Below are 55,615 nucleotides of genomic sequence, written 5' to 3'. Positions count from 1 at the left end.
TGACGGTAAAGCGGGCCAGCAGGCTGGCATCGGCCGGCAGGGCTGCCTGGGCCGTCTTGCCGCCGGGGGCGGTGGCAACTTGCGTCTCGGCAGACTCCTTGACCCACTCGTCGAACTGCTGGCGCAGCAGCTCGCGATTGACCTTGGCAAGCAAACGAGTCACCGAACCCGGCAGGTAGCGCTGGGGGGTCATCAGCAGCACCAGCAGCATGACGCCGCTGCGCAGCTGGGCATGTTGCAGCTCGGCGGAGGCGAGCAGCCAGCTGTCTTGCAGCCACTCCACCAGCATGGGCGAGAAGGAGGGGTAACCCTGGCCATAGCCGTTATCGGCAGCGGACGGTTGCAGCAGGGTCTTGAGCTCTTCCACCTCCACCTCGGCCACCTTCAGGATCTGGCGCACATCGCTCAGCGGGGTCTCCAGCATCTTCAGGAGCAGATGCTCGATGCGGATCTCAGCCCCCTGGTGATTGACGCAGAGGGCCGCAGCCTCTTCCAGCATGTGACGGCAGATGGGGTTGAGTCTTTCCACCAGTACCGGTAGCTCTATACGAATCAAGGCGTGCTCTCCTTAAGTATTTATTTTAATAATTCGCCCAGTTGACGCAGCACGTCCTGGGTCTGGTTATTGAGTTGGTGGTGATAGAGGCCAAAGATCAGCGCCAGGATCAGCGCGCCGCCCATGAACAGGCTGCGCAGGGATACCTGCTTGCGCAGCTGATAGCGGGAGGCCTGCTGGCCCAGATCGAGGTGAAACACGCTGGGCGCCTCGCCGCCGGCCTCGGGGGCCAACTGCTTGTGCAGCTGGCGCACGATGCGCTCGAACTCCCCTTGCCCCTTGCTCATCACCTTGTAACGCCCCTCGAAACCGAGGCACAGACAGAGGTAGATGAACTCCAGAATGTCGCGATAACGCACCGGGTCTTCCTGCAGGCGGGCCAGCAGCACGAACACCTTCTCGCCGCCCCAGGTCTCGTTGTGAAAGCGGGTCAGCAGGGAGTGCTCGGACCATTCGCTCTGGCTGCCCCAGTCGCGGCCCATCACGGCCTCGTCGATGAAGGTGCAGAGGATGTAGCGAAACGACAGCACCACCCCGTTCTCGTAGCCCTGGGCCATCAGCTCCTGTTCGATGGCCTGGATCTCGGTCACCACCCGCTGGTAGAGCTCGGGCACCCGGTCGTAGCGCGACAGCAGGCGTACCCGCTGCACCAGCCCCAGCAAAGGGGTCACCGCATCGATCATCGGGTTGATGCTCTGGCCACGCAGGCGGAACCAGTAGTCCGAATCCATGTCCAGCTGCTCGGCATGATCGAACAGCAGGTCGCTGAGTTGCTCGTTCTTGATAATGTCCGTGGTCATCTCTGCTTATTCCTTGGTGCGATCACTGGCTGCGAATGGCCCAGAGCTGCATGTCGAGCTCGGGGAAGTCGCCGGCGATATGGAAGGCAAGGGTGTTGCCCACCGCCAGCATCTGCCAGGCCGGGCTCTGCCGGTCGAGCTGGAAGTAGCTGTAACCGGCGTGATAGGGCAGCTGGCGTGGCGCCACCGGCAGCGGCAGCAGCGGAATGCCGGGCAGCTGCAGGCTGATGAGCTCGCGGATCTTGTCGCTGGAAGCCACCTTGGTCTGCTGCAGCAACTGCTTGCGCAGCTGCTCCTGCGGCATGCGGGCTCGCACCGCCAGCACGAAGTCGGCGCTGGTCATCAGCTCGCTCTCGTTCACCATGGCCACCATGATGCCGTACTGGTGCTTGCGCAGCTGGATGGAGACGGCACGCGGCGACAGCACGGTGCTGAGCGCCTGGCGCAGGGCCAGCATCACCGGCTCGAAGCTCACCTGCTGATCGTCGTGGCGATAGGCGGGGAACTCGGGTGGCAGGCGAGACTCGTCGGTAAAGGTCATCAGCTCGCCGCAGAGCTGCACCAGCGCCTCGTGCAGCCGCTCGGGGTGCAGGGTGCCAAGGCGCGCCAGATGGGAGAGCTGGGGCTGGGCCCGGTTGAGCAGTTGCAGCATCATGAACTCGGCCACGTCGGCCACCCCCTGCTGACCCGGCGCGGCGATACGCTGGGAGAGGCTGCGGGCCCGCTCGGCGACCAACCCGGCCGACTCACCGAGGAAGCGCTTGAGGGTCGGGATGGCGGAGACGCTGATGCTGCAGGGCATGAAGTTGGGATCCAGCACCAGGCCGCCGTCCGGACGCTTGTCCAGAATGCGGGCGATGGCCAAAGAGGCGTAGGCACTGCGATCCTCGCGCTCCAGCATCAGCCGCAGGCTGACCCGCCCCACTTCGAGGGAGACCACGTCCCCCCCTTCGCTGTGCAGATCGCGCACGTCGTGGCGATGGGCCTGCAACCGGGTGGCCACCTGGCCGCCCTGATTGACCTCGTTGACACCGCTCACCGAGAGCGGCAGCGCCAGATAGACCTTCTGGTTCGCCACCGAGGCGTCGGTGACTTCCAGCGGGGTCGGCAGCACGTCGTCATTGGGGATGTTGAACACGGTCCCGTCCGGCAGGATACCGGTGGCCCCCACCAGGGCGATGCGGCCAAAGCCCAGGTAATCCTCGTTGATGGCGAGCGACTGCAAGCCATAGAAATAGTCGGACAGCGCGCTCAGGCGAGCGTGCAGCGCGTAATCCGAATGTCTTTGTTGTTGCTGGAAGTGCTGGGGCTTGATGAACAGCCCCTCACGCCAGATAACCCGATTTCGACTCGACATGGTTATTCTTCTTCTTTTTGCAGTTCCACTTCATCCAGGCGCAGGTGCACCAGGATTTGATAAGCCGTTCCCTTGCTCTTGATCTTGATGACCTTGCGCCACTCGGCGCTGTCGGGGTCGGCGTAGCGTGCGATCACCCCGATGTAACGGGTCTTCTCGTCGAGCTTGATGGGGGGCAGGTATTTGAACTGGCCCGGCAGCAGGGTGTAGTCCTGATGGTCCAGGTAGTTCTTGCCAAGGGCCTTCTCCACGTTCGCGGTCACCTGGTCATAGTCGGTAGCGAGCAGCTTGGAATCCTCCGCCAGCAGCACCACCTGAAACTCGATGGGCGCCGCCTCCCCGCTCTCGTTGGGGTTGACGTCAGGCTCCGCCAGCAGGCTCAACCCCAGGGTTGTCGGTTGACTGTCATTGCTGCCCACCTGGATATCCGGGTTCATGGCCACATCGGCCATCTTGCCCATGGTGGTACAACCTGCCAGGGCCAGCAGCGCGGCGCCCAGCATCAGCGCACGTATCATCAAATCAGTCCCTGTTGCTGACGCACGGCCTGGTCATAGGCCTGGGCATACACCTGGTGAAACAGCTTGTCGAACCCCTGTTGGCGGGCGGAGGTGAGCTCGCGGTAGTAGTGCTGGTACATGTCCCAGGCCCAGCCTTCGTCGGCCGTGCCCGGTGCACCGCTGCGACGGTATTGCTCGAAGCGCCCCAGCAGCGCCTGCGGCGAAAACGCCTGCAGGATGCTGTCCAGCGCCGCGCCGATGGCCTGCTGGTTCGCCACGTGGTGGATGCGCACGTTGTGCAGGCTCTCGGCCACCGCCGCCGGTGCACTCAGGTGGACCGGGCTCTTCTGCTCGGCAAACAGCACCGCCAGGGTCTCGTCATAATCAAGGCCCAGACGCAGCGGGTTGTCCTCGATGGGGCGCAGATGCTTGTCCGCCAGCGCGGCCTGTTCGTTTTGCAGCTGCAGCAGCCCCTCCACCATGGCCCGCACCGTCTTGCCCATCTCTTCGAGCATGTCGTGGGCCTGCTGGGTGTCCTGCAGTTGCAAGGGTTGACCCAGGCCGCGCATCAGCGGGGTCAGGGCCACGTGGTCGACGCCGTCCAGCGACAGCTGATAATCGGGATGGTTCTCGATGGCGGGCATATCCAGAAATTCTTGGTTCATGGTGTTCTCGACAGCAGAAAAAGGGGCAAGAGGGGGGACGTCCACATCCGGTTGTGAACGCAGTGAAGCCTGCAGGCGAGCGTCCGCCAGCGGGCCATCCATCAACGGATTGGGCGCCCTGCGCTCCTGCTGCAATGCCAGCAAGGGATCGGCCGCCAGGGTACGCGGATCGTCAGCCGGCACGACCGGCTCATCGCTGGTCAGCCACTCGTCGAGCTGCTCGGTGGGGCGGTTGCCCAGCACCTGTTGCAGGCTCTGCTCGGGGGTGATGGCCCCCAGATAGGCGCGCAGCCGGAACGGGCCGACCACGAGCTCGTCCCCCTGCTCCAGATGCACCTTGCGGGCCCGCCCGATGGGCGAGGTGGCACCGTTGATATAGGTCTGGCCGCTCAGATCGCACAGGCAGAAGCGACCGTCGTTGAGCTCGATGCGGGCGTGGGCGGGCATGACGGCCCCCAGCCGGTCTCGCAGTTGCCAGTCATCCTGTTCGGAGGCCCCCAGGGTCCCCCCCATCTCGTCGAAGCGGTACTGCACCTGCTGGCTGCCGTCGAGCTGTTCGCTGTTGAGCACCACCAGGGAAAGTTGCTGGTTAAAATCGTCCACAGTTACTCCTGCACTGATTCCTGTAGTTAAATTTTCTGCGCTGCTGATTTCTGCACTTATTTCTGCACTTATTCCTGCACGCAGATGGTCACGAACGGATCACTCGGCGGCTGGCCGAGAAAGGTACTCCACCCCAGGCGGGCACTCTGCTCTTCACCCAACCTCAGCCCCCTCGCCTGCTCCTGGCCGAAACCCAGGCGCAGATCCCAGGCCAGCTGATCGCGCAGGATGAAGGAGACAAAGGTCACCAGGGCATGGAAGTGCTCCCCGTTCGGCAGAAACCCGAGGAACTGGCCAAAGCTCAGGTTGTTGATCTTCAACAAGAACTTGCCGGCACAGTCATTCACCTTGTCACCGATGACAAAATCGCTCCCCAGAGTGGCGCAGGCGCCGCCGAGGCGATTTTGCTGATCCTGATGAATAGGCACCTTGCGCCACTGCCAGGCGCTCACCTGCACATCGGCCAGATCGAAACAGTGGGCCACCAGACCGGCCACCACCTCGGGGGAGCGGCTGGGGCTGGCCAGCATGCCCGCATAGGAGAGCATCTTGGCCCGGTTGACCGGCAGGCTCTGACAGACCGCCTCGTTGCCAAGCCCCACCAGGGCGAACATCAGGCGGGAGAAGCCATCCTCGCCGTTGTCCTGAAACCGCACGTGGTAGCGATACTTGCGCCAGATCCGGTGCAGCAGGGTCAGCAGACGGTGGTGGAAGAAGTCCAGAAACAGGCCGAGCTTCTGCTCCCCCTGGGCGTACTCCCACGCCAGCGAATCGAGGTAATAACCGGGCATCGGCGACTGACTGCCGTGCAGGCCGAGGAAGGCCACCTCCAGCTCGTGGCGACCCTGTCCATCCCGGCCAATCTGCAGCACGTCGCTGGTGGGAAACCCCAGAGAGGCGGTCGCCTTGAAGCGGATGTTCTCGTCACCGGGCAGGTAGTCGAGCCCCCGCTCCTGATCGGCGCCATCGAGCCGGTTGAGCAGCTCAACCAGCTGGAAGAAGTTGAAGCGGGGCGCCTCCCGGGCGGCGCTCACATCAGGGAGTGCTGACCGATCTGGACTGGCCATTGGTAGCGCTCCTTGTTGTCGAGATTGACCACCTCAAGCAGGTGGAAGGCGTTGACGCTGGCATAGAGCGAGAAGAAGTGGGCCAGCACGGTACTGAACAGATAGAGCTCCCCTTCGCTGCCAAAGGCGGACTGGCGGATGGAGAGCACCGACTTGAGCCCCCGCACCGGCATGCCGCGCACCAGCCGATCCACCGGCTTGGTCTCGATCTCTTCAATCCCTGCCAGCCGCTTGCGCGAAGCCTGCTCGGCCTGCTTGTCGTGCAGCGCCGGAAAATCGTAGGTACGCAGCACCTGCACCAGGGCATCGCGGCGCAGCAGGGAGACATAGTTGAGCGACAGGTTGGAAATCAGCGTCCAGTGCAGACTGCCGTCCAGCGCCGGGCGCAGCGGCCGGGTCGGCCGGATAAGGTTGCGGAAGGTGGCAAAGGAGGGCGAGCTGCCGGTCGGCACGCAGACGCTGCCCACCTTGAGACGGGCGGCGCGAGAGCGGTTGGTGCAGGTGAGCGTCACCGAGATGGATTCATCCAGTTCGACCGTGGTGGTTTCATCCCCGCGCACGAACGAGAGGCTGTGCTCGAACCCATCTCCGCTCACCGCCTCCTTGACCCGCACCCGGTAGTAGAGCGCCAGCCGCTGCTTGGCCCGCTCGATCTGGTGCTGGAAGCTCTCGAATGGCTGATAGATACGCGGCGTACCGCGGGAGCGGCCGAGGTTTCCCTCGACCCAGCCCTCCACCTGATCCACCGAGAAGATCTCGAAGCTGTCGGCATGGCGATAGCTCGCCTTGAGGGGATACTCCGCCTGACGGCCATTGAGGTTGACCGGCTCGCTATCGTGCTGGAACAGGTTGATGGCCGGCACACAGTTGAGCATGAAGGAGTCGGGCCGGATCTTGAGCTCCGCCGGCAGCGGCCGGTCGAAGCAGAAGTGCACCTTGAATTCACTCACCGGCAACGGCTGTTTGGGCCACTCGCCACCGGAGAGCTCGAAGAAGAGGAAGCTTTCCGGGAAGCAGAAGTACTCCTGCAGGATCCGGTAGCCGGAATAGACGTTGTTCGGATAGGGCAAGAGCGCGTCATCGCGCTCGAAGCCGACCGACTTGAGGGCCTTGGCCTCCTGGCGAAAGCGCTTGCCGTCTATCTCAAGCTCGATATGGGAGAGCTGGTTGGAGAGCCAGAAGTAGAGCTCATAGGCGGTGTAGCTGTCGCCACCGAGGAAAAAGCGCAGCTTGTCCAGCTGCAGCTCGCTGAGCGGCAGAGGGGCATGCAGGGCGATATCCAGCGAAATGGTGGAGAGATCGTTGCCGCTCTGGGCAGCAATATGACGGATATCGGCCGGATAGACCCAGGTATCGTGACAGGTCTGGAAATGACAGGTCACCTCGTCCAGGGGCAGACTGTCGAGCTGACAGCCTTGCCTGACCAGCGCCGGCTGGGCGATGGCGCCCGGAATGACCGAAAACTGCATGATGGTCATGCTGGGCACGGGACGCAGGTAGTTGGGCCAGAGCATGTTGAGCAGACCGTGGGTCAGCTCGGGAAACTCATCCTCAATCTTGGCGCGCAGGTTGCTCGTGAGGAAGGCGAAGCCTTCCAGCAGGCGCTCCACGTCCGGATCGGTGTTCTGCTCCGACAGAAAGCGGGTGAGCTCGGGATAGGCGTCGGCAAATTCGCGCCCTTGCAGGCGCAAAAAAGCCAGTTCATCCCTGAAGTAATGTTCCAGCGACATTGATCAGACCATGCGGTAGTGACGGTGACTGTCCATATGGACGTTGAACGAGGTAACTTGCTCGATATGCTCCAGCCGCACATGGGCCGTCACCTGAAACGACATCTCAAGCGGACTCGCCTGATAGTCGGGTGAACGAACATCCACATGGATGATCCGTGGTTCATAACGACGGATGCATTGCCGGATCGCCTCCCGGATCCGCCCCTTGATATCCGCACTGCCCTGAGTGGCATCATTGAGATCAATGACCCCCAGATCGGGTGCACTGCGGCAATTGCCGGGACGGGTGTTGAGGATCTGGTCGAGCTGCCGTTTGACAGAGTCGACCAGTTCATCAACTTCCGAACGAGGGGAGGAGCCAAGCCCCTCCCCCCGGATGCGATCAAACAGGCTGGCCGCATTTCCTCTATCCCAGGAAGAGAGATGCGGCATCGGGCCTTATTCCTTGTCCAGTCGACCTACCAGAGAGAGCTCGAAGCTCGCCCCCATGTACTTGAAGTGCGGGCGCACGGCCATGGCAACCTGGTACCAGCCCGGCTCCCCTTCCACATCCAGCACCTTGATCTGGGCGGCGCGCAGCGGACGACGGCTACGTACGTCTGCCGGCGGGTTTTCCTGATCGGCAACGTACTGCTTGATCCAGCCATTCAGCTCGCGTTCCAGATCCTGACGCTCCTTCCAGGAGCCGATCTGCTCGCGCTGCAGCACTTTGATGTAGTGCGCCAGGCGGTTGATGATGAACATGTAGGGCAGCTGGGTACCCAGCTTGTAGTTGGTTTCCGCTTCTTTGCCTTCCTTGGTGTTCGGGAACACCTTGGGTTTTTGCACCGAGTTGGCGGAGAAGAAGGCGGCGTTGTCGCTGTCCTTGCGCATGGTCAGGGTGATGAAACCCTCTTCCGACAGCTCGTATTCGCGACGGTCGGTGATGAGCACCTCGGTCGGGATCTTCGCCTGCAGCTGACCCATGGCCTCGTAGACGTGCACCGGCAGGTCGTGGATGGCACCACCGCTCTGCGGGCCTATGATGTTCGGGCACCAGCGATACTTGGCGAAACTGTCGGTCAGGGAAGTACCCATCAGGTAGGCGGTGTTGCCCCACAGATAGTGGTCGTGATCCGAGCTGATGTCTTCCTGATAGTTGAAGCCCTTGATGGGGTTTTCGGTCGGGTCGTAGGGCAGACGCGCCAGGAAGCGCGGTGCGGTCAGCCCCAGATAACGGGCATCTTCCGACTCACGCAGGGAGCGCCACTTGGTGTAGGCAGGCCCTTCGAAAACCGATTTCAGATCCTTGATGGAAGGCAGATCGGTAAAGCTGTCGACGCCGAAGAAGGCTGGTGCGACGGAAGAGATAAACGGCGCATGGGCCATGGCACCCACCGCACTGACGTATTGCATCAGCTTGATGTCGGGTGAGCTGTGGGTAAAGGCGTAATCACCGATCACGGCGCCGACGGGCTGGCCACCGAACTGACCGTAGCCAGTCGAGTAGACATGCTTGTAGAGGCCGGACTGGGTGATTTCGGGCGAGAACTCAAAATCTTCCAGCAGCTCTTCCTTGGTGGCATGCAGCACCTGGATCTTGATGTTCTCGCGAAAATCGGTGCGATCCACCAAGAGCTTCAGGGAGCGCCAGGAGGACTCCATCTCCTGCAGCTCTTTGGCATGCAGGATGACGTCCATCTGCTTGCTGAGCTTCTTGTCGAGCTCGACAATCATGCTGTCCACCAGCGCCTTGTTGACTGGCTCGCTGGTGGTACCGCTGTCCAGAATGTTGGCGATCAGGGCTGCAACCCCCTGCTTGGCAACGCTGTAACCTTCATCCACCGGGGTGATACGAGCCTGCGCCATGATTTCGTCCAGCAAGGACGAGGAGGCGGCACCCGCCCCCGCTTGAACCTGTTCTTCGACCAAAGACATGTTTGTTCCTTTCTCGTTCAGTCAATCCAACCCGGCGATCACTCGGCAGGCTTAATCAAATCCAGCTCCTTGAGCAGCTGCTCACGAGCGTCATCACTGGACAGCAGATCCTGCAAACGATTGCGGAAGGCGGGGATATTGCCCAGCGGCCCCTTCAGGGCAACCAAGGCCTCGCGCAGTTCCAGCAGCTTGCGCAGCTCGGGCACTTGCTGTGCCACGCTGTCAGGGGTGAAGTCTTCCAGAGACTGGATCTTGATCGAAACCGGCAGCTCATCCTGGCTGTTTTCTTCCAGACGATTGGGAACGGAAAACTTCAGTTCCAGCGCGGATTCTTTCATGACAGACGAGAAGTTATTCTTGTCGATGGAGACGGTCTGACGCTCCTCGATCGGAGTGTCTTCAGTACGGCCCTTCATATTGCCGACCACCATCATGGTCAACGGAAGCTCTATTTCCGCCTGCTGACCACCGGTTGCCGGTACATATTTGATGTTGATACGTTCTTTGGGCGCAACAGTGCCGCCGTCAATTCCTTTTCCCATGCTCTAAATACCAAGTTAAGGGTCAACCAAGACCCTAAAGCTTATAGCCAACGCCCTTGCCAACAACTGTCAAAAATGACAGTTGACTGAACCACCGATGGATTCAGTGAGAAGTTCATCAGCTGACGATGCGTCTCCGATATACCAAAGCAGAAGCTCTAATAACCAAAAACGCAGTATGCATCTTGTTATCTATACAATCCGATTTTGCCTCTACTCTTTGTTAGAGGTCATATTGGCCTAAGAGCCATTTGCGCCGCATGGTATATGCGTGTGGCACAGATAGTCAATTGATTATTTATCAACGAAGAGGAAATGAAATATAAAAGTAAAGTAAAAACAGACGGTTACAATCAAATCAAGACAGTCGCATGTGACTCTTGAAACTAGACCTCACTCTCGGAAAAATAGATTCCAGAGTCAATAAATTTGAATGTTAGTGATCCATACATCTCACCATGAGCCAGTGCGACAAAGATGGTCGCGACCAGAAAAAACATGTAACAAAAAATGACAATTCAAGAACAAAAAATCCCTTCATCATGCAAAACAATGAAGGGACTGAAGAACATAATATGCACGATGATGTCACCAGGATAAGGTGGCTTATATCAAGCGCTCTGGGTCATCGACCGTTCAGGTAGATTGTAAACTCATCATTGTTGACAAAAAAAATAGACTAACTGTTCAATTTCTTCCCTTGGAAAAGCGCTACAAACCAATGCTGAGCAAGTTTTTGCCCTGCGCTCTTCTCTTTTTCAGTCATACCTTTTTCAAGCTCGTCACGTGCTTCAGAAGCCTCACTATTTCCATCCGTGGCAGCAAGCAGATACCACGCATAAGCATGCAGTCTATTGCGTGGAGCTCCCAACCCCTGCTCTCGCATCATGCCCATGCGGTATTGGGCTGATCGGTGCAGGGCATTGGCGGCCAGCCGATACTGTTTAAGCGCCTGCGGGTAGTCTTCCTTGCCGCCCAATCCCAGCCGTAGCATCTCGCCATAGGCATAGTGAGCATCGACGTTGCCCTGTGCTGCTGCCAAAGCAAAATACTGGCGCGCTGTGACGAGATCCCCTTGCTCTTGCTGCCATTGCGCCAATGCTAGCTGGGCTTCGCTGAATCCCCCTTCTGCGGCACGTGTCAACCAATGTTCTCGCGCGGCGCTATCGCTCTGTTGCAGGCTCAATTGATATTCGGCCTCGTGGGAACCACTGCCTGCTGCCAGCTCCAGCCAATAACGGCCAAGCGCAAGATCCTGGGCAACCAGATCACCGACCAGGTAGGCTTGTCCCAACCACAGCTGAGCCGATACAGCCCCCGCATTGGCAGCTCGCTGATAGAGGCCGAATGCCTCTTCAGATGGCGCCTTGCGCGCCAGAACCAACAAAGCATCCGGCTGTTGCTGAGCGGCGGCTTTCTCATACCAGCGCAGGGCAAGATCAGGGCGTTTGCTCACCCCTTTCCCCTGTTCATAGCGAGCGCCAAGCTGGAATTGGGCATCACGATTACCTTGTTCGGCGGCTTTCTCCAGCCACTTGACGGCATCTTCATCAGCCCCCGCCTGACCTGCATACCACTGCCCCAGAGCCAACTGGGCATTCGCATGATCGCGCTTGGCAGCTTGTTCGAACCAGTCAAGGCACTCACTGGCCAGCTTGCCCTTGTGCCGTTGCCGGCAGTCCTGACCCAGTTGATAGCTGGCCTCCGAATTGCCCAACTTGGCGGAGCGCTGCCACCACTGCTTGGCCAGTACAGGATTTTTAGGTTCTCCCAACCCCGCCTGATACCAACTTCCCACCTGTAGCGCAGCCTTGCTCCTAATATCGGCATCCGCCGCCAGCGGACCGACTTTATCGGCAGCCTGCTTCATCCAGCGCATCGCCTCGGGATAATCCGGCTTGGCCGCCAGACGGTTGGCTAGCTCATATTGCGCCTTACCCTGGCCCTGCTGGGCAGCTTGAGTCAATTCTGACTCAGAGACATTTACTGGCGATACTGAACAACCAAACATTAACAATGAAACCGCACACAGTAAGTTATTTTTTTTCATAAATAATGCTATGTAATCCATCAATATCCAAAAATAATTTCACACACCACTATTAATAGCTAGCAACTAAAAACCTGTCGGTGTAAAAACCCGCCATTGTGCATACAAACGGAAATAACAGTTAATTAATACTGAGACTAGTCTATAATAATTCACGTTGAGACTATACACTCACTATTAATACATAACTCCCCACGCAGAGATATTCTTTCCCCCACTGACAAACCAGTTGACTTCTCAAATGAAACAGAAACTACGCCTAATAAATCATTACTAATTAAAAATAAGTCATCTTCAACTCTCTCAATACAAACCCCACTCAGTATAGTACTTGGCGAACGAACAATCGGCTGCTCAAACATCACATCCAAATTTCGCAACAACACCGCATACTCAATATTAAATGAATTATCTTTTATAGTTGCATTTAATATCTCAGTATCAACACATGGTACATCAGCATATTTATTGAAGACTGTTGTCGTACAATATATAACTAAACCACCAAGGATAATTTCTAGTTCTCTTTCATACCCTAGAGCGTTGGCTGCTATAATTTTCATTGCATTTTCCCAAAAGACTTTGGATCACTAGGCATCATCGATTGTATTTTTCCATGTCGTAACACAACAACAACACCTTTCGCCTCTTTCTGTGCACCAGGCCTAAAATATATTTTTTTATCATCAGGCAATACTTTTTCAACACCAGATGAAACAACACTTTTGGCCGACTTAGTGAAAGCTTCAAAACCTTCTACAGATGGACTAAACGTCCCCTCTGGCAAACCAAGTCGCTGCTCAAGAGACGGTATTCTTTCCGGATATTTATCCCAATAATCTACAAAGTGCTTGACGCCTTGGTTGGTTCCATCAGGCAGTGTTCCCCACTCTTTTGCTGAGTCACTCTTAGCTATTGCATCCTTCACTCCAGGACAAACCATCTGGATATTTTGAAGTCCTAACGGGTCAACCCAACCTATAGGATTAGGGGCATACTGATAGTTATTCAGCCCACCGGCCAAGCCTATCGGGTCGGGGGTGATAAATCTACCCGTACCGGGCTGATAGTAGCGGTGGCGGTTATAGTGAAGTCCCGTCTCGGCGTCAAAATACTGCCCCTGGAAACGCAAGGGCGTGGCCACCTCGGCGATCTCTTCGCGCCAGACATTGCCATAGGCTCGATAGCGCACCTGCCAGGCGGTAGTCCCGCTTGTGCGGGTCAGTGCCAATGGTGTACCAAGGTGGTCAAGCTGGTAATGGAATACCTCGGCCTTCTGCCCTTCCCCTTCCAGTTGTGCCAAGGGTTTGAAACTGCCTGGTTCATAGATAAAGCTGCGGTACTGCTCGTCAGTACGGCGCTGATCATCACCGAGCTGATAACTGCTCTCGGCAATCAGGTTGTTGGCCTGCCACAAGAATTCGGTGACCTGCCCGCCTTTTGCTCCACTCACCGTCTTGCGAATGCGACGACCAAAGGCATCGTAGTCATAACATGCGTTGCTGCCATCGGGCAGCTCGGCCCTCACCAGTTGATGCTGACAGTCGTAGTGATAGCGGGTCACCAGTTGCTGGCCCTTGCCGCGCCGCTCTACTGCCAATCGGCCAAATTCGTCGTACTCGAAGTGACGATCCCCACTCAACAGCAGCCGGTTCCCCTGGGTACGGGCACCATCGAACTGACCACCCGAGCTTTCACCCAGGAGGTTGCCGGCAGGGTCATGCAGGAAGCGCTCGGTCAACTCGCCCCGCACCTCCAGCAAGCGGTCCAGCGGATCGTAGCGGTAGTGCACTTCTCCCTGCACACTGTCATCAATACGTAGCAGGTTGCCCGTTGCGTCATAACCGTAACGCCGCTCGCGGGAGACCTGTTTGCCCCGCTGCAGACGCAATGCCGTCAGGCGCCCCTGCTCGTCATATTCATACTGCTGAGTGAGCGCCCCTTGCTGCCTGCGCAGCTCAAGCCCACCCACCACTTGGTGGCGCGTGAGCTCGGCGCCGTTGAGATCAATTCCGCCAAGCGCGCCGTGCTGATAGTGATAGCCAAGCTGGTTGCCGTCAGGCAGCTGCCAATGTGACCGCCGCCCCATGGCATCGTATTGGAAATAGCTTGAGGCCCACCCCTGATGCTCCGCCAGCAGATGGCCGGCGCTATCGTAGTCAAATGCCAGGGGCCAGACACCATCATCGACCCGGATGAGCTGACCGTGGGAGTCGTACTCAAAGGCGAACTCGCGGCCATCTGGCAGGGATTTTGTCAACAAGCGCCCCATGGGGTCGCGCTCATAGCGAGTGACCAGTTCGGTCTCCTGCTTGCCGAACTCCACCTTTTCGCTCAGACGTCCGTTGAGGTCATAACGATAGGCAGTGGTGCGCCCATCAAAACCGGTTTCCCGTGCCACCAGCCCGTTGGGATGGTAGTGGATACGATGCTGTTCCCCATGCTCGTTCTCAATCTCGCTGAGGAAGAGCTTGGCGTTGTCATAGCGGTATTTGAGCTCGCTGCCATCTGGGTTGATGCGCCGACTCACCAGATGCAGACCGGGGTGATATTCAAAACGTGTCTCACGTCCCTGCTCGTCCCACTGCGCCGTTACCTTGCCATAGGCGTTGTACTCATAGCGGCGAATGCCGCCTCCGGGCAAATGAACGGTACTCAGACGATCGGCCGCGTCCCATTCATAGCGTGTGATTGCGCCACGCGGGTCTTGCCGCACGATCTGGCGGCCCCGCTCATCATAGCGCCAACGGCTTATCCCGCCATCGACCCCTTTCTCTTCGATCAACTGGCCTAGGCGGTTCCACACCAGCTCGGTGCGGCTCCCGTCTGGGTGAACCACAGCGCAGAGCTTGCCCTGGGGGGTATAGTCATAACGGGTTTCGCTCCCCAGAGGATCCCGCCTGGCAATCAGATCGCCTTGCAGGTTGTGCTCGAAACGCCATTCGCGCTCCCCCTGCACTATCTTGCGAACCCGGCCATCCCAGTATTGATAGGCAGTTTGAGTGCCATCGGGAGCCACTGCGAGGGCCAACAGCCCCTCTTCGTCATAGTGATAATGGGTCTCGGCACCCAGCGGATCACGGACCAGCACTTTCTGCCCTTTGGCATTGTAGGCAGACTCGGCAATGGCACCATCCGGATCTCTCTGGCGAACAAGACGCGCCTGACTGTCGTGCTGATACACCTCCTGACTGCCATCGGCATTGATGACCGTCACCTCGCCCTTGTCATCATCCCAGTCATAGATGACATCAAAACCCGCCACATCGCTCCAGTGACGGATGGCTCGGGCGGCCTTACCCTCCCCTTCCCACTCCCAGAAGAAGGCGGCACCGCCAGCCAGACGGCGCTCCACAATGACCCCATCATCACGATAGCGATATTGCTCGCACTCCCCGGCCCCATTCTCGGCCGCCACCAGGTGACCATGGTCATCGTAGTGGTAGCGTTGCAGCGTGGCCTGGGACTGCCAGGCAATGCCATCAAAGCGCTGCAACTCGAGCGCCATGATGTGGTCGCCCTCATAGGTGAGACGAAGGGCCAGCCCCCCTTCGTTTTCCACCCAGGCGGGGCGTCCTTGACGGTCCGCACGCACCGTCAGTCGATTGCCATAGGGATCGGAAAAACCGGTCAGCCGCCCGCTGTCGCCATGCCAAGTGAAATGCAGGAATGGTGAACCGGCCTTGGCTACGATGACCTCATCAGTCTCGTCACCGAGGTAGACCGCCGCCTCCGACAGCAGGTTGGTCGCCATGGGTCTGGCCACCGATGGCAATGGCAGCTCCGTTGCCAGGGACTCCTCATCCCACCAGGTCAGGGTATCGCCGTGACGTTCAAGCCGGTGCGCAAGGGCATGAGTCCAGCCGATCCCCATGCCGCAGGATTGCGAGACGGCGGACGTGCGATAGAGGCGCCCAAAGACAAAGGACAGCAAACCGGGCAGTTCGCCATCTTGCAGGGCCAGCAGTTCTTCCCCGGTCACCATGGAGACCGGGCAGTTGTTTTTGCAGGTTTTGGCTTCAGGTTGATGGGGGCGATTGGCCGGGGTAACTGCCTGTTTGGAGGCATCCGGAGTCTTGTTCACCTGCTTGATCTCGGTGTGCCCCTGGAACCGGCGTTTGGCCGCCGTTCCTTTTTCCACCAACGTTTTGGCATTGCCATCGACCAACTTGAGATCCGCTTTTTTGGCCGGGCTCAACGGTGCAGCCCCCGCGACCAGTACCTTCTTCGCCTTCTGGGCGTGCTGGGCCAAATTGTGCTTTTTGGAGAGATTGACCAAGGAGGTGACTAGCCGCATTACCCGGTCACTGTTCTTGGCCATGGAAGCAGCCTTGGCACCATAACGCGCCGCGAGGCCAGCCCCTCCAGTCAGTACCACACCGATGATCACATCAATCAGCACCGACGAAATCACCTGAGCACCAAACTCGGTTTGCTGATCAGGGGGTAACATCTTGACCCAGCACACCAAGGCATAGGCATAAAGATAAAGCAGCGCTTCATCTTGCAGTACTAGCATGGCAGCTTCCATCTGGGAGGCCCCAGCCTTGGCCATGGCCGCTGCGTCCACTCCGAAGGCGGCCAGCTTTTTGGCGTTGCCTACCGGATCGGCCAGCAGGTTGTAGATGGTTTTAAGATCGTCCCACACCCCGACCAGTGCCTTGCCGATACCGCTTGCTGCCGCAAGAGCATGGCTGCCAAACCCACCACCAGTACCGCTGTAACGAGCCCAGGCAGCCTTGTGCTCACTGTTCCACTCCTTGGTAAGCCATGCCTCCAGGTCTTTTTGAACGGGAACATAAGAGGTGAACAAGGTATCCAGATCGCTCTTCTTCACATTGGGGTAGAAGGTAACCCGATAGGACTTGCCCGGGGTTAGCTTACCGACCTCGGCAATGCCCTTGCCATCCAGGGTTCCCTCCTTGGCTACCGCCTCGCTGACAAATCGTCCGCGCACCAGTTTCCCCGCCTCCACCTTGTACGGGGTATTGCCGATGGGAATAAAACGTACGGATTCAAACAGATGAACCAGACGTAAGGTGCCGCTTAGCGGGCATTGCGTCACCACGGACTGCGTCTTCTTGCTGCTGGACGATGCCGTGATGGTCTTGTCGCCCACCTTGATGGTCTGCTCCATGTCCATGCTGAGCATGTCGCCCAGAAAGAAACTCTCGGCATCCTTGCGATAGGCATTCAGAACGTTGCGATAATCGGCGATCACTTCGTTGAAGACGGCCTGGCCGGCATTGCTCATGCTTGAACCTCATTGATCAGCGCCGCTTCCAGCGCCGGAAATAGATCGATATCAGGGGATGAATGACGGGAGACAAAGCGAGCGACCTTGCAGCGCAGGTTCGCCTCGGGAAATGACCAGTAGAGCTGACCGTTTTGATCCGCCAACTGCTGCATCAGGTTGTTGACGAGGGGACCGGTATCCTGCCTCGCCAATGTCGCGGCAATGGCGGGGGGCAGCTCCCACCAGGGAAAAGGGCGCGCAGCACGCGGCTCCGTAAGCTCCCATGAGAATGCACTCCCAAGACACCACAAGCTCCTCATCTCAGGCAGCAGTGCAGTCACACCATCACCAAGCTGATTGACAATGCTCGACAGGTACTTCCCATCCCAATAACGAAAGAAGACCGCTTCTCCCTGATGCCAAACCTGGGTCAGTCCCTGCAGATGAGCATAAAGGGAATCGATAGACTGATCGCTTGCAACGAGCCAACCCCAGTCATGCGCATCCGTCGTCTCTGCCCAATCGATGAATGGGCTGTCTTTGTCGAGCGCCACCAGATAGGGCATCACAGACAACCAGTCATGGTAAGGGGTGCCCAGATACAACCCTCGTGGTGTTTCTCGACCATCTAGCTGGTAATAATGCTGCAAAGGCGCCGCGTCACTCGCCGCCGCCAATAGGGTGTAAAGGGGAGCAGATTGCATCTGCACCCATTCCTTCAGCGCTGTGGTCTCAAATTCCACAACCACTCTCCTTGCATTTTTCGCACTCTTCGCAGAAAGGGGCGGCACTCTTCATGGTGGCCAGTTGGGCAGGGCTAAGCGGTACCTTGGGTATAGGGGGTACACTGACTCCCAAGGGCCCTAGTGGCGATTTTCCAGCCCACCCAGTTCCCGAGCCGGCGCTGCCACCCGAATTCATCTTGATGGTGGGGCCGACCAGGGTGACACCGCCGCCATCAACCTTGATAAAGCAGCCACCGACCTTGACGGTAATTTCAGAACCCGCTTCCAGCACCACCTTGGCACCGGCTTTTACGTGCACTTCCTGCCCCGCCAAGGTGAGCCAGCTCTGACCGAGTTTTTGATGCATGGATGTATCGACACTCAGCGAGTAGTCGGCTTTTATCTGGTCCCGCTTCTCACCCTCTACCGTCAGGTGGTCATTGGCCTTGATGCGGGACACCCGCTCATTGTCGATATCGGTGTGCTGGTCGTGCTTGATGTGCCAGGCAGCATCGTTCTCGATAAGCACGTTCAGGTCTTTCTGACCGTGGATGTAAATCTCTTCCTGCCCCGTCTGGTCTTCAAAGCGCAGCTCGTTGAAGCCCTCACCCTGGTGGGTTTCGGTGCGCAGCACGGTGCGGGTCTTGTTGGCCGGCAACTCGTAGGGCGGCCGGTTGGTAGCGTGGTAGGTGCGACCGGTGATGATGGGCTGGTCGGGGTCCCCCTCCAGGAAACTCACGATGACCTCGTGGCCGATACGCGGGATGGCCATCATGCCGTACTGACCGCCGGCCCAACCCTGGGAGACTCGCACCCAGCAGGAGCTCTGGTCGTTGGCGCTGCCATATCTATCCCACGGGAATTGCAGCTTGACCCGGCCATGTTCGTCGCAGTAAATCTCCTCCCCCTCGGGGCCGACCACCACGGCGATTTGCGGACCGTCCACCATGGGCTTGTGAGGGGCCTGTGGGCTGCCGATGCGCGCCCGCCAGCTGGTGCTGGCTTTGACCACATCAAATTCGTTGTGGTAGACGGTCGGGCCGCTGCCGCCTTCTTCCTCCAGCGCCTGCGGCTGCAAGCCGGTGTGGCTGATGCGCACGATTTGCCAGTCGGTATTGAGGCTGCCGTTGGGGTGTTCGGTGAGTGAGAAGGTCTGACCCGGCAGCAAAGCCGCGCAGTTGGATTTGCCACTGCCGGCTACCGCATCGTTGCGCAGCGCATCCAAGCGGTGCTGGGCAAAGGCCTTGCCGCTGCCATCCTGCTTGTAGCGGCCCGGGAAATCGAAGTGCTGGTAGGTATCCTGTTGATGCTCGAGCTCTGCGCCCTGCTTTTTGTGAGAGAGGCCATAAGCCGGGGTCTTGAAGCTGTAGTCCTTGAGCTCTACATCTGACGGGCGCACCGCCTCGCGGTAGTGGAACTGGCGGACATAGGGGCCTTGCTCGAGGGAACGGTTGCCGAGGTTGAAGAAGAGCTCGGGGCCAGCGGTCAGGGCGGCTGCGTCGTCGGCAAACACGATGCGGTGCTTGCCCGCTTCAAACTCGTGGAAATAGAACATCCCCTCTTCGGCGGCGAGGCGGTTCACGAAATCGAGGTCGGTTTCCCGGTACTGAACGCAGTACTCCCGCTTGGCGTGCTCGTTTTTCAGGGCGAAGGCGTAATCGGTGATGCCGTGCTCTTGCAACAGGATGGAGAGGATTTCGTCGGGCTTCTGTGCCTGGAATATGCGGGAGTTCTGGCGCAAAGAGAGTCGCCACAGGGCCGGCTGCACCAGCAGCTGATAGCGGGTGCGGCGAAAACCGCTGTCCCCTTGCGCGAAGTCACTGACCACCCCGCACACCCAGCGCTGCAGCTCGCCGTTGTACCACACCAGCAGCTCGCACGGCTGGTCCAGCACGGCGCCAAAGTCGATGTCGGGCTGGGCACTCGCCAGCTCAAGGCGCAGGTTGAACGGGCGGTTGAGCGCTTCATCCAGCGCAAACTTGGCCACCACGAAGGTGCTCTCGGGCAGTGCCCCCACCTTGACGGTAAATTGTAATCCTGTGCTGTCTGCCATCGCTGAGCGCCTCTGAGATGTCGTGTAGCCCCATCAGGCGGGGCACTGCAAGCCGGGTGAGAGATCCGCCATCGCCCCGGTTTTTCTGACACCATGGCTACCGCACGCCCTTGACGGCGTGCGGCAAGACGTAAACCCGGATTTTTTCTTGTACCCGCTCACACCAGGCAAACGGACATAAGAAAAATGGGGGGAAACTAGCTGACTCGGTTGAAAGCAACGGGCTAAGCGTTAAGAAAACAAGGGGCACCGCAAGCAGTGCCCCTGATGGGCAAGTTACGCCTCGATCGGCGCACGCCAGTCGTCCGCACCGGAAGTGCCGGCAACGGTGTGTTCCCAATCGATTTTGCGGTAGGCCAGAGAGACCTGGATCAGCTGGGTGAAGTCAGACTTCGCCGGATCCTGGCAGTGCGGCATCTGGCAGTCGATGTCAACGATGGTGGCATCGGTCAGCACGGTAGAGAAGAAGTGCTCCTGCTTGCCCTCGACGGAGGTGCGGTACCACTTCAGGGTCACTTTCGGCAGCATTTCGCCGGAGGCCAGCGAGTTGTACATCAACGGTACAGCTTTGTTCAGCGCAACGGTGAACTTGAACGGCTTGTGGACACGCTGACCAGCAGGCTGACCAGATTGCGGGTCAGTCGGGACAGTCACAACGTGTTGGAACTCTTGTACCAGCATCTCGTCTTCGTGACCCTGCACGAAGATGTTGCCGACGGAGTCAGAGGTGAAGGCACCGGCGGTAATGTTGCCCTGGGTTTTACCTTCGATGCTGATATAACATGGAGTTGGCATGGGTATGCTCCTGATTGGTTGAACGGTAATGACACTCGACCGAATCCGTTAGCAGTGACCATGCCAAACCAATTTTTTGTTAAAAAACAAATAATTAAAACAACCCCTCCCTTGCACAGCCGCCATGTGGCGCAACAAGTTGCGTAGTTAGCATATAAAACTACCAGCTCTTGCATAACCAGCGCCAATCACTAAGGAAATGGCAATCCATTGCGCAGGGTAGAGTTTATCTCTACCCCTCACCTATTACCCGGCGATCACTTACTGAAGAGAGGTATTTGGCCAATCAAAGCCTGAGCGACCAAAGACTCTCACCATTAGCAGAGAGAAACAGAAAGAAGCGCGCCAAGAGGTTTTCGAAAGCAGGTATCTTGGCGCCAAAGTAATAAGGAAGAAGATAGGTAACGTGGTGAGCGCACTGCTCAACGAGATGAGACAGCTTGGCAAGCTTCCTTGCATAACGCCCAGACACCAAACACAGCATCACCCATATATCCAAGTAACCGACCATCGGGCCGGTTACTTGGATAGTGTGCTTACGCGGGGCAATCTATGGCTGTCGCTGACGAGATAGCTTGGGTTCTATGTTCCCTGCCCTTCGCATCGACATCGACATCGACATCGACATCGACATCGACAGATATATCACCGGCCAGAAACGCAAAAGCCCGACCATCAGGTCGGGCTTTAAATTGGGCAAATGGGTCAGGATTGATCCTCACCATCCCCGACGCCCGCCCTGCAGGAGGGCTGTGACCGTCTAGGCGGGCTACCCTGCCCACAGGTCGAGCCTGGGCCAGAACCAGACCGCCTTCAGCGGATAAAGTAAAAGGGCCTATCTTGCGATAGGCCCTTTTACGTTGTTTGGTTATGAGGGAAGGATCATTCGCCACTGCGTGGCTCACCCCTTCGGGCGGACTGCGGCCGTTCATCACTGCAAGCTGCCCTGCTCGAACCCGGTGAGAGTTCTCCCTCCCCCTCTTCGACATCGGCGGATAATTCTTCCCCAAAGCAAAAAACCGACCATCAGGTCGGTTTTTCAATATGGGCGATGGGTCGGGATTGACTCGCGCCATCCATGGCGCTCGCCCTGCGGGCGGCCTCTGGCCGTCCAGATGGGCTATCCTGCCCGCCTGTCGAACTAGGGGGCCCGAACCGCGCCGTCCGTCACCGGATAAAACAAAAGGGCCTGTCACAAGACAAGCCCTTTTGTTTTATTTGGCGGTGAGGGAGGGATTCGAACCCTCGATACGTTGCCGTATACACACTTTCCAGGCGTGCTCCTTCAGCCACTCGGACACCTCACCAAATTTTGGTCTGTTGTTTAACGTGCTCAGCCAGCACTGTGTTCGCTGCGCCGTTGCGCTGGAACGGGGCGTAATTTAGGGGAAAGCCCCGCCGGCGTCAACGGCTTTTTGCATCAGGCGAACCGTTCGCACATTTAACGCACAAATCAGTGCACAGACTCCGGTGCAACCTGGATTTCCGGCAGATTCAGGAAACCCAACCGCTCGCATTCGGAGACCACTTCATGGGTGGTGGCGATGGTGCTTTCAACGAACAGCAGGAACTGCTCGACCGAAAGACCGGCCTTGGTGAAGACGGTGTGGCCCACCACCAGACGCGGCAGGTTGTCATCGATGATGTCGAGGAACACCTTGAGCGACGGGTACTGCATGTTGAGACGACCCAGTTCGGCCACCAGCGGCAGCAAGGCGGAGGGACGCACCTCCAGCTCGGATGAAAACAGCAGCCCTTCCTCTTCGACGAAGACCCGGCTCTCCTGAATGCCTTCGACGGACTGCAGAGAGACAATGTGGATACCGTGGCACTGATCACAGACATAGTGCTCGATACGAGCCTGCTGCAACCAACGCATTATCATTTCGGAGCTGGGGATATTCATCATTTCCACGACACAATTGGGATCAAGGGGCGCAGTCTAAACCAATTTTCCGGCAACCAAAAGCGCACTGGCCGGATAAGCACATGCCTCGCTTCTTTTTGGCAAGCCGCCTGCATATACTCAGCCCATTCCAGCGCCACACTCGCCCCACAGGGGGCTAAATGACCATCCAAGAAAAGTACCGCCTGCATCTGAAATCCCTCTCGGATGAACTCTTGATCCTGCAAAAGCCCATCCGCATTCTGGATGCCATCAAGTGGCCCCGTCACCTGCAGGCCGACTTTCTGGCCAGTGGAGGACGCACGCTGCCGGCCGTCGACAAGGCCTTCTATGATGGCCTGCCCCTCGGCTTCGATCCCCGCAACAAGTATCTGGAGCTCAAGGAGCTGCGGGACAGGATCCGCCGCCGGCTCGGCCCCCAGGACGAGCTTGGCCGCATCCTGCAGGAGACGGTGGATCAATATATGGTGGTCATCGAAATGCTGCGCCAGCGCGGCCAACCGGATTTTCTGCGCTACAGCCAGCTGCTGTACGGTTCGGCTGGCGATCACCTGCGCGGCGATCGCAAGACCCTCAAGGAGCTGGGGGCGAGGCTGTGCGATATCTTCTCCCTGCCCGGCGCCCGCCACCTGGTCCGTCCCTACCCCAAGGAGTTCGAGGGGGAAGCGGCGGTGGCCAAGTTGCAGGGCAAGCTGTCGAGCTATTTCAGTGACGGCACCGTGCAAGTCAAGCTGAGCGATGGCATCGTCTCGGACGCGGCGGCCGGCGGCGATTACATCAAGCTCAACTCCCACGCCCGCTTCTCCGAGCTGGATCTGCAGGTGCTGGAGGTCCACGAGGGCTGGGTGCACGTGGGCACCACCCTCAACGGGCGCCAGCAACCCTATGCCACTTGGCTCAGTGCCGGTTCGCCGCGCATCACCGCCTGCCAGGAGGGATTGGCGGTGCTGATAGAAACCCTCACCTTCAGCTCTTTCCCGGACCGGGCCAAGCGCATCTCGGATCGAGTGATGGCTATCGACATGGCCGAGCGCGGCGCCGACTTCATCGAGGTGTTCCAGCACTTCGTCGGCCAGGGCACCAGCGAACACGACGCCTACAAGATCACCCAGCGGGTGTTTCGCGGCGGCATGGTCGAGGGGGGTGCCTGCTTCACCAAGGATCTCTCCTATGTGAAGGGCTATGTGGAGACGGTCAACTTCATCCGCAGCGCCGTGCTGGAGGGGGTGCCCGAGATCCTGCCCATGCTGTTTGTCGGCAAGGTGACCCTGGACGACATCCCGGTGCTCTACCAGCACTATCTGGAGGGGCTGATCAGTGCGCCCCGTTATCTGCCCCCCATGTTTCGCGATCTCACCGGCCTCTACGTCTGGTTCGGCTTCGCCTCCGGCATGTCGCTGGTGGATATCGGCCGGGTGCAGCAGCACTTTCGCCAGCTGTTCCACCGCCTGCCGGTGGCCGATCCCATCATAGCCCCGGTCGACATCGAGATTGACTGAACCACCAGCAACAAAAAAGGCGCCAGATTGGCGCCTTTTTCTATCCACTCATCGCGATGAAGAGGGGGCTATTTGAAGGCCCGTCCTTCCAGATAGTGTTTGCGGCACAGAGAGACATAACGATCATTGCCGCCGATCTCCACCTGCTCGCCATCGCGCATCACCTGGCCGGCTTCATTGACCCGGGAGTTCATGTGCGCCTTGTTGCCGCACCAGCAGATGCTTTTCAGCTCCTCGAACTTGTCGGCCAGGCAGAGCAGGTGGTAGGAGCCGGGAAACAGCTCGCCGCGAAAATCGGTCTTGAGGCCGTAGGCGATCACCGGAATGTCCTGCTCATCGACGATGCGGGCCAGCTGATAGACCTGCTCCTTGGTCAGGAACTGGGCTTCATCGACGATGAACACGTCGATATGCCGCTCGGCATGACGGGCTTTTACCATCTCGAACAGATCGCAGCTATCGCTGAACACCTCGACTCTCAGCTCCAGCCCCACCCGGGCACTGATCACCCCGACCCCGAAGCGGTCGTCGATGGCGGGTGTCATGGCCAAGGGATGCATGCCCCGCTCCAGATAATTGAAGTGCGCCTGAATGAGCTGGGTCGATTTGCCTGAATTCATGGTGGCAAATTTGTAGTGCAGTGAAGCCATGGTACTGTTCCGAAACTGAATTTATGGGGCGCATGCTAACCAAAGCCCCCAACAAAACCAAGGGGCCTGGCGGCCCCTTGTTCTTTTTATGCGATAGCCAGGTCCGCTTGGGACCTTGCCTTGCGCAAATGGTAGCTGGAGAAGATGACGAACCAGAGCGCACTGACGCTGAAGCCTGCCAGCACCGAGTGCATCAGCCCCATCACCAGATAACCGAGGGCGGCGCCCAAGGCGATGGCCAGGGCATAGGGCAGCTGGGTCATCACGTGGTCGATGTGGTGGCAGCCGGCACCGGTGGCCGACAGGATACTGGTGCTGGAGATGGGCGAGCTGTGATCACCGAACACGGAACCGGCCAGCACGGCAGCCAGCATCGGCAGCATCAGCGTGATGTCACTGGCTGCCGCCATGTCGCCAGCCAATGGCAGCATGATGCCGAAGGTGCCCCAGCTGGTGCCGGTAGCAAACGCCATGGCGCAGGAGAGGATAAAGACCACGGCAGGCAGCACTTCGATGGGCAGGTTGCCGTTGGCAAGCGATGCCAGGTACTTGCCGGTCTCGACGTCACGCACCACGGCGCCGATGGTCCAGGCAAACAGCAGGATGTTGATGGCCGGCAACATGGCCATGACCCCTTGCGGCGCAGCCTTGATCCAGTTCTTGGCACCGAGCTTGAGACGCATGGCCAGACCGATGGAGACCACCAGGCTGCACAGAGCACCATATACCAGAGACGAGCCGACGTTGGTATTCTCGAACGAGCCGAGCACGCTGAACGGCTCGCCATTGGCAGCCAGCACGGCGGCGCCGGAGTCAATCATGAAATAGACGGTGGCCGCGGTCAGGGTCAGGATCGGCAGTACCATGTCGATCATGCCGCCGTTGCTCTCCTCCGGGCTCTCCATGTCCAGGCCGATGGGGCGGCCCTTGGACTCATCCCACAGCTTGCCTTCCAGCGCCCACTGCTCGTGCTGACGCATCGGACCGATGTCGAGCTGGAACGCGATCACCACCAGCACCATGATCAGAGTGAACACCGCATAGAGGTTCATCGGGATCATCTCGACGAAGGCGGAGATGGGGCTCTGCCCGGTGATGCCGTGAGCCGCCATGATGCCGCCTACCAGGGCGATGATATAAGCACCCCAGGAGGAGATGGGCATCAGCACGCAGACCGGTGCGGCGGTGGAGTCCAGCAAGTAGGCCAGCTTGGCGCGGGAGATCTGGAAGCGGTCGGTCACCGGACGGCAGATAGCCCCCACCGACAGGCTGTGGAAGAAGTCATCGATGAAGAAGGCAAAGACCATCATGCCGGTCAGCGTCTTGGCCCCCTTGCGGGTCTTGGCGCGCTTGGCGGCCCACTCGGCGAAGGCCCGGGTCGCACCGGAAACGCTCATCAGGCTGATGAGCCCGCCCAGCAGCAGCATGAACAGCAACATGTTGATGTTGTCACGGTTGAGCGCCCCGTCGACCCAGAAGATCTTGAGCACGGTGTTCAACATGTAATGCAGGGAATCGAGGGGAGAAAACTGGTTCAGCAGCAGGCTGCCAGTGACTATGCCCACCCCCAGCGACAGCAGGACGCGGCGGGTCAGGATCGCCAGGGCGACGGCCAGCAGGGGTGGAATGATTGACCAACCGGAGTCGGCGTAGTGAATGATGTCCATGATCTCTTTGCACCTAAAGACAGCAGGTGGAGATCTACCGAGAGGATAAAGAAACAAAACCCATGGGGAGGTAATACTCCTCAGCCCCTTCAGGTAGCGCTCCATAGTGGATGACTATGGCAGTCCTGCACCTATTAGATGCAGAACCAGCAGCCCGGTATGATGGCCTGGCCACTTCGGCGCTGACTCCTTTCCTCGTGCATCACAGGCATCACCCTCCGCACAAGTAGTCATAGGCAGCGCGCCTCTACTTAAAGGTATTCGAGGCACATTTTATCGTGCCGACACGTTATAGCAAGTTTTTTGATTAAATCACCAAATGGCGCGGCTTAAAATGGCATGGTGGTAGTCAAATGGTGCAAACATTATGATTTTGTCGCTATTTTCATCTATCAAGAACTCAGTCGAGTATGTACATTGCCAATATTGCTGAATCGGGCCTGAATCCAAAATAGATCACTTAATTTCCACTATGAATTTATTAATTCAGCTGACTTGACTTGATCATAAATGGCCGTATAAATTAGCCAAAATTACTATATCTATTTAATTCACTCTTTTGCTCGCGTGGTGAACACTATGAACGAATTTTTGAAAGTCCTGCTGAATGTCCGTAGCCTGCGTGCCGCTTGCCGTGAGCTGACACTGGAACAATTGGAAGAAGGTCTGGAAAAGCTCTCCGCTATTGTCAGCGAGCGCCAGCAGGATGAAGCCACCGAGCGTCAGGCTCGCGAAGAACATCTGCGTAAAATTAACGAATATGCCGAAATGCTGAAAGCAGCCGGCATCGATCCGGCCGAATTGGTTGGCACCGTGGCCGTTGAACCCGCCAAGGCCAGCAAGGGCAAACGTGCTCCCCGCCCGGCCAAATACCGTTATATGGACAACGGCGTGGAAAAAACCTGGACCGGCCAGGGCCGCATGCCTTCCGTGATTGCCAAGGCCGTTGCCGAAGGTAAATCCGTCGAAGAATTTGCCATCTGATAAAGCCGCATCGGCGCAATAAAAAACCTCGCATCGCGAGGTTTTTTATTGCCTGTAGCCTGGCTATCAGCCCCGCTCTGCCGCCTTGACCCAGAGCACTTCTGGGGTCGCCGTACAGGCCAGCAGGTAGCGGGCAATGGTGAAAAACCAGTCACTCAGCCGGTTCATGTAGGGCAAAATGGCCGGATTGAGCTGCTCGCTGCGGCTCAGGGTCAGCAGCAGACGCTCGCAGCGCCGGGTCAGGGTTCGCACCACATGGGCTTGCGCCGCCGCACGGGAACCGCTGGGCAAAATAAAATTGCGCAGCACAGGTAAATTGGCGCTGTAGGCATCAATTTGTTGCTCCAGCCGCAAGGTCCACTCGTTATTCACCTGCCAGATGGCCGCTTCCTGAGCGGCGCTGGAAAATGCCAGCTCCCCGCCCAGATCGAACAATTCCTGTTGCAATAATAACAAGTCAGCCAATAATCCGGTTTCGGCCGCAGGCACCTCGGCAATAAGAAGACCTATATGAGAATTTAATTCATCAATATAACCATAGGTTTCTACCCGCATATCGTCTTTGGCCAGTTGCAGCCCATCGGCCAGGCGAGTCATGCCCTTGTCACCCTGCCTCGTATATATCCTCATACCGACATCCTGTTAATAATGGGAACAATCATAGATTCCAGCCCGTTGAGCTTGATTTCATAGGCCAGCGCCAGCGTTTGACCCAGTGAACCGGCGGGAAAACCGGTGCGGGCCAGCCACACCAGATAAGGCTCCGGAATATCGATGATGCGACGTCCCCGATATTTGCCATAAGGCATCTTGTTGGCCAGGGACAACAATACCCGCTCGTCGGACAACCACTCCATCTCAATCGATATCCAGATATTTATGGGTCTGGATGGAGAGCCGCCAATTGCGGGCAATGCAGGTTGCCATCGCCAATTGAGTGGCCCTGGGTTTCTGGCTGATGGGTTGCAGCGCGATCACCACGTTTTCACGCAAGCTGGCGGTGGCCAGCAACGTATCCAGCTCCTCCACATGGCGCTCGGTGGCCACCGGATGCTTGATCTCGTTGGCTCGCTCGAGGGCAGAGACCAGCACCGGCAGCCCTCCCTTCATATTGATTTTGGGAGATACGGTGACCCAGGTCTGCTCATGGGTCTGGATCTCGCTGGTACCGCTGGTTTCGATCTGCACCTGATAACCCGCCTCAATCAGGGCGGCAGAGAGATCCTGCAGATCATAGAGGCAGGGTTCCCCACCCGTGATCACCACGTGGCGCGCCTGATAACCAAGCTGCTGGAAGCTGGCCAGGATCTGCGCCGTGCTCATCTTGCTCCAGCCATCGGATTCGTTGGAGCAGTCGAGTACCGCCTGTACCCCCACTTCACGAGCAGGATCAACCACCCAGGTATGACGGGTATCGCACCAGGGGCACCCCACCGGGCAGCCCTGCAGGCGAACGAAGATGGCGGGCAGGCCGGTGAAGACCCCCTCCCCCTGGATGGTCTGGAATATCTCGTTGATTGGGTAGTGCATCTTGGTCACGGCTGGTTGCAAAAGTCGCGGATTATACCCCAAGCATGGCCGAGACGCAGGTTCAGCATCCGCTTTTCTCGCCCAGCCCGGTTTTTTGGTGCAAGCGTGCCGTCACGCCCGCCTTGTCGGCCAGGTACTGCTGCAGGCCGCGGCTGCGCAGATCGCAGGCAGGACAGGCACCGCAACCGTCGCCGGCAATGCCGTTGTAGCAGGTGAGCGTTTGCTGGCGCACGGTGTCGAGGTGGCCGTAGTGATCCGCCAGTGCCCAGGTCTCGGCCTTGTCGAGCCACATCAGCGGGGTCTCGAAGCAAATGGCGCGATCCAGCCCCAAGGAGACTGCCTGATTGAGCGCCTTGACGAACTCGTCACGGCAATCGGGATAACCGGAGAAATCGGTCTCGCACACCCCGGTGATCACCGCCTCGGCACCCACCTGATAGGCGTAGATAGCGGCCAGGGTGAGGAACAGGATGTTGCGGCCCGGTACGAAGGTATTGGGCAGGCCGTTGTCCTGCAGCTCGAAGCTCACCGGGATCTCGTCCCGGGTCAGGGCCGAGATGGCCAGCTCGCCCAGCATGGTCACGTCCATCACCTTGTGGGCGGCGATGCCGAGCCCACTGGCCAGACGGCGCGCCGTCTCGATCTCTTCCCGATGGCGCTGACCATAATCGAAGGTGATGGCGTGCACCTCGTCATAACGGGACAAGGCCTGAACCAGGCAGGTGGTGCTGTCTTGACCACCACTGAATACCACGACGGCTTTTTTCACGAGTAACTCTCCTCTGGGCAGTTCAACTGCGCCGGCCCTGGGCAAAATCGTGCCACTGCCGGTTCAAATGGGTAAAAAGGGTCATCAGCGGGGCGAAGCGATCGGGCGCCCTCTCCCACTGGGACAACAGATGGTAGCCCGCTTCCAGGGTCGACAGCGCCTCTGGAAACGGCTTCTTGCGAATGGAATATTGCCCCGCGACGGCATCCAGCTTTATCCGCGGCAGCTGCTGCAACTCAGGGTTGCTGTGCAGCATCCGGTAGGCCTTGCGCCAGGTTCCATCGAGCAGCAAAAAACAGACCCGGCGAGCCGGCTCAGTCGTCTCCCTCTCCCGCACCCTGGCAAGCGAAATGGCCTCCTCATCCGGCCACAACAGATAACACTGCAGCGCGGGATCGGCCAGCAAGGCAGCCAGCTCGGGGACGTCGGCCACCTGTTCGCCCACATGCAGGCGGGCCTGCGCCAGCGAGGAGGCCAGCAGGATGGCGGTTCCCTTGGGATGTCCGACTTCGCTTGGATGCTGCAAAATATGAAGAGGGGCGAGGTGCGGCACCTGCCGAATATAATCACACAGACAGGCTTTGAGGGCTCTGGTGCAACGTGTACAGTAGCGGCTCTTGTTGTCGTTGGACTGTTTCATGTTGTCAGAAAAATCAGGATTGCTCTGGGTCATCACGCTTTCACTCGCCAGTTTGCTGCTCTTTTTCATCGTGCCGAATCACCAGCTCTCCTTCGATCGCACCCTGATAGCCCAGGGTGAAGGGTGGCGCATCATAACAGGCAATCTGGCCCACACCAATCTGTGGCACCTGCTGCTCAATCTGAGCGGGTTGTGGGTACTTTACAGCCTGTTTCGCGAATACCTGACCGGTTTTAGGCTGCCGCTGCTGCTGTTGCTGCTCGGCGCCGCCGTCGGGCTCGGTATCTGGTGGTGGTGTCCGCAGACCCAGTGGTACATGGGATTGTCGGGCGCGCTGCACGGCCTGTTCGTCTGGGGGGCGCTGCAGGATATCCGCTATCGCCGCTACTCAGGCTGGTTGATGCTGGCAGGGGTGGCGATCAAGCTCGGGGTGGACTTCTACAGTGCGGGGGAAAGCCCGGTGTCCGCCCTCATCGGCGCCAGGGTACACATTGAATCACATCTGATTGGCTCGGGCGCCGGCCTGTTGCTCGGCCTGCTCCCGATCACTCTGCGCGAGCCCGCTCCCAAGGAGTGAGCCGCCCCTGATGCAATGCCGGCCCCATCGGGCCGGCATCCTGTCCATTATCGATTTGCCAGCTCTGAGTTGATGTCTGCCAGCATGGCGGCAGGATCGGCCGCCTGGGTGATGGGGCGGCCAATTACCAGATAGTCGGCCCCCGCCTCCACCGCCGCCAGCGGTGTCATGACCCGGCGTTGATCACCGGCAGCCGAGCCAGTGGGACGGATCCCCGGCGTCACCAGCTTGAAGTCGGCGCCGAGCAGCGCCTTCAATTCACGTGCCTCTTCGGCGGAGCAGACCACTCCATCTAGCCCCGCCTCCTTGGTCAATTTGGCCAGCCGGATCACCTGCTCGGCCGGGCCGACAGTGAGCCCCAGCGGCGCCATGTCGGCCTGCTCCATGCTGGTCAGCACGGTCACCCCGATAAGCAGCGGCGCCTTGTCGCCATAGGGCAGCAGCGCCTCCTTGGCGGCCCGCATCATCCGCTCGCCACCGCTGGCGTGCACGTTCACCATCCAGACGCCGAGCTCGGCACTGGCGGCTACCGCCTTGGCGACAGTGTTGGGAATGTCGTGAAACTTCAGATCCAGAAAGACATCAAATCCCTTGGCAACCAGCTGACGCACGAACTGGGGGCCAAACAGGGTAAACATCTCCTTGCCTACCTTGAGACGGCACTGGGCCGGGGAGATACGTTCAATGAAGGCGAAGGCATCGGCCTCGTGCTGATAATCCAGCGCAACCAGTACTTTGGGATCTAGCATCTCACTTCCTATCGATGGTTATTCGCCGCCCGGAGCTTGGCCCCGGTTCGACCTGAAAACACCAGGCCCCAGCGGCCTGGCTCATGATCTTGTGGTGGCTCTTACTCCCCGTCCAGGCCGCGGATCGGCTTGATGGATCCCCACTGACGGCAGGAGGGACACTGCCAGAACAGGGAGTGAGTGGCAAAACCGCACTGCCGGCACTTGTGGGTGGATTTGATCTTGATCTGCTCGCCAACCAGCTGCTGCAAGAGCTCAAGGCTCTCCTTGGCAGGGCCCTCCTCAGCGCTCGCCAGCTGGAAGCCCACCAGCTGATAGAAGCCCTTCATGGAGGGATGACGACGCAATTGGCGCAGCACCAGCGCACGGGCCTGACTCAGGCCGTCGCGCTCCTCCACCAGCTTGGCCAGTGCCAGCGTCACGCTGACGCCGGCATGATCCTCCACCGCCTGCTCCAGCAGGGGAATGAGATCGTGGGCACGACCCAGGCGCTGGTAGCACTCGTTGAGGGAGGGAATGGCTTCGGAGGCAAAGTCGATATCCTGCTCGAACACCCGCAAGAGATCCTTGCTGGCCTGCTCGTACTCCCCTGCCGCCATGGCCAGTTCCGCCAGACGCAGGCTGGCACGGGCACAGGCGGGGTTGACGCTGAGCGCCCGCTTGAGCTTGGCAAGCCCGGCGGGTTTGTCCCCTTCACGCAAGGCGCTCTCTGCCTGCTCGCAGTAAAAATGGGAAATGGGTTCGGCCAGCTTCTTGCCCTGAAATTTCTGCAGCCGTACCGCCACGTCGATGGCCTTGTCCCAATCCCGCAGTTGCTGATGAATGATCAACAGCTGGGCCAGCGCCGTCTCTTCATAGTCGCTGTCATCGCACAGCTCGTTCCAGAGCGCCTCGGCCCTGTCGAGCAGGCCGGCAGCAAGAAAGTCGCGCGCCAGCTCCTGCAACGCCAGCTGGCGCTGTTCCCGGGTCAGCTGGCGGGTCACCAGGTTCTGGTGGATCTTGATGGCACGGTCCACCTCGCCACGCTGGCGAAACAGGTTGCCGAGGGAGAGGTGAGTTTCGATGGTTTCGCTATCCACTTCCAGCAGCTGGATAAAGAGATCCACCGCCTTGTCTGATTCATCGGACAACAAATAATTGAGACCCGCCACGTACTGGCGGGAAAACTGGTTACTCTGTTTCTGGGTGTCCTGGCGAACACTCCTGCGCCCCATGTACCAGCCGTAGCCGGCAGCAATGGGCAACAGCAGGAAAAGCAGTTCAAGCATCGAGGGACATTATTCCTTGGCAGCCGACCGAGCCAGCTCCAACTCGCGGGATTGACGGCGCATGGTGCGATTGAGGGTGCGATTCTGCATCTTCAGACGCAGGAACAAGAGACCGAATACCAGCCAGCCCAGCAGGAAGCCACCACCAAAAAAGAATCCCAGCAACATGGAGAGTGAAAACTCGCCCTGGGCAATCAGATAGTTGAACTGCACCAGCTGGCCATTTTGCGAACCGACGGCCAGGGTCAGAATAAACACCAGCACCAGTGGAATGAGGGCCAAGATACGCTTCATAGGAGCTCCCTGTCAGTATCTAATGAAAGGCTGATTATCCTTAAAATCACCGGCAGACTCTAGAGCGAATGGGAAAAGACTTGGAGAAACCGGACAATTGCCACAAGGCAAACCATAAAAACAAAAAAGGCATACCCAAGTATGCCATTTTCTGCATTATTCAGCGATGTTCACTCGCTCGCGTAACTCTTTGCCAGGTTTGAAATGGGGAACATATTTCCCGGTCAATTCAACCTTGTCCCCGGTTTTGGGGTTGCGGCCCACGCGGGGGGCACGATAGTGCAGTGAAAAACTTCCAAATCCGCGGATTTCAATCCGGTCGCCGTTTTGCAAAGTCGATGCCATCTGCTCAAGGATCTCCTTGATGGCAGCTTCGACATCCTTGGCCGGCATATGCATGCGGCTGGCAGCCAATTGTTCGATGAGATCTGATTTGGTCATAACGTTAAATCTCCTTCCCCGATCACATGCAATATTCATTACGCCAATGATAAAAAAGGGCGGCGTGACACGCCGCCCTTTTCTTGCATCAAGGATTATTCACCCTTGGCGGCTTTGAACGCTTCAGCCATGGCATTGCTGAACACAACTTCTTCTTGTTGGTTCAGGCTGTCGATAGCAACACGCTCATCAGCCTCGTCCTTAGCGCGGACAGACAGGCTTACAGTGCGGTTCTTGCGATCAACGCCCATGAACTTGGCTTCAACTTCGTCACCAACAGACAGCACCAGAGTGGCGTCTTCTACACGGTCACGAGCAGCGTCGGAGGCACGCAGGTAGCCTTCTACGCCGTCAGCCAGTTCGATCACGGCACCCTTGGCATCAACCTCGGTAACCTTACCCTTCACAATAGCACCTTTCTTGTTGTCAGACAGGTACTTATTGAACGGGTCTTCTTCGATCTGCTTGACGCCCAGGGAGATGCGCTCGCGCTCCGGGTCCACTTGCAGAACAACGGCTTCGATCTCGTCGCCCTTCTTGAATTCACGCACGGCTTCTTCGCCCTGGTTGTTCCAGGAGATGTCAGACAGGTGAACCAGGCCGTCGATGCCGCCATCCAGACCGATGAAGATACCGAAGTCAGTGATGGACTTGATCTTGCCGGAAACACGGTCGCCCTTGGCGTGAGTTTCGGCAAACAGCTGCCACGGGTTGGATTTGCACTGCTTCAGACCCAGGGAGATACGACGACGCTCTTCGTCGATGTCCAGAACCATCACGTCAACCACGTCGCCAACGTTAACAACCTTGGACGGGTGGATGTTCTTGTTGGTCCAATCCATCTCGGATACGTGTACCAGGCCTTCCACGCCTTCTTCGATTTCAACGAAGCAGCCGTAGTCGGTCAGGTTGGTCACGCGGCCAGACAGACGGGTGGTCTCCGGGTAACGCTTGGCGATAGCAACCCAGGGATCTTCGCCCAGCTGCTTCAGACCCAGGGATACACGGGTACGCTCGCGGTCGAACTTCAGAACCTTGACTGCGATCTCGTCGCCAACGTTGACGATTTCGGAAGGATGCTTAACGCGCTTCCACGCCATGTCGGTGATGTGCAGCAGGCCGTCAACACCGCCCAGATCTACGAATGCACCGTAGTCGGTCAGGTTCTTGACGATACCCTTAACTTCTTGACCTTCTTGCAGGTTAGCCAGCAGGCTTTCGCGCTCGGAGGTGTTCTCGGTCTCGATCACGGCACGACGGGAAACAACAACGTTGTTGCGCTTCTGGTCCAGCTTGATGACTTTGAACTCGAGTTCTTTGTTTTCCAGGTGAGCGGTGTCACGGATCGGACGCACGTCAACCAGAGAACCCGGCAGGAAGGCACGGATGCCGTTCAGTTCAACGGTGAAACCACCCTTGACCTTGCCGTTGATGATACCGATAACGGTAGCTTGCTCTTCGTAAGCTTTTTCAAGCTGCAGCCAGGCTTCGTGGCGCTTGGCTTTTTCGCGGGACAGCTTGGTTTCGCCGAAACCATCTTCGATAGAGTCCAGAGCCACGTCAACGGAGTCGCCTACGTTGATTTCCAGCTCGCCCATGGCGTTCTTGAATTCTTCAGCCGGGATAGCGGACTCGGATTTCAGACCGGCGTCAACCAGTACGAAACCATTTTCGATAGCAACAACAGTGCCCTTGACGATGGAACCTTGACGGGTTTCAACGGCGTTCAGGGACTCTTCAAAGAGTTGAGCAAAAGATTCGATCATTGTTTATGTCACAAATGAAACATCCACTTGCAATCCGGCACAAGCGGGGTTGTTTTAAATTATCTGCGCCATCCATGGTGCAGACGACTGACATCAGTTTGTACTGACATCACCAAGTTGTTGCTCTGCATAGGCAAGCACCGTTACCAGCACTTCGTCTATGGACATGGCGGTTGAATCCACCACGAGAGCATCTTCTGCCGGTTTAAGGGGGGCAACGGCGCGATTTCTGTCGCGATCGTCACGTTCCCGAATCTCGGTTAAAAGACGCTCAAAGTTAACATCAAAGCCCTTATCTTGCAACTGCTTATAGCGGCGGGCAGCCCGTTCTTCGGCGCTGGCGTCGAGGAAAATCTTCACCTCGGCTTCCGGGAAAACCACGGTGCCCATGTCACGACCGTCGGCGATGAGGCCGGGGGCTTGGCGAAATGCTCGCTGACGGCGCAGCAGGGCTTCGCGCACCCGCGGGAAGGCGGCAATCTTGCTCGCGGCATTGCCCACTTCCTCGGTACGGATGGTACGGGAGACATCCTCCCCTTCCAGCACGACCTTCACCTGTTCGGCATCGACCTGGAACTGCACGTCCAGATTGGCAGCCAGGGGAACCAGCGCAGCTTCGGCATCGAGCTCTACATCGTGATGCAGGGCAGCCAGGGCCAGCACCCGATAGATGGCGCCGGAATCGAGCAGGTGCCAACCCAGTTTTTCAGCCAGCAACTGACACAGGGTGCCCTTGCCTGCACCACTCGGGCCATCAATTGTCATCACGGGGGCCATCTGCGGCATAACGTCTCTCCTGCACACTTGTTGCACACATCCCGGGAGGGATGGGGTAATGGGCGCCGATTATACCCAAATGTGCCGAGCCTGGCAGTCGTCGTGGCACACATTTGCGCAAAACCAGTCGCAACTGTCCTCTTTGTGTACCGCCAGGCAAACCATTAAATTGTGCAAGGTTTTGTTCTTATGGTTGTTCCGCACAAGGCGCGCTAAACTGGCCGCCCTTTTTTAAGCAGCTGTAGTAAGGAGCAACCTATGAGCAGCGTTACCCTCGTGGCCAAATCCAAGTTGCCGACCCCCTGGGGCACTTTCACGCTGGTAGGCTTTCAGGAAACCGGCACCGGCAAGGATCACGCCGCACTGGTGATGGGCGATATCACGGGTGATGAGCCGGTGCTGGGCCGCATTCACTCCGAGTGCCTGACCGGCGATGCCCTGTTCAGTCTGCGTTGCGACTGCGGCTTCCAGCTGCAGGCTGCATTGGAAAACATCGCCAAGGCAGGCCGCGGCGTCTTGCTGTACGTGCGTCAGGAAGGGCGCGGCATCGGCCTGCTCAACAAGATCCGGGCCTATCATCTGCAGGATCAGGGCGCCGACACCGTCGAGGCCAACGTGGCGCTCGGCTTTGCCGCCGACATGCGCGACTACACCATCTGCGCCGACATGCTCAAGCAGCTGGAGGTGAAATCCCTCAAGTTGATGACCAACAACCCGCGCAAGATGAAGGCGATGGAATCCTTCGGTATTCCGGTAGCGGAACGGGTACCCCTGCAGGAAGGGCGCAATCCCCACAACGAGTTCTACCTCTCGACCAAGGCCAACAAGCTGGATCACATGTTCAAGAAGTGAGCCCGCCTCGCTGCTCGTCGCCATGAAAAACGCCTCCCATCGGGAGGCGTTTTTTGTTACTCTCGTATCGCCGCGGCGCTAGCGGATGGGCAGCTCGATATCGGCAAACATGGCATCCACATCGTCGCTGGAGCGCAGGGCAATGGCACGCTCCACCACGTCCCGAGTCAGATGCGGGGCAAAACGGGTCATGAAGTCATACATGTAGGTACGCAGGAAAGAGCCCTTGCGAAAGCCGATCTTGGTGGTGCTGTGGGCAAACAGGTGGCTGGCATCGAGCGCCACCAGATCGGTATCGACCTGAGGATCCAGCGCCATGGTCGCCATCACGCCGATCCCCACCCCCAGCCGGACATAGGTCTTGATCACGTCAGCATCGGTGGCGGTGAAGACGATGTTGGGCTCAAAACCGGCCCGGTTGAAGGCGGTGTCGAGCTCGGAGCGACCGGTAAAGCCGAACACATAGGTCACCAGCGGGAAGCGGGCGATGTCGGCGATGGAGAGCTTGCCGACCTGGGTCAGCGGGTGGCCCTTTGGCACGATCACGCTGCGGTTCCAGTGGTAGCAGGGCAACATGATGAGATCTTCGTACAGGTGCAGCGCCTCGGTGGCGATGGCAAAGTCGGCCTGCCCCTTGACCACGGCTTCGCTGATCTGGGTCGGCGTGCCTTGGTGCATGTGCAGGGAGACTTTGGGAAAGCGCTTGATGAAGCCCTTGATCACGTCAGGCAGCGCATAACGGGCCTGGGTGTGGGTGGTCGCAATGTGGAGCGTGCCCTGCTCGGGGTGAGTGTGCTGACTCGCCACCGACTTGATGCTCTCCACCTTGCCCAGGATCTCGTTGGCAATCTTGATCACGTCCCGGCCAGCCGGGGTGATCTGGGTCAGATGTTTGCCGCTGCGCTCGAAAATCTGGATCCCCAGCTCATCTTCCAGCATGCGCACCTGTTTGCTGATCCCTGGCTGAGAGGTGTAGAGGCTCTCTGCCGTTGCCGACACGTTCAGTCTGTGGTTGGCAACCTCAACGATATAACGCAATTGTTGGAGTTTCATGATGTTAGGCTCTAAAGGCGACTTGAACTAATACTAACAAACTTTTGCCTGATAGCCTTTCCTTCTTGGCCATTTATGGCTGTGCCTGCGCCAGCAGAAAATCCCGCAAGGCGCGGTTGGCCATGGAGAGCGGATCCCCTCGCCGCCACGCCACGCAGAGATCGAGAAAGATCGGGGGGGCAAACGGGATCCCGGTCAAGGCAGGCTCTTCGTCCAGCGCCATCCGCAAGAAGGTGGTCACCGCAAAACCCTGTTTCACTACCGCCTTCAGCAGCGGGATGAGGTTGCTCTCAAAGGCGATGTCGGGCTCGCAGCCCAGCCCCTGGGCCAGCGCTTCCATGTGCTCGCGGTGATAGAAGCCACGGCGAAACATCGCCAGCTCCTGGCTGAAGAACTCGCTCAGCGACACGCTCCGGGCCTGGCACAGCGGATGCTCCTCTCCCACCACCATCAACATCTCTTCACGCAGTAGCTGGGCCCCCTCCAGCGCCGGCGGCAGGTCGCTGGTGATGAGGATGGCAAGATCCAGCGAGCCGTCCACCATGCGGCTCAAAAGCTCGCGGGTGCCCGCCTCCTCCACCCGGATCTTGAGGCCGGGGTAGCGATGTTTGAAGGCCATCAGGATCGGCGGAAAGTAATAGGAGCCCATCATGTAGGGGATGCCGATGCGCACCTCTCCGCGCTCCAGCCCCTTGAGTTCGGCCATCTCGGCCTCGGCCTGATGCATCTGGCGCAGCAGGCGCTCGGCATGGCGGCAGAGCACCTCCCCTTCCGGGGTGAGCCGCACGTTGCGATCCTGGCGGTCGAACAAGCGCAGCTCGAGCTGCTGCTCCAGCTTGGCGATGGCCATGCTGATGGCGGGCTGCGCCACGTGCAACCCGTTGGCCGCCTTGGTAAAAGAGCCGGCATCCCGCACCGCCAGCAGATAGGTGAGCTGTTTCAGGTCCATATCAATTTGGTTTATCAGGTGGATAACTTAAATATATTATATTTATGCTCTGGCGCGCACTAACCTGCAACAAAGCTGTCAGGACAATTGCATATGATCGAAGTCGGTAGTCGTGAATGGATCCGCGCCACCTTGGCCCTCAGCCTGGGCTCCTTCCTGGTGTTTCTCAATCTCTATCAAACCCACCCGCTGCTGCCGCTGCTGGCCGAGGTGTTCTCCGTCAGCTCGCTGTCGGCCGGCTGGACCCTGGCCGGCTGCACCGCTGGGCTCGCCGTCTCGCTGCTCGTCTGCGCCCGGCTGGCGGATCGCTTCGGCCGGCGCCGGATCATGCTGTGGAGTCTGGCCGGCGCCATCCTGCTCTCCCTGCTTATCAGCCTGGTCAGTCAGTTTGAACAGCTACTGTTGCTGCGGATCCTGCAGGGGGTCCTGCTGGCAGGGCTGCCCGCCACCGCCATCGCCTACATGGGGGAAGAGTTCAGCAAGCGGGCCCTGCTCTCCGCCGTCGGGGTCTACATTGCCGCCAACTCGCTGGGGGGTATCGCCGGCCGAGTGGTCGGCGGTCTGCTGGCAGGCTGGTTTGGCGACTGGCAGCACACTTTTCTCGGCATCGGCCTCATCAGCCTGTCATTGCTGCCCCTGGTCATCTGGCTGCTGCCGGCCCAGACCCGTTTCGTGCCCGTCATCGCCAAGCCCGGCCAGTTTCGTCAGGCGATCGCCAGCCACCTCGGCAACCCGCTGCTGGTGGGGGCCTACCTCATCGGCGGCCTCAACTTCATGGTGTTTCTGAACCAATACAGCTACCTCACCTTCCTGCTGGCCAGCCCCCCCTTCTCCTTGCCTACCCAATGGCTCGGCATGCTGTTTCTGACCTATCTGTCGGGGACGGTAGCCTCCTCCCTCAGCGGCCGCTGTGCCCATCGCTGGGGCGCGCAGCGCCTGCTGCTGGTCGGCATAGCCCTGATGGCGCTAGGCAGCGCCCTGCTGCTGGGCGGCTCGCTCGGCGCCATCCTCTCAGGCCTGCTCATCTCGAGTTTCGGCTTTTTCCTTGCCCACGCCTGCGCCAGCGCCTGGGTCGGCCAGCACGTGGAGCACAACCGGGCGCTCGCCTCGTCGCTCTATCTGGTGGGTTACTATCTGGGGGCCAGTCTGGGGGGGCTCTATCTGCACCCTTTCTGGGAGCAAGGGGGGCTCGGGGGATTGGTGCTCGGCATCGAGCTGGTACTGGTCATCACGGCGGGGTTGAGCCTCTGGCTCGGCCACTTGAAGGGACGCCCCGCCCGCTCCCGCATCTGCCATCCCTGATGCCATCTCGGCTATGAAACGAGGCCGGTCAAGCGGCCCCGTTTCATCAAGGCTGGTCGTAGTAGCCGACAGGCACCGGCACCACGGCGCCGCTCACCAGCTCTTCTTCAATCACCTCGGCCAAAGTGCGCAGATGAAATTTGATCTGCCCTGAGGCCAGCATCACCGCCACGTCAGGATTGCGCTCATCACGCAGGTTGCCGGTTTTGAAGGACACCTCCGGATGGGCCGCCAGCAAGGCGTCCAGCGAAGGCACCACCAGTTCGATATGTTCCAGTCCCGCCTGGTGGCTGCGACCCGGTTTGGGCGCTGCCAGCTCGATGCAGGGCACGATGCCGTGGGCGTGGGGTACCGGTTGATGCAGGCGGTAGGTGGCGATGGGCCGTCCGCCGATCATCCCCTCCACCAGCAGGTCACCATGGCTTGCCAATAGAGCCTTCAGGGCCTGATACTCCGACAGGGTGGCGGCCCGGTAGCAGAGGTGGTCGACCTCGATGGTGGCAGGATGGATGGCGAGGGCCTCCAGCTCGGTCAACAGCTGGCAAACAAATGGGGCCATCGGCCCCAGTGTGGTATCGAGTGAGTGCGACATAATCACCATTTTTTCTTGGGTTGGAACAGGACGTCCAGCTCGTCCGCCTCTTTGTCCTTGATGCTCTGCAGCTCTTTCTCGCTGTGCTCCTGCAGGTGGGCATCGAGTCCGGCCAGGCCCTGCCGCATGTCCTCTTCACGGGCCATCAGGTAGGGATCCTTGTCGGTGACGCTGGCCAGGGCCGAAAGTCCCTTGGTGTAGAGCTGACGGCAGGTGCCGAACTGCCCCTGGATCTGGGCATCCATGGCCCGCTTCACCAGGTTGGCGATGTTGATCTTGAGCTGCATCAGCTCGAGGCGGCGATCCTCCTGGGCAAAGCCCTGCGGATCTATCTTGCCCTTGTTGTGTTCAACCCGCAGCACGGCCCGCATCTTCTTGACCAGCTGCAGCATCTGGATGGCCTGGCGATCCGATTCCGGGGTCTTGAAGTGCCCCTCATCCTGACTGCTGTAGTTCTCCTGCACGTTCTTGATCTGGGTCTGCACGTCGGCAATGCGCTGCTTGAGCTGGCCGCTCGGCATCACCAGAGCGATGGCGCGATAGGCATCGAGGATCCGGTGCTGCAACAGCAACACTATGTTCTTGGAGAAGGGCACCAGGTTGACGTTGAGCAGCATCTCTTCGGTTTCATCCACCACTGACTTGTGGCGAGCGATGGCGTGACGCTTGTCGGCCTCTGCCTTCTGCTTATATTGCTGCACCACGTTATAGGCGATGACCAGAAACAGGAGTGCGCCAATAGACAGCAATACCAGGGTTAAAATCATAGGAAGTCCAAACTCCTGTCCCAATCCAATTGCGTGATCCTACAACAGCTTACCTAGTTAAGGTAGTCCGCAGCGCGGAGCTTGCCCCCGATTTGTTGTGCCCAGACGGGCAGGAGCACAGGGGAAAGCCAGGATCACGCGGCGCTGGCGACACCGCCATTACCCCTTAGTATCGCCCATCGGGCCCATTACTTGAGGTTGAACCCCCTGGATCGCAGGAAATCCTGCATGAAGGGGCGCGCCTCCTTGCCTAGGATGCCTCGGATCTGGCCGCTCCAGCTCTGCTGCTTGTTGTTGCTGCTGCGGGACTGGTAGTAAGCCTCGATCTGCTGGTCGTAGCCGGCAAGGAGATCGCGATCCAGTTCGGTCTGATAGTGGTTTTCATGCACCATCAGAGCGCGGGGCAGACGGGGTTTCTGTTCGGGCGCCTGGGCGGGGTGGCCAAGGCAGAGGCCGAACAGCGGGATCACCTGATGCGGCAGCCCCACCGCCTCGCTCACGGCGGCCGGATTGTTGCGGATCCCGCCGATATAGACGCCACCAAGTCCCATGGATTGGGCTGCCAACAAGGCATTCTGGGCCATCAGGGCGCCGTCGATGGCACCGATCAGCAGTTGCTCCACAAAGCCGGTCTGGGCATCCGGCACCACTTCGCAGTGGCGATGGTAGTCGGCGCAAAACAGCAAAAACTCGGCGGCCTGGGCCACGTAGGCCTGGTGTCCCGCCAGCTCGGCCAGGCGGCTGCGCAGTGCCTTGTCGGTCACCCGGATGATGCTGTTGGCCTGCAAAAAGCTGGAGCTGGAAGCGGCCTGGGCCGCGCTAAGGATCTGGTCGAGCTGAATGTCGGTGATGGGCTCGGCGGTGAATTGACGAATGGAGCGATGGGCGAGAATAAGGTCGAGAGTCGGGTTCATGTTGCCTCCAGAGACGAAGCCCACACTCTACCCAAAAACAGCGAGGGGCCCAAGGCCCCTCGCATTAGCGGCGCCACAGAGTAATCCGTTAGCCTGCCAGCGGATAGCGGCCGGCCTTGCAGCTGACCATGAAACGGCTCTCTTCCACCTGCGCCACCGTCATCGGCTTGCTGAAAAGGAACCCCTGAAACACGTGGCAGCCCTGGGTGCGCAGGGCGGCGAGCTCGTGCTCGTCCTCCACTCCTTCGGCCATGATGCCAAGACCCAGGCTGGTGGCCATGGCGACAGTGGCGCGGATCACCGGCAGGTTGAGGCCCACCACGAAGGAGCGATCCAGCTTGATGGTGTCGATGGGCAGCCGGTTGAGATAGGCCAGCGACGAGTAGCCGGTACCGAAATCATCGATGGCAATCTTGATCCCCTGTGCGCTCAGGGCGTCGAGGATCTCGATGCACCCCTTCATGTCCAGCATCAATACCGTCTCGGTCAGCTCCAGCGTCAGCAGGCTGGCCGCCACCCCGAACTCCTTGAGCTGCTGGGCCACCAGTTCAGGCAAGGCGGAAGAGAGCTGGAAGCCGGAAAGATTGACCGACACCGGCACGTTCACCCGCCACTCCCGTTGCCAGTGAGCCATCTGGGCCAGCGCCGTCGACAACACCCAGCTGCCTATCTCGCGGATCAGCCCCATCTCTTCCGCCAGCGGGATGAACTCCACCGGCGAGACGTGGCCCAGCACGGGATTGTGCCAGCGCAGCAGCGCCTCGTACCCGAGCAGCTTGCCCTGTGCCACATCCACCTGAGGCTGGTAGCAGAGGCTCAGCTCCCCTCGCCCGATGGCCTTGGCCAGAAACTGCTTCAGGGTCAGCTTGCGATGCAGAGTCTGCTGCATGCTGGGGGTGAAGCGCTGCCAGCGCAGCCGGCCCATCTGCTTGGCCTGGTACATGGCCATGTCGGCGCGGGTGATGAGGTTGTCGCCATCGTCCGCATCGTCCGGATAGATGGCGATGCCGATGCTGCCGCCGATGGTCACCTCGGGCACGCCGCTCAGCTGCAGCGGCTTGGTCATCTGGGAGAGCATGAGGTCAGCCACCTCCTGCGCCCGATCGCTCGAGTGGCTGAGCGGCACCAGGGCAGTGAATTCGTCGCCACCGAGCCTCGCCAGCTCCACATCGCGCGGACAGATCTGCTTGAGCCGGCCGGCAACCCGCTCCAGCAGTCGGTCACCGGCCTTGTGGCCGTAGTTGTCGTTGACCAGCTTGAAGTTGTCCAAGTCCATGAACACCAGCGCAAAACGCCCGCCCAGCCCGCAATAGGCCTCCAGCGATTTCATCAAGCCATAACGGTTGAGCAGGCCGGTCAGCGAATCGTGCCAGGCCAAGTGGCGGTGCTCCAGCTCTTCCAGTTTGCGGTCGGTGATGTCGCGCATGGTGAGCAGGATCTGCGCCCCCTGCTGAATGTGGCGAAACTGGTACTGAAACCAGCGCATCCCCTTGAGGGTGCGGCACTCCCCCTCGGCCACCACTTCATCGAGGCGGGAGAGCTTCTGGTAGAAAGCCTCGTCATTGCCGGAGAAGAGCTGGGAGAGGTAGCGGATCTGGTTGCCGAAACACATGTCGAAATGGTGGTTGCCGCTCTCCAGCTGGCCCTGATTGTCAAACAGACAGGCCAGGGTATCGCCGGTGGCGAGCGAGGACTCCTGATAGAGGGTATCGGCGTCGATCACCGCCTCGGTCATCATCATCAGCCGACCCGCCAGCTGGATGCCGGAGAGGCGCAGGTAGATCTGCTTTTTCACGCCCTTGGGGGAGAGGGTCCACCACTCGCTGTAGCTGCGTCCCTGCTGGAAATCCCCGAGGTAGCGCTGCAACAGCAGATCGATGGCCTGTGCCATGTCGGCCGAGAAATCGCGCGATTGCAGCTCGCCCAGCGAGCTTGCTTCCCACACGCTCAAGGCGGCGCGATTGGCCCAATAGATGTGGTGATGCCGGATATCATAAACCCAGATTGGGGTATGCAGCACATCCATCCCGTTCAATAACCGTTCGTCTAGCGTATTCATCTAATATGGTGATTCATGATGTGTGATCACAGGGAAACCCAGCGACGGAGGGCCCTCCCGGGCACCCGGTGCTGGTACAAAATCGGATCCAGCCCATAATGTGAAACAAGCATGCGCAAAGGGCTGGCTTCATATGAAAACGCTACATGTGAAACCCATGGTCAGAAAAAACGGACTCACGTTGGTATTGTTGGGCATCATAGTAACCATTGCTATGATTTTTATACTTTTTTTATTCGGTGAACAACCACTAATCCCCCTCGTCTCCGGCCTGCTGGCGGGTCTGATGATGATATTTATCGGCTCATTGAAGCTGATTGAACCCCACTTCAGTCTCTCCCTCTGTCACGATTGTCTGCAATATCACCATAAATACGGCGGTTGGATCCTGAAATGGAGAAATATTCAGCGAATCGACCAGCCGCACATTCATCTGGGCTGGGATCTGGTCCCCCTGCCCTATATCGGTTTGAAAATAAAAGATTACGACGATTTTTTGACATTGATCACACCCAGATTGGCAGTACGCCTGCTGACCGAGCAACGCAGCGTCTTGCTGCAGGCACTGCGCAGCGAACAACCGGCCTGCTGCAGCGGAGGTTGTGCCTATGCCTTTCAGGGCGAGGGATTGCTGGAGGAGAGCCATTTTCGCTCTCCCTCCGGCCAGCGCTATGAGGGGGTGATCGCCATGCTGGCCAACCGCATGACCCGGCTGCGCGAGCTGCTCGGCTACGATCTGCTGGTGCCGGACAACAGCCTTGACCGGGATCCGGTCGAATTTGTCCGGCTGTTGCATCAGTACCAGCGGGAGTCGAATCTAATCCAGATCAATTAAACGCCGGATTGAGCTTGCCAAGGCGGGCACCTCTTCTTAAGGTCACTGGCTTGTTACACCCAGAACACCGCTTATGAAGTACATCGAAGAGTTCTATCTATTCGTCAAGGTGGTGCAAGAGGGAGGCTTCTCCCACGCGGCTGCCGCACTGGGCATGCCAACCGGCACCATCAGTCGACGTATTTCTCAGCTGGAAGAGCAGCTCGGCTGCTCCTTGCTACACAGATCCACCCGCAAACTCCGCCTCACCGACGAAGGGCTGCGCTACTACGAGCGCCTGTGCACCCCGTTGGCCGCGATCGAGCAGGCCACCGGCGAGATCCAGGGCAAAGAGGCCGACATCAACGGGGTGATCCGTCTGGCGGCCCCCATCGCCCTCTCCAACACCATCCTGGTCGACATGCTGGCGGACTTTGGCCTGCACTACCCAGAAGTGCAGTTCGACATTACCCAGACCAATGACCACCAGCATCTGTTCGACAACGACCGGGATCTGGTGTTCTTCAACGGCGAGCTGCCGCAATCCTTGCCCAACGCACTCTGCCTTGGCCACATCGAATACGGCCTGTTTGCCTCCCCGCTCTATCTGGAGAAGATGGGCACACCGGCGCATCCCGCCCAGCTGGAAGAGCACGCGCTGATCTACTGCTGGCCGCACCAGCACTGGCAGTTGACCGATCGGGACGAGCAGACGGTACAGATCAAGCGTACCGCCAAACTGACCGTCAACCAGACCCAGGCTGCCGTCCGGGCGGCCAGGCGCCACCTGGGGATCGTCAATGCCCCACTCCACTACGTGCATCCCTTTCTGCAGGATGAGCAGTTGGTCCCGGTACTGCCCGACTGGAAAACCGGCAACCGGCCCTTCTATATGTTGCGCTGCCAGCCTCAGTTTGCCCCGCTGCGTGTTAAGATGTTCGCTGAATTTGTTGAAAAATATTCAGCGCGCTACCGGAATCGCCAATGGGACAATCAATTTTCACCGGCGACCAGCCTGTCCCATTGCATCTGACCGTTGGCGGGCCACACTTATAGCAATCCTCGTTGACCAGGCCAGCCTAACACTATGAATGTATTGATATGTGATGACTCAGGATTCGCCCGTAAACAGCTGGCCCGCGCCCTTCCCGCCGACTGGGATGTGACGCTGCATTACGCCGCCAACGGGCTGGAAGGGATAGAGCAGGTGCTGATGGGTCATGGGGATCTGATCTTTCTCGACCTGACCATGCCGGAAATGGATGGCTACGGCGTGCTGGAGACCCTCCAGCGGGAGGGACTGCGCAACAAGGTCTTCGTGGTCTCCGGCGATATCCAGCCGGAAGCCTATCAGCGAGTGATGGGGCTGGGCGCGCTGGATTTCATAAAGAAACCCGCCGCACCGGAAACCCTCAGCGCCCTGCTGAAGCAGCATGAGCTGTGGCAGGCCAAAGGTGCCGCCACTGCACATGACACCCGGCCCGCCGGCCAGAGTGTCAGTGATGCCGGCAGTCTGGATACTGGCATCAAGATCAGTCCCGAGGTGCGCGACGTCTATCAGGAGCTCGCCAACGTCTCCATGGGCCAGGCCGCCGACCTGCTGGCCCGCCTGCTCAACGCCTTCGTGGTGCTGCCCATTCCCAACGTCAACGTGCTGGAAGTGTCCGAGCTGCACATGGCCCTCTCGGCCGCCGCCGACTCGGATACTCTCTCCGCCGTCTGCCAGGGCTTCATCGGCGCCGGTATCGCCGGCGAGGCGCTGATCCTGTTCCACGATTCCAGTTTCAAGGATCTGGCCCGGCTGATGAACCATCAGGGCGTGCTCGATCGCAACGCCGAACTGGAACTCTTGATGGACACGGCCAACGTGCTGATCGGCGCCTTTTTGCGCGGCTACGCCAGCCAGCTCGACACCCCCTTCAGTCAGGGCCATCCTGTGGTACTCGGCCAGCACAGGCCCATCAACGAGCTCATCAACACCAACAAGAGCCGCTGGCGCCGCACCCTGGCCATCGAGATCAACTACCGGGTCCAGGATTACGCGGTGCAGTGCGATCTGCTGCTGCTGTTTACCGAAGATTCCATCGCCACCATGAACAACAAAATCATGCACATGCTCTAGGAGTGACCATGGAAATCCGTGAATTTCATTGGCTGATGAACATAGTCCAGAACCTGGACGTGGGGCTGGTGGTGCTCGACAAGGAGTACAAGGTGCAGGTGTGGAACGGCTTCATGGAGAGCCACAGCGGCCGATTGGCCGGCGAGGTGCGCGATGGCGTGCTGTTCGAACTCTTCCCCGATGTGGATCGGGCCTGGTTCGAGCGCAAGGCCAACATGGTGTTCAAGCTCAACAACCGCGCCTTCAGCACCTGGGAGCAGAAACCCTATCTGCTGCGTTTTTCCAACTACCGCCCGATCACCGGCTCAGCCCCCCACATGTTCCAGAACCTGACGCTGGTGCCGCTGGCCGATTTTGGCGGTCAGGTGACCCACATCGCGGTCATGATCTACGACGCCACCGACGAGGCCATGCTGATGAGCGGCCAGCGCCAGGCGTGACCCGCTTTCTGCTCAACAATAAAACAGGGTGCCTTGGCGCCCTGTTTTATTGAGTGAACCTTAACGTACGGCAAGGTACTCGGTGAAGGCATCGATCACCTCGTCGATGTCGTCATCGGTGATCTGCAGGTGAGTCACCAGCCGCATCTCGCCGTAACCGGAGAAGAGGATCCCCCGCTCCTTCATGAACGCGAGCAGCGCCTCGGCCTCCCCTTTCACCAGCCGCAGAAATACCATGTTGGTCTGCACCAGCGCGAGATCCAGCTCGATGCCGGGCAATGCGGCCAACCCTTCGGCCAGCCGTCTGGCACGGCGGTGATCGTCCGCCAACCGGGCCACATGCTGATCGAGGGCAAACAGACCGGCCTGAGCCAGGATCCCCGCCTGGCGCATGCCACCACCCAGCATCTTGCGCAGCCGTCTGGCGCGGGCGATGAAGGGGCGAGAACCCACCAGCAGCGACCCTACCGGTGCACCTAACCCTTTGGAAAGGCAGATGGAGATGCTGTCAAAGGGGGCGGCCAGCTCGTGTACCCCATGGCCGCTCGCCACGGCGGCGTTGAACAAACGGGCTCCATCCAGATGCAGTTGCAACCCGCGTTCGTCGACGAACTTGCGCATCGCCTGCAGGTAGTGAAGGGGCAGCACCTTGCCGTTATGGGTGTTTTCAAGGCAGACCAGTCGGGTCTGCACAAAATGGGCATCATCAGGGGCGATCGCCGCGGCGACATCGGCCACTGCCAGCGAACCGTCGGCCTGCATGGGCACCGCCTGCAGCGCGACCGAGCCCAGCACGGCGCTCCCCTGCGCCTCATAGCGATAGATGTGGGCCGCCTGACCGACGATGGCGCCCTCCCCCCGCTGACAGTGACTCATCACCGCCAGTAGATTGGACATGGTGCCCGAGGAGACAAACAGCGCGGCCTCCTTGCCAAGCAGCTCGGCCCCACGGGCCTCCAGTGCATTGACACCGGGATCTTCCCCGTAGACATCATCCCCCACCTCGGCATGCAGCATGCTCTGGCGCATGGCATCCGTGGGCTGGGTGACCGTATCACTTCGTAAATCGATATAGCGCATGACATCCCTCCTGAAGCAGGAGGATGACGTTAGCCAGCAGGAGCTGGCTTGGCAAGCGGGCCGTTTCCGGAATGTGAAGCAGGTGACGGCTTACCAGGGCAGCGGCTGGCCCTGCAGGTCGAGGAAACAGCCGGACTGGGCCGACGACAATTGGTTGATGAGATCAAGCAGACGCGGCGCCACCAGCGCAGGATCCTGCAAGGTCTCGGCCGCCAGTTCATCTAGAAAGGGTTGATTCATGGGGGTGGCCATCAGCCCTGGGTGCACGGTGACAACCCCGGCGGCGGGGAAGCGCTCCCGCCACTCGTGGGCCAGCGTTCTTGCCCCCATGTTGAGTGCCGCCTTGCTCATCCGGTAGCTGTAACGACTGCCCGTCTCGTTGGCGCCAAGACTGCCGGCCAGATCGGAAAGAGAGCAAAGCCAGAGGCGGGTATCCACCGTCATTCGGCGGCTCAGGCAGGCGGCCAGAGCCAGCTGCGGCCAGGCGTTGGCCAGCAGGCTGTCGCACAGCCATCTGGGATTGACCTCCTCCACCCGCCGCTCCGGCATGAAGTTGATGTCGTGCAGCAGGCCGATGGTGTTGATCACCACGCTCGGCAGCGGCGCCGTGTCATAGAGGGTGAACAGGGCATCGAAGGAGAGCGCATCCACCTCCTGCAACGGGAAATAGCAGGCGGGATCCACGCCCTTGGGCAGATGCCTGCCGGCCAGCACCAGCTCCTCGCCACGGGCGGATAGCTCATGTGCCAGCGCCGCGCCCAATCCGCCGCTGCCCAAGATCAGATAGCCCATCACCCTCTCCCCGCTGCCCTCATCTGCTTTAGAGGGTATCAGAATAATCCACGGCTGTTGCCCGGCCATCCCCATCCAGGCTCACGCCTCATGCAGGTGTTTGCCAAATTCGCGCGCCCGCGCCAGATCCAGAAATCCATCAGCCTGCTTGTGACTGCGCAAGAACTGGTAGTAAGCGAGCAGGGTAACCAGCTCGTCTTCTGCGGGCAGGCGCTGCTGCGGCAACTGTTCCTGCAACAAGGTGCCGGCGGCGCTCAGCGCTTCTCGGTCCACTACCTCCGCCTGCCGATAAAGGTAGCCGCAGCCGGTGGCGAGCCACTCCAGCGAGCAGTTGGCGGCCATGGCAATCTGGTTGGCCTTGCCAAGGCCGGGTTCGGCTCCTTTCAGATATTTACGGATCAGGGCCTCACTCAACCCCACCTTGCGGGCAAAGGCACTGATGCTGCCCGTCCCGATCAGGCTCTGCAAGCGCTCGGCAAAACCGTCCATTTCCTTCCCCTTCAGAACCAAAGTTCGAATTAACAAAAGCCGCATTATTGCCTTGCCAGCCAGAAGAGACCAAGATGCTGGCAGCATTTTTTCCCTTATCCGCCAAGGAGCCACCATGTCCGTATCCCGCCTCTCTCTGCATCCACAGGGCCCGACCTTCTCTCGCCTCATCATGGGTTACTGGCGTCTGATGGAGTGGCAACTCTCCCCGCACGCCCTGCTGGATCTGATGAAGTACCACCTGGATCTGGGGGTCACCACCATCGATCACGCCGACATCTATGGTGGCTACCAGTGCGAAGAGGCCTTCGGCAACGCCCTGCGCCTTGAACCCTCTCTGCGCAGCCGGATGGAGATCGTCAGCAAGTGCGGCATCGCCCTCACCGCCAAGCCGGAACACGCGCTGAATCACTACAACACCGGCAAGGCGCACATCATCGCCAGTGCCGAGGCCTCCTTGAAAAAGCTGGCCACCGACCATCTGGATCTGCTGCTGATCCACCGCCCGGATCCCCTGATGGATGCCGACGAAGTGGCCGATGCCTTCATCACCCTCAAGCAGGCGGGCAAGATCAAGCATGCCGGGGTCTCCAACTTCACCCCTCGCCAGTTCGAGCTGCTGCAGTCGCGTCTGCCCTTCCCGCTGGTGACCAACCAGCTGGAGATCTCGCCGCTCAACCAGAGCACCACCCTGGACGGTACCCTGGACCAATGCCAGCAACTGCGCATCAAGCCGATGGCCTGGTCCTGCCTCGGTGGCGGGCGCCTGTTCCAGGCCCCCGAATATGCCCCGCTGCGCGCCGAGCTCGAGCAGATCCGCCAGGAAGTGGGCGCCGAGCAGATCGAACAGGTGGTCTACGCCTGGGTCATGATGCTGCCAAGCCAGCCGCTGCCGCTGATAGGCTCCGGCAAGCGGGAGCGGATTGCCACCGCCGTGGCCGCTGAAGCCATCGTCCTCAATCGCCAGCAGTGGTTCCGCATTCGCAAGGCGGCGCTCGGTTACGACGTGCCCTGATTCATCCCGTAAACGCCAGAAACAAAAACGGCATGGGGGAAACCCATGCCGTTTTGCGTTATCGAGGCAGCTCAGCGATGACGCTGGGGGCGACCACGTGGTGCATCTGTCTTCGGCTTGGCCTGGTTGACTGTGATGGTACGGCCACCGATTTCGGTGCCATGCAAACCGGCGATGGCCTTTTCAGCCTCGCCATTGACAGGCATTTCAATGAAGCCAAACCCCTTGGACTGACCGGTATCGCGATCGATGATGATATCGACCTTGTCTACCTGCCCAAATTGGCTGAACACGGTTGTCAGTTCGTCGGCCGTCATCCGGTACGACAGATTACCTACGTAAATCTTCATGCCATCCACTCTCGATTCAAGGTGCCTTCTCTATCCAATCACCAACACAAAGGTAAGGGCACAACCCCCATGCCGGACCTGCCAGGGCATCATGCCTGGGCACTCCCCCGTACGGTTCACTCAAGTCATTGATCTCTTGGGTGAACAGAACGGGCAAGATCAATTCGAGTCACTGGCAGTATCTGAGCTTTGGGGAAGATTGTCGAGAAAATAGTCAGCTCATATGGGGAGCAGGGCATCCAGCAGCCCCTGCAGCGTGCGTCGACCATGCCAGGCGCGCTTAAAGCCAAAGCGATAGATGCCGGGCGCCACGACATGGGTGCCTTCCCGACTCAACCCCATCAGCGCAGTGGCGGCCGCCAGCTGCTCATCGTTCAGCGCCAGATCCAGGCTGAAGGCCAGCCACTGACCATCGTGGCCCACCTTGCGATCCCGCTCGACCCCGACCAGTACCGATCTTGGCAGGGCCTGTGCCCGATCACTGCTGCCATTGAGCAGGTAAAGATGCGTATCGTCCCAGGCCAGCTCCGCCAGCCGCCAGCGCTGCCAGCTGCGAGGCAGTATCATCATCAGCAGCACTATGCCGCCAAACACCAGCCCCACCCAGGACAGCAAACCCATTTGCGGATAACCCAGACTGACGGCGGCCAGCACGGTGACCAGGCTCGCCAGCAACAGCACAACCATCACCGGATAGAAACGGCGAGCAGGGGGCATCAGCCAGACCAGTCTCTCTTTGTTCACCAGCTCACTGACCTTCATTCTCTTCTCCTCTTGCCTGTGCGTTTACACGCCCTGGATGCGCCAATTTTGGCGCGCATTGTGCGCGAGCCCGACACCGGGATGCAACAGGGCTCGCTCATCGGGTGACGGCCTCACCGGACTCTTGGTATCATTCTCTTCATCTGAGCCCATTCGCATGCTTGTCGGGAGTCTCATGCTTGCCACCACCCTGCTCTTCATGGCCAGTACTTTTCTTGCCGAACCTCATCCCCACCAGGCCGAAGCGATTGGCGGCTACTCCGCCGGCTGCCTCAAGAACGGGGTAGCGCTGCCGCTGACCGGCCCCGGCTATCAGGTGATCCGCACCAAGCGACTGCGCTACTACGGCCACCCCGAGCTCATCGCCTACTTGACCACCCTGGCCAACCAGACCCGCATGGCCGGTATGCCGGACCTCTATATCGCCGATCTCGCTATGGCCCACGGCGGTCCCTTCACCTCCGGTCACCGCAGCCACCAGACCGGCCTCGACGCCGACATCTGGTTTCGCATGGCCAACCAGCCCATCTCAACATGGGAGCAGGATGCCCCCAAGGAGTGGGCGCTGATCGATGAGCCCAGCTACCGGGTGCTGCCCGGGCGCTTCGGCCCCCAGCAGCTAAACCTGCTGCGCCTGGCAGCCAGCAAGCCCGAGGTCGCCCGCATTTTCATCAACCCGGTGCTCAAGGCCGAGGTATGCAAACGGGCGCCTGATGAACCCTGGGTCGCCAAGTTGCGCCCCTGGGTCGGCCACTTCAGCCACTTTCATGTGCGTCTGCGCTGCCCGGCCGGCAGCCCGGATTGCCAGCCTCAGGCGCCGATCCCGCCCGGCAACGGCTGCGGCGCCGAGCTGGCCTCCTGGCTCAAAGACAAGCCGCAACTGCCCAAGGTTTCGATGACTTACCACAAACCCAGGCTGCCCGCCCGTTGTGGCGGTTGACCACAAGCTGGTATGGTGAGCCGTTATCTGCAAAAAATGTCAATGGAGAACAACAAGATGGCCACTTCACTCTGGCAGAGGGCAATCCAGTCCCTGTTGGTTATGACCCTGCTGCTGGGCCTGACCGGTTGCGGCATGAACAATATTCCGACCCTGGATGAGCAGGTCAAGGCGAGCTGGGGCCAGGTCGAAAACCAGTATCAGCGCCGTGCCGATCTGGTCCCCAATCTGGTGGCCACCGTCAAGGGCTACGCCAGCCATGAGCAGGACACCCTCAAGGCGGTGACCGATGCCAGAGCCCGGGTGGGCAGCCTGCAGGTCAGCGATCCCGCCCAGCTCAAAGAGTTTGAAGCGGCCCAGAACCAGCTCTCCGGCGCCCTCTCCCGGCTGATGGTGGTGGTCGAGCGCTACCCGGAGCTCAAAGCGGATCAGCAGTTCCTCACCCTGCAGGCCCAGCTGGAAGGCACCGAAAACCGTATCTCGGTGGCCCGGCGCGACTACATAGAAGCGGTACGTCAGTTCAATACCGAGATCCGCACCTTCCCCGGCGTCATCTGGTCCAAGCTGCTCTACTCGGATCTGGAGGCCAAACCGACGTTCAGCGCCAAGCCCGGTGCCGATGAGGCGCCCAAGGTCAGCTTCCAATGAAGCGCGTGATCCGTGCCCTGTTGTCCTGCCTGCTGGTGTGGACGGCGGTGGTATCCGCCGCCCCCACCTTCCCCGCCTTGAGCGGGCGAGTGGTGGACGAGGCCAACCTGATGTCCCGCAAGCAGGCCCACCAGCTCACCCAGCAGCTGGCGGCATTCGAGAAGCGCAGCGGCATCCAGCTGGTGGTGGTCTCCATCGACACGCTGGCGGGCGACACCATCGAGGAGTACGGCTATCAGCTCGGCCGTCACTGGGGCATCGGCCAGAAGGGCAAGGACAACGGGGTGCTGCTGCTGATCGCACAGGATGAACGCAAGGTGCGCATCGAAGTGGGTTACGGGCTGGAAGGTGCCCTGCCCGATGCCATCGCCGCCAACATCATCCAGACCCGGATCCTGCCCGCGTTCAAACGCGGCGACATGGTGGCCGGGGTGATCGCCGGCAGCCAGGCGATCATGCAGGCCTTGGCGGGCGAGTACAAACCGGTGGACAACGCCGGCAAGGATAAGCTGGGCGGGCCCTGGCTGTTCATCCTGATGGTGATAGTGATGATCGTGCTGCACAACCTGCGTGGCGGTGGTGGTGGCGGCAGGGGTGGCCGGCGCCGCGCCGCTTACCTCGCCGGTGGCTTCGGTGCCGGTCGCTCCGGTGGCGGTTTTGGTGGTGGCGGCGGTTTCAGCGGAGGGGGCGGCAGTTTCGGCGGCGGCGGTGCCTCCGGTGGTTGGTAACAGGGATTAAGAGACGACACATGATTTCGAAACAGTTCTTTCACACGCTGCAGGCCAGGGTCAAGCAGGCGGAGCAGGCAACCGATGCCGAGCTGGTGACCGTTCTGGCCCCCGCCAGCGACGGCTATCGCTACATCCCCACCCTGTGGGCGGCGCTGCTGGCCATGCTCACCCCGCTGCTGGTATTCGAGCTCGGTTTCTGGCTCGGCTGGTACGAGATCCTGCTGGTGCAGTGGTCGGTCTGGCTGGTGCTGAGCATCCTGTTCCACTGGACCCCCATCAAGATGTACCTGATCCCCAAACAGGTTCGCCAGCACAGGGCCGCCCTGATGGCACGCCTGCAGTTCGTCGAACAGGGGTTGCATCGTACTCAGGATCGGCTGGGGGTGCTGATCTTCGTCTCGGTGGCCGAGCACTACGTGGAGATCCTGGTGGATGACGGCATCGCCCAGCACATCGACAACGGCCAGTGGCAGGAGATCATCGATGACTTCACCCGCCGGGTGCGCAACAAGGAGGTGGAGCAGGGTTTCCTCGAGTGCATTGAGCGGACCAGCGCCATTCTGACCGACGCCTTCCCCGCCACCCGCGACCAGAACGAGCTGCCGGACAGCCTGATTATCCTCCCCAAGCCCTGAGCGGGTTTAAAAAACCGGCATTCTGTTCAAGGGATAGGCGTTCGATAAAGATTATGAAAAATAAGGGGAAAAGTGGTTGACCCAGGCAGCCCTTTCCCCTAAATTACGCCCCGTTCCAGCGCAACGGCGCTGTGAGCGAAAATTTGGTGAGGTGTCCGAGTGGCTGAAGGAGCACGCCTGGAAAGTGTGTATA

Annotated in this window: 55 protein-coding genes, 1 tRNA gene and 1 riboswitch (1 of these 57 cut by a window edge); of the genes, 14 read left to right on the top strand and 42 right to left on the bottom strand. The window is 59.4% G+C overall.

Translation table 11 applies throughout. The annotated features are described in order from the left end of the window. From tssH to QLG02_RS19600, 18 genes are all read right to left on the bottom strand, one after another. Positions 1-556, bottom strand: the start of a protein-coding gene (tssH, locus tag QLG02_RS19685; protein ID WP_139705828.1) for a type VI secretion system ATPase TssH. It extends 2,087 nt beyond the left edge of the window; 556 of the gene's 2,643 nt are visible here — the first part of the coding sequence; it begins with the start codon at positions 554-556; the stop codon falls past the left edge of the window. 20 nt (positions 557-576) lie between these two features. Beyond that, the gene (gene icmH / locus QLG02_RS19680; protein WP_010634228.1) at positions 577-1,356 is read right to left on the bottom strand and encodes a type IVB secretion system protein IcmH/DotU; all 780 of its coding nucleotides are present in this window, start codon (positions 1,354-1,356) and stop codon (positions 577-579) included. Between the two features lie 22 nt (positions 1,357-1,378). Continuing rightward, complete coding sequence (tssK, locus tag QLG02_RS19675; RefSeq protein ID WP_029301183.1) at positions 1,379-2,713, bottom strand: type VI secretion system baseplate subunit TssK; 1,335 nt, start codon at positions 2,711-2,713, stop codon at positions 1,379-1,381. 2 nt (positions 2,714-2,715) lie between these two features. Then, positions 2,716-3,231 carry a type VI secretion system lipoprotein TssJ gene (gene tssJ, locus QLG02_RS19670; RefSeq protein ID WP_282465953.1) on the bottom strand — a complete coding sequence of 172 codons (516 nt, stop codon included), beginning with the start codon at positions 3,229-3,231 and terminating at the stop codon, positions 2,716-2,718. Next, entirely contained in the window at positions 3,231-4,481 is a 1,251-nt protein-coding gene (gene tagH, locus QLG02_RS19665; RefSeq protein ID WP_263308576.1) for a type VI secretion system-associated FHA domain protein TagH, read from the bottom strand. The genes tssJ and tagH overlap by 1 nt, the downstream gene beginning before the upstream one ends. A 68-nt stretch (positions 4,482-4,549) precedes the next feature. Continuing rightward, the gene (gene tssG, locus QLG02_RS19660; protein ID WP_029301185.1) at positions 4,550-5,548 is read right to left on the bottom strand and encodes a type VI secretion system baseplate subunit TssG; all 999 of its coding nucleotides are present in this window, start codon (positions 5,546-5,548) and stop codon (positions 4,550-4,552) included. Then, positions 5,512-7,278: a type VI secretion system baseplate subunit TssF gene (gene tssF, locus QLG02_RS19655; protein WP_282465952.1), complete on the bottom strand. Its 1,767-nt coding sequence runs from the start codon at positions 7,276-7,278 to the stop codon at positions 5,512-5,514. The genes tssG and tssF overlap by 37 nt, the downstream gene beginning before the upstream one ends. A gap of 3 nt (positions 7,279-7,281) precedes the next feature. Beyond that, positions 7,282-7,713 carry a type VI secretion system baseplate subunit TssE gene (gene tssE / locus QLG02_RS19650; protein WP_005299981.1) on the bottom strand — a complete coding sequence of 144 codons (432 nt, stop codon included), beginning with the start codon at positions 7,711-7,713 and terminating at the stop codon, positions 7,282-7,284. Between the two features lie 6 nt (positions 7,714-7,719). Then, on the bottom strand, positions 7,720-9,198 hold the full coding sequence (gene tssC / locus QLG02_RS19645) for a type VI secretion system contractile sheath large subunit (protein WP_017411069.1): 1,479 nt from the start codon (positions 9,196-9,198) through the stop codon (positions 7,720-7,722). A gap of 38 nt (positions 9,199-9,236) precedes the next feature. Further along, the gene (gene tssB, locus QLG02_RS19640) at positions 9,237-9,740 is read right to left on the bottom strand and encodes a type VI secretion system contractile sheath small subunit (protein WP_005299975.1); all 504 of its coding nucleotides are present in this window, start codon (positions 9,738-9,740) and stop codon (positions 9,237-9,239) included. A gap of 679 nt (positions 9,741-10,419) precedes the next feature. Further along, the gene (locus tag QLG02_RS19635; protein WP_282465979.1) at positions 10,420-11,751 is read right to left on the bottom strand and encodes a hypothetical protein; all 1,332 of its coding nucleotides are present in this window, start codon (positions 11,749-11,751) and stop codon (positions 10,420-10,422) included. Between the two features lie 191 nt (positions 11,752-11,942). After that, a complete protein-coding gene (locus QLG02_RS19630) occupies positions 11,943-12,353 on the bottom strand; it encodes a hypothetical protein (protein ID WP_282465951.1) in 411 nt (136 codons plus the stop codon). Next, positions 12,350-17,044, bottom strand: a complete 4,695-nt coding sequence (locus tag QLG02_RS19625; RefSeq protein WP_282465950.1) for an RHS repeat-associated core domain-containing protein — start codon at positions 17,042-17,044, stop codon at positions 12,350-12,352. The genes QLG02_RS19630 and QLG02_RS19625 overlap by 4 nt, the downstream gene beginning before the upstream one ends. Next, positions 17,041-17,769 carry a DUF4123 domain-containing protein gene (locus tag QLG02_RS19620; RefSeq protein ID WP_282465949.1) on the bottom strand — a complete coding sequence of 243 codons (729 nt, stop codon included), beginning with the start codon at positions 17,767-17,769 and terminating at the stop codon, positions 17,041-17,043. The genes QLG02_RS19625 and QLG02_RS19620 overlap by 4 nt, the downstream gene beginning before the upstream one ends. Continuing rightward, entirely contained in the window at positions 17,759-19,804 is a 2,046-nt protein-coding gene (tssI, locus tag QLG02_RS19615; protein WP_282465948.1) for a type VI secretion system tip protein TssI/VgrG, read from the bottom strand. Before tssI ends, QLG02_RS19620 begins: the two co-directional genes overlap by 11 nt. A gap of 276 nt (positions 19,805-20,080) precedes the next feature. Continuing rightward, positions 20,081-20,599, bottom strand: coding sequence for a type VI secretion system effector Hcp1 (hcp1, locus tag QLG02_RS19610; RefSeq protein ID WP_010634822.1), 519 nt, complete (start codon positions 20,597-20,599; stop codon positions 20,081-20,083). A 1,219-nt stretch (positions 20,600-21,818) separates the two neighbouring features. Continuing rightward, positions 21,819-21,906, bottom strand: a tRNA-Ser gene (locus QLG02_RS19605). A gap of 146 nt (positions 21,907-22,052) precedes the next feature. Beyond that, a complete protein-coding gene (locus tag QLG02_RS19600; RefSeq protein WP_029303285.1) occupies positions 22,053-22,508 on the bottom strand; it encodes a YbjN domain-containing protein in 456 nt (151 codons plus the stop codon). 158 nt (positions 22,509-22,666) lie between these two features. On the opposite strand from QLG02_RS19600, the gene QLG02_RS19595 reads away from it, so the two are divergent. Then, entirely contained in the window at positions 22,667-24,004 is a 1,338-nt protein-coding gene (locus QLG02_RS19595) for a flavohemoglobin expression-modulating QEGLA motif protein (protein WP_016350446.1), read from the top strand. Between the two features lie 68 nt (positions 24,005-24,072). Here the strand turns inward: QLG02_RS19595 and QLG02_RS19590 are convergent, their stop codons facing one another. Both QLG02_RS19590 and QLG02_RS19585 read right to left on the bottom strand, forming a co-directional pair. Beyond that, the gene (locus QLG02_RS19590) at positions 24,073-24,654 is read right to left on the bottom strand and encodes a thymidine kinase (RefSeq protein WP_011705703.1); all 582 of its coding nucleotides are present in this window, start codon (positions 24,652-24,654) and stop codon (positions 24,073-24,075) included. An 86-nt stretch (positions 24,655-24,740) separates the two neighbouring features. Next, positions 24,741-26,321 carry a Na+/H+ antiporter NhaC family protein gene (locus QLG02_RS19585; protein WP_282465947.1) on the bottom strand — a complete coding sequence of 527 codons (1,581 nt, stop codon included), beginning with the start codon at positions 26,319-26,321 and terminating at the stop codon, positions 24,741-24,743. Positions 26,322-26,407: 86 nt separating this feature from the next. After that, positions 26,408-26,579, bottom strand: a riboswitch (Lysine riboswitch). Between the two features lie 321 nt (positions 26,580-26,900). Here QLG02_RS19585 and QLG02_RS19580 point away from each other — a divergent pair. Then, the gene (locus QLG02_RS19580; RefSeq protein WP_282465946.1) at positions 26,901-27,305 is read left to right on the top strand and encodes an H-NS family nucleoid-associated regulatory protein; all 405 of its coding nucleotides are present in this window, start codon (positions 26,901-26,903) and stop codon (positions 27,303-27,305) included. 66 nt (positions 27,306-27,371) lie between these two features. On the opposite strand, the gene QLG02_RS19575 is transcribed toward QLG02_RS19580, so the two are convergent. From QLG02_RS19575 to QLG02_RS19555, 5 genes are all read right to left on the bottom strand, one after another. Further along, complete coding sequence (locus QLG02_RS19575) at positions 27,372-27,935, bottom strand: cob(I)yrinic acid a,c-diamide adenosyltransferase (protein ID WP_011705700.1); 564 nt, start codon at positions 27,933-27,935, stop codon at positions 27,372-27,374. Continuing rightward, positions 27,932-28,162 (bottom strand): DUF3820 family protein, encoded by a 231-nt coding sequence (locus QLG02_RS19570; RefSeq protein WP_005299948.1) that lies wholly within the window; start codon positions 28,160-28,162, stop codon positions 27,932-27,934. The genes QLG02_RS19575 and QLG02_RS19570 overlap by 4 nt, the downstream gene beginning before the upstream one ends. Position 28,163: 1 nt before the next feature. Then, positions 28,164-28,835 (bottom strand): 7-carboxy-7-deazaguanine synthase QueE, encoded by a 672-nt coding sequence (gene queE, locus QLG02_RS19565; protein ID WP_282465945.1) that lies wholly within the window; start codon positions 28,833-28,835, stop codon positions 28,164-28,166. A gap of 61 nt (positions 28,836-28,896) precedes the next feature. Further along, positions 28,897-29,604 carry a 7-cyano-7-deazaguanine synthase QueC gene (gene queC / locus QLG02_RS19560; protein ID WP_270831019.1) on the bottom strand — a complete coding sequence of 236 codons (708 nt, stop codon included), beginning with the start codon at positions 29,602-29,604 and terminating at the stop codon, positions 28,897-28,899. A gap of 22 nt (positions 29,605-29,626) precedes the next feature. Continuing rightward, positions 29,627-30,313 carry a tRNA-uridine aminocarboxypropyltransferase gene (locus QLG02_RS19555; RefSeq protein WP_282465944.1) on the bottom strand — a complete coding sequence of 229 codons (687 nt, stop codon included), beginning with the start codon at positions 30,311-30,313 and terminating at the stop codon, positions 29,627-29,629. Between QLG02_RS19555 and rrtA the strand changes: the two genes are divergently transcribed. Next, entirely contained in the window at positions 30,243-30,821 is a 579-nt protein-coding gene (rrtA, locus tag QLG02_RS19550) for a rhombosortase (RefSeq protein ID WP_239660658.1), read from the top strand. The two genes, QLG02_RS19555 and rrtA, sit on opposite strands and share 71 nt — an antisense overlap. A gap of 47 nt (positions 30,822-30,868) precedes the next feature. Here the strand turns inward: rrtA and pyrF are convergent, their stop codons facing one another. From pyrF to cmk, 6 genes are all read right to left on the bottom strand, one after another. Continuing rightward, on the bottom strand, positions 30,869-31,570 hold the full coding sequence (gene pyrF, locus QLG02_RS19545) for an orotidine-5'-phosphate decarboxylase (protein WP_282465943.1): 702 nt from the start codon (positions 31,568-31,570) through the stop codon (positions 30,869-30,871). 101 nt (positions 31,571-31,671) lie between these two features. After that, the gene (gene lapB, locus QLG02_RS19540; protein WP_016350438.1) at positions 31,672-32,838 is read right to left on the bottom strand and encodes a lipopolysaccharide assembly protein LapB; all 1,167 of its coding nucleotides are present in this window, start codon (positions 32,836-32,838) and stop codon (positions 31,672-31,674) included. Between the two features lie 9 nt (positions 32,839-32,847). Beyond that, positions 32,848-33,132 (bottom strand): lipopolysaccharide assembly protein LapA domain-containing protein, encoded by a 285-nt coding sequence (locus QLG02_RS19535; protein ID WP_011705692.1) that lies wholly within the window; start codon positions 33,130-33,132, stop codon positions 32,848-32,850. A gap of 156 nt (positions 33,133-33,288) precedes the next feature. Next, the gene (ihfB, locus tag QLG02_RS19530; RefSeq protein ID WP_011705691.1) at positions 33,289-33,573 is read right to left on the bottom strand and encodes an integration host factor subunit beta; all 285 of its coding nucleotides are present in this window, start codon (positions 33,571-33,573) and stop codon (positions 33,289-33,291) included. Positions 33,574-33,668: 95 nt separating this feature from the next. Then, complete coding sequence (rpsA, locus tag QLG02_RS19525; protein WP_011705690.1) at positions 33,669-35,339, bottom strand: 30S ribosomal protein S1; 1,671 nt, start codon at positions 35,337-35,339, stop codon at positions 33,669-33,671. A gap of 93 nt (positions 35,340-35,432) precedes the next feature. Then, positions 35,433-36,125: a (d)CMP kinase gene (gene cmk, locus QLG02_RS19520; RefSeq protein WP_011705689.1), complete on the bottom strand. Its 693-nt coding sequence runs from the start codon at positions 36,123-36,125 to the stop codon at positions 35,433-35,435. Positions 36,126-36,374: 249 nt separating this feature from the next. On the opposite strand from cmk, the gene ribA reads away from it, so the two are divergent. Next, on the top strand, positions 36,375-36,968 hold the full coding sequence (gene ribA, locus QLG02_RS19515; RefSeq protein WP_010634253.1) for a GTP cyclohydrolase II: 594 nt from the start codon (positions 36,375-36,377) through the stop codon (positions 36,966-36,968). Between the two features lie 78 nt (positions 36,969-37,046). On the opposite strand, the gene cysB is transcribed toward ribA, so the two are convergent. Then, positions 37,047-38,021, bottom strand: a complete 975-nt coding sequence (cysB, locus tag QLG02_RS19510) for an HTH-type transcriptional regulator CysB (RefSeq protein ID WP_010634254.1) — start codon at positions 38,019-38,021, stop codon at positions 37,047-37,049. Positions 38,022-38,094: 73 nt separating this feature from the next. Next, positions 38,095-38,970, bottom strand: a complete 876-nt coding sequence (locus QLG02_RS19505) for a LysR family transcriptional regulator (RefSeq protein WP_282465942.1) — start codon at positions 38,968-38,970, stop codon at positions 38,095-38,097. Positions 38,971-39,063: 93 nt separating this feature from the next. Between QLG02_RS19505 and QLG02_RS19500 the strand changes: the two genes are divergently transcribed. Continuing rightward, positions 39,064-40,272: an MFS transporter gene (locus QLG02_RS19500; protein WP_282465941.1), complete on the top strand. Its 1,209-nt coding sequence runs from the start codon at positions 39,064-39,066 to the stop codon at positions 40,270-40,272. Positions 40,273-40,318: 46 nt separating this feature from the next. On the opposite strand, the gene QLG02_RS19495 is transcribed toward QLG02_RS19500, so the two are convergent. From QLG02_RS19495 to QLG02_RS19480, 4 genes are all read right to left on the bottom strand, one after another. Next, entirely contained in the window at positions 40,319-40,873 is a 555-nt protein-coding gene (locus QLG02_RS19495; protein WP_282465940.1) for a VOC family protein, read from the bottom strand. After that, positions 40,867-41,631 (bottom strand): DNA repair ATPase, encoded by a 765-nt coding sequence (locus QLG02_RS19490; RefSeq protein WP_011705685.1) that lies wholly within the window; start codon positions 41,629-41,631, stop codon positions 40,867-40,869. Before QLG02_RS19490 ends, QLG02_RS19495 begins: the two co-directional genes overlap by 7 nt. A 188-nt stretch (positions 41,632-41,819) precedes the next feature. Then, complete coding sequence (nfsA, locus tag QLG02_RS19485; RefSeq protein ID WP_282465939.1) at positions 41,820-42,545, bottom strand: oxygen-insensitive NADPH nitroreductase; 726 nt, start codon at positions 42,543-42,545, stop codon at positions 41,820-41,822. An 88-nt stretch (positions 42,546-42,633) separates the two neighbouring features. Beyond that, on the bottom strand, positions 42,634-44,571 hold the full coding sequence (locus tag QLG02_RS19480) for an EAL domain-containing protein (RefSeq protein WP_016350432.1): 1,938 nt from the start codon (positions 44,569-44,571) through the stop codon (positions 42,634-42,636). A gap of 166 nt (positions 44,572-44,737) precedes the next feature. Here QLG02_RS19480 and QLG02_RS19475 point away from each other — a divergent pair, with 166 nt between their 5' ends. The 4 genes from QLG02_RS19475 (at position 44,738) to QLG02_RS19460 (ending at position 47,980) form a co-directional block, all read left to right on the top strand. Continuing rightward, positions 44,738-45,439: a DUF2982 domain-containing protein gene (locus tag QLG02_RS19475; protein ID WP_282465938.1), complete on the top strand. Its 702-nt coding sequence runs from the start codon at positions 44,738-44,740 to the stop codon at positions 45,437-45,439. A gap of 73 nt (positions 45,440-45,512) precedes the next feature. Then, complete coding sequence (locus QLG02_RS19470) at positions 45,513-46,451, top strand: LysR family transcriptional regulator (protein ID WP_011705681.1); 939 nt, start codon at positions 45,513-45,515, stop codon at positions 46,449-46,451. Positions 46,452-46,505: 54 nt separating this feature from the next. Continuing rightward, positions 46,506-47,540, top strand: a complete 1,035-nt coding sequence (locus QLG02_RS19465; RefSeq protein ID WP_282465937.1) for a response regulator — start codon at positions 46,506-46,508, stop codon at positions 47,538-47,540. Positions 47,541-47,548: 8 nt separating this feature from the next. Further along, positions 47,549-47,980 (top strand): PAS domain-containing protein, encoded by a 432-nt coding sequence (locus QLG02_RS19460; RefSeq protein WP_005346525.1) that lies wholly within the window; start codon positions 47,549-47,551, stop codon positions 47,978-47,980. A gap of 60 nt (positions 47,981-48,040) precedes the next feature. Here QLG02_RS19460 and ltaE read toward each other — a convergent pair whose 3' ends face one another. From ltaE to QLG02_RS19445, 3 genes are all read right to left on the bottom strand, one after another. After that, a complete protein-coding gene (gene ltaE / locus QLG02_RS19455) occupies positions 48,041-49,060 on the bottom strand; it encodes a low-specificity L-threonine aldolase (RefSeq protein ID WP_282465936.1) in 1,020 nt (339 codons plus the stop codon). Between the two features lie 90 nt (positions 49,061-49,150). After that, positions 49,151-49,852 (bottom strand): short-chain dehydrogenase, encoded by a 702-nt coding sequence (locus QLG02_RS19450; protein WP_282465935.1) that lies wholly within the window; start codon positions 49,850-49,852, stop codon positions 49,151-49,153. 81 nt (positions 49,853-49,933) lie between these two features. Then, complete coding sequence (locus QLG02_RS19445; protein ID WP_011705676.1) at positions 49,934-50,341, bottom strand: helix-turn-helix transcriptional regulator; 408 nt, start codon at positions 50,339-50,341, stop codon at positions 49,934-49,936. Between the two features lie 115 nt (positions 50,342-50,456). Between QLG02_RS19445 and QLG02_RS19440 the strand changes: the two genes are divergently transcribed. After that, complete coding sequence (locus QLG02_RS19440; RefSeq protein ID WP_282465934.1) at positions 50,457-51,356, top strand: aldo/keto reductase family oxidoreductase; 900 nt, start codon at positions 50,457-50,459, stop codon at positions 51,354-51,356. A 71-nt stretch (positions 51,357-51,427) separates the two neighbouring features. On the opposite strand, the gene QLG02_RS19435 is transcribed toward QLG02_RS19440, so the two are convergent. Both QLG02_RS19435 and QLG02_RS19430 read right to left on the bottom strand, forming a co-directional pair. Continuing rightward, a complete protein-coding gene (locus tag QLG02_RS19435; RefSeq protein WP_026080382.1) occupies positions 51,428-51,706 on the bottom strand; it encodes an RNA-binding protein in 279 nt (92 codons plus the stop codon). Between the two features lie 219 nt (positions 51,707-51,925). Beyond that, positions 51,926-52,468: a hypothetical protein gene (locus QLG02_RS19430; protein WP_282465933.1), complete on the bottom strand. Its 543-nt coding sequence runs from the start codon at positions 52,466-52,468 to the stop codon at positions 51,926-51,928. Between the two features lie 175 nt (positions 52,469-52,643). Here QLG02_RS19430 and mepA point away from each other — a divergent pair, with 175 nt between their 5' ends. The 4 genes from mepA to QLG02_RS19410 are packed head-to-tail and all read left to right on the top strand — an operon-like array spanning position 52,644 to position 55,422. Then, positions 52,644-53,408, top strand: a complete 765-nt coding sequence (gene mepA, locus QLG02_RS19425; protein WP_282465932.1) for a penicillin-insensitive murein endopeptidase — start codon at positions 52,644-52,646, stop codon at positions 53,406-53,408. Between the two features lie 42 nt (positions 53,409-53,450). After that, on the top strand, positions 53,451-54,056 hold the full coding sequence (locus QLG02_RS19420; protein ID WP_282465931.1) for a LemA family protein: 606 nt from the start codon (positions 53,451-53,453) through the stop codon (positions 54,054-54,056). Beyond that, positions 54,053-54,784, top strand: coding sequence for a TPM domain-containing protein (locus tag QLG02_RS19415; RefSeq protein ID WP_282465930.1), 732 nt, complete (start codon positions 54,053-54,055; stop codon positions 54,782-54,784). Before QLG02_RS19420 ends, QLG02_RS19415 begins: the two co-directional genes overlap by 4 nt. Positions 54,785-54,804: 20 nt before the next feature. After that, complete coding sequence (locus QLG02_RS19410) at positions 54,805-55,422, top strand: TPM domain-containing protein (RefSeq protein ID WP_011705669.1); 618 nt, start codon at positions 54,805-54,807, stop codon at positions 55,420-55,422. Positions 55,423-55,615 lie beyond the last annotated feature (193 nt).

This window comes from Aeromonas sp. V90_14 (assembly GCF_029967615.1).
Lineage (GTDB): Bacteria > Pseudomonadota > Gammaproteobacteria > Enterobacterales > Aeromonadaceae > Aeromonas > Aeromonas hydrophila.
Note: the sequence above shows the minus strand (reverse complement) of the source record. Positions and strands in the feature narration are given on the sequence as shown.

Excerpts from the sequence above, each read along its gene's own strand:
- icmH (WP_010634228.1), bottom strand. The coding sequence starts at position 1,356 with ATGACCACGGACATTATCAAGAACGAGCAACTCAGCGACCTGCTGTTC.
- tssK (WP_029301183.1), bottom strand. The coding sequence starts at position 2,713 with ATGTCGAGTCGAAATCGGGTTATCTGGCGTGAGGGGCTGTTCATCAAG.
- tssJ (WP_282465953.1), bottom strand. The coding sequence starts at position 3,231 with ATGATACGTGCGCTGATGCTGGGCGCCGCGCTGCTGGCCCTGGCAGGT.
- tssG (WP_029301185.1), bottom strand. The coding sequence starts at position 5,548 with ATGGCCAGTCCAGATCGGTCAGCACTCCCTGATGTGAGCGCCGCCCGG.
- tssF (WP_282465952.1), bottom strand. The coding sequence starts at position 7,278 with ATGTCGCTGGAACATTACTTCAGGGATGAACTGGCTTTTTTGCGCCTG.
- tssE (WP_005299981.1), bottom strand. The coding sequence starts at position 7,713 with ATGCCGCATCTCTCTTCCTGGGATAGAGGAAATGCGGCCAGCCTGTTT.
- tssC (WP_017411069.1), bottom strand. The coding sequence starts at position 9,198 with ATGTCTTTGGTCGAAGAACAGGTTCAAGCGGGGGCGGGTGCCGCCTCC.
- tssB (WP_005299975.1), bottom strand. The coding sequence starts at position 9,740 with ATGGGAAAAGGAATTGACGGCGGCACTGTTGCGCCCAAAGAACGTATC.
- QLG02_RS19635 (WP_282465979.1), bottom strand. The coding sequence starts at position 11,751 with ATGTTTGGTTGTTCAGTATCGCCAGTAAATGTCTCTGAGTCAGAATTG.
- QLG02_RS19630 (WP_282465951.1), bottom strand. The coding sequence starts at position 12,353 with ATGAAAATTATAGCAGCCAACGCTCTAGGGTATGAAAGAGAACTAGAA.
- QLG02_RS19625 (WP_282465950.1), bottom strand. The coding sequence starts at position 17,044 with ATGAGCAATGCCGGCCAGGCCGTCTTCAACGAAGTGATCGCCGATTAT.
- tssI (WP_282465948.1), bottom strand. The coding sequence starts at position 19,804 with ATGGCAGACAGCACAGGATTACAATTTACCGTCAAGGTGGGGGCACTG.
- hcp1 (WP_010634822.1), bottom strand. The coding sequence starts at position 20,599 with ATGCCAACTCCATGTTATATCAGCATCGAAGGTAAAACCCAGGGCAAC.
- QLG02_RS19600 (WP_029303285.1), bottom strand. The coding sequence starts at position 22,508 with ATGATGAATATCCCCAGCTCCGAAATGATAATGCGTTGGTTGCAGCAG.
- QLG02_RS19595 (WP_016350446.1), top strand. The coding sequence starts at position 22,667 with ATGACCATCCAAGAAAAGTACCGCCTGCATCTGAAATCCCTCTCGGAT.
- QLG02_RS19590 (WP_011705703.1), bottom strand. The coding sequence starts at position 24,654 with ATGGCTTCACTGCACTACAAATTTGCCACCATGAATTCAGGCAAATCG.
- QLG02_RS19585 (WP_282465947.1), bottom strand. The coding sequence starts at position 26,321 with ATGGACATCATTCACTACGCCGACTCCGGTTGGTCAATCATTCCACCC.
- QLG02_RS19580 (WP_282465946.1), top strand. The coding sequence starts at position 26,901 with ATGAACGAATTTTTGAAAGTCCTGCTGAATGTCCGTAGCCTGCGTGCC.
- QLG02_RS19575 (WP_011705700.1), bottom strand. The coding sequence starts at position 27,935 with ATGAGGATATATACGAGGCAGGGTGACAAGGGCATGACTCGCCTGGCC.
- QLG02_RS19570 (WP_005299948.1), bottom strand. The coding sequence starts at position 28,162 with ATGGAGTGGTTGTCCGACGAGCGGGTATTGTTGTCCCTGGCCAACAAG.
- queE (WP_282465945.1), bottom strand. The coding sequence starts at position 28,835 with ATGCACTACCCAATCAACGAGATATTCCAGACCATCCAGGGGGAGGGG.
- rrtA (WP_239660658.1), top strand. The coding sequence starts at position 30,243 with ATGTTGTCAGAAAAATCAGGATTGCTCTGGGTCATCACGCTTTCACTC.
- QLG02_RS19555 (WP_282465944.1), bottom strand. The coding sequence starts at position 30,313 with ATGAAAAAGAGCAGCAAACTGGCGAGTGAAAGCGTGATGACCCAGAGC.
- pyrF (WP_282465943.1), bottom strand. The coding sequence starts at position 31,570 with ATGCTAGATCCCAAAGTACTGGTTGCGCTGGATTATCAGCACGAGGCC.
- lapB (WP_016350438.1), bottom strand. The coding sequence starts at position 32,838 with ATGCTTGAACTGCTTTTCCTGCTGTTGCCCATTGCTGCCGGCTACGGC.
- QLG02_RS19535 (WP_011705692.1), bottom strand. The coding sequence starts at position 33,132 with ATGAAGCGTATCTTGGCCCTCATTCCACTGGTGCTGGTGTTTATTCTG.
- ihfB (WP_011705691.1), bottom strand. The coding sequence starts at position 33,573 with ATGACCAAATCAGATCTCATCGAACAATTGGCTGCCAGCCGCATGCAT.
- rpsA (WP_011705690.1), bottom strand. The coding sequence starts at position 35,339 with ATGATCGAATCTTTTGCTCAACTCTTTGAAGAGTCCCTGAACGCCGTT.
- cmk (WP_011705689.1), bottom strand. The coding sequence starts at position 36,125 with ATGCCGCAGATGGCCCCCGTGATGACAATTGATGGCCCGAGTGGTGCA.
- ribA (WP_010634253.1), top strand. The coding sequence starts at position 36,375 with ATGAGCAGCGTTACCCTCGTGGCCAAATCCAAGTTGCCGACCCCCTGG.
- cysB (WP_010634254.1), bottom strand. The coding sequence starts at position 38,021 with ATGAAACTCCAACAATTGCGTTATATCGTTGAGGTTGCCAACCACAGA.
- QLG02_RS19505 (WP_282465942.1), bottom strand. The coding sequence starts at position 38,970 with ATGGACCTGAAACAGCTCACCTATCTGCTGGCGGTGCGGGATGCCGGC.
- QLG02_RS19500 (WP_282465941.1), top strand. The coding sequence starts at position 39,064 with ATGATCGAAGTCGGTAGTCGTGAATGGATCCGCGCCACCTTGGCCCTC.
- QLG02_RS19495 (WP_282465940.1), bottom strand. The coding sequence starts at position 40,873 with ATGGTGATTATGTCGCACTCACTCGATACCACACTGGGGCCGATGGCC.
- QLG02_RS19490 (WP_011705685.1), bottom strand. The coding sequence starts at position 41,631 with ATGATTTTAACCCTGGTATTGCTGTCTATTGGCGCACTCCTGTTTCTG.
- nfsA (WP_282465939.1), bottom strand. The coding sequence starts at position 42,545 with ATGAACCCGACTCTCGACCTTATTCTCGCCCATCGCTCCATTCGTCAA.
- QLG02_RS19480 (WP_016350432.1), bottom strand. The coding sequence starts at position 44,571 with ATGGATGTGCTGCATACCCCAATCTGGGTTTATGATATCCGGCATCAC.
- QLG02_RS19475 (WP_282465938.1), top strand. The coding sequence starts at position 44,738 with ATGAAAACGCTACATGTGAAACCCATGGTCAGAAAAAACGGACTCACG.
- QLG02_RS19470 (WP_011705681.1), top strand. The coding sequence starts at position 45,513 with ATGAAGTACATCGAAGAGTTCTATCTATTCGTCAAGGTGGTGCAAGAG.
- QLG02_RS19465 (WP_282465937.1), top strand. The coding sequence starts at position 46,506 with ATGAATGTATTGATATGTGATGACTCAGGATTCGCCCGTAAACAGCTG.
- QLG02_RS19460 (WP_005346525.1), top strand. The coding sequence starts at position 47,549 with ATGGAAATCCGTGAATTTCATTGGCTGATGAACATAGTCCAGAACCTG.
- ltaE (WP_282465936.1), bottom strand. The coding sequence starts at position 49,060 with ATGCGCTATATCGATTTACGAAGTGATACGGTCACCCAGCCCACGGAT.
- QLG02_RS19450 (WP_282465935.1), bottom strand. The coding sequence starts at position 49,852 with ATGGGCTATCTGATCTTGGGCAGCGGCGGATTGGGCGCGGCGCTGGCA.
- QLG02_RS19445 (WP_011705676.1), bottom strand. The coding sequence starts at position 50,341 with ATGGACGGTTTTGCCGAGCGCTTGCAGAGCCTGATCGGGACGGGCAGC.
- QLG02_RS19440 (WP_282465934.1), top strand. The coding sequence starts at position 50,457 with ATGTCCGTATCCCGCCTCTCTCTGCATCCACAGGGCCCGACCTTCTCT.
- QLG02_RS19435 (WP_026080382.1), bottom strand. The coding sequence starts at position 51,706 with ATGAAGATTTACGTAGGTAATCTGTCGTACCGGATGACGGCCGACGAA.
- QLG02_RS19430 (WP_282465933.1), bottom strand. The coding sequence starts at position 52,468 with ATGAAGGTCAGTGAGCTGGTGAACAAAGAGAGACTGGTCTGGCTGATG.
- mepA (WP_282465932.1), top strand. The coding sequence starts at position 52,644 with ATGCTTGCCACCACCCTGCTCTTCATGGCCAGTACTTTTCTTGCCGAA.
- QLG02_RS19420 (WP_282465931.1), top strand. The coding sequence starts at position 53,451 with ATGGAGAACAACAAGATGGCCACTTCACTCTGGCAGAGGGCAATCCAG.
- QLG02_RS19415 (WP_282465930.1), top strand. The coding sequence starts at position 54,053 with ATGAAGCGCGTGATCCGTGCCCTGTTGTCCTGCCTGCTGGTGTGGACG.
- QLG02_RS19410 (WP_011705669.1), top strand. The coding sequence starts at position 54,805 with ATGATTTCGAAACAGTTCTTTCACACGCTGCAGGCCAGGGTCAAGCAG.